Genomic DNA, 57,671 nt, shown 5'->3' on the forward strand with positions numbered 1-57,671 from the left:
ACGATTGAAGCGCGTTTGCGCCAGATGGCGGCGCACATCACCGCCGCCCACGGCCTGCAGGCAGAGGTCAGCTATCGGCGCTACTACCCGGCGACGATCAACAGCGCAACGGAAGCGCAGTTTTCCCTTGAGGCGCTAAAGCAGGCGGGCATCCCGGCTGACCTCGCACCACAGCCCGCGCTGACCTCAGAAGATTTTGCTTTTATGCTGCAGGCGCGCCCCGGTGCCTATCTGTGGCTGGGATCGGCACCCTGCAAGCCGCTGCACCATGCCGCTTACGACTTCAATGATGCGCTGATCCCGCATGGCATTAACGTTTTTGTCGCCCTGATTCGTCAGGCGCTGGCAGAGAAATTTCCCTGCTGAATGCAGCGGGATTTTGACAGGAAATGCCGCTGCCTGGGGAATTACGGCAGCGTAAGAAACCAGCAGGTTGCGATACTTGAGCCAACCGAACGTTACGTGGATGAGGGTTTAAAATGCAGAATGTCATGGCAGAGCAGCAAGCATATTCCGATAACAGCCTGTTACTGGATGCACGTGAGCAGAATGTGCCGCGCGGTGTAGTGACCGCCCATCCGCTGGTGATCGAACGCGCCAGAGGCAGTGAAGTATGGGATGTGGAGGGCAATCGCTATCTCGACTTTGTTGGCGGCATCGGCGTGCTGAACGTCGGCCACAATCACCCTGCGGTGGTCAATGCGGTCACCCGGCAGTTGGGTCTGGTTTCTCACGCCTGTTTTCAGGTGGTGGCCTATCCGGGCTACATTGAACTGGCACAGCGGCTGAACAAACTGGTCGGCGGCGATGAGGCATTCAAAAGCGTCTTCTTCACCAGCGGCGCCGAAGCCGTGGAAAATGCGGTGAAGATTGCCCGCTCGCACACCCAGCGGCCTGGCATCATCGCGTTTGATGGTGCGTTTCATGGGCGCACCCTGCTGGGCGTCACCCTGACCGGTATGTCCGCGCCTTACAAACAGAACTTTGGTCCGTTCCCTGGCGACATCTATCGTCTGCCATTCCCGAACCCGCTGCACGGCATCACCGAAGCGGACTGCCTGAAGGCGATGGATCAACTCTTCGCCGTGCAGATCCTGCCTGAGCGTGTGGCTGCGATTATCATCGAGCCGGTACAGGGCGATGGCGGCTTCCTGCCAGCCGGACCGGCCTTTATGCAGGCGCTGCGTCGTATCACCAGCCAGCACGGCATTCTGCTGATTTGCGATGAAGTGCAATCCGGCTTTGGGCGTACCGGCACCATGTTTGCCTTCCAGCAGTTGGGGATCAAACCAGATTTAATTACCCTGGCGAAAAGCCTCGGCGGCGGTCTGCCGATTTCCGGTGTGGTTGGCCGTGCAGAGATCATGGATGCGCCAACGCCAGGCGGGTTAGGCGGCACCTACGGCGGCAACGCACTGGGCTGTGCGGCGGCGCTGGCGGTACTGGATCTGTTTGAACATGAGAACCTGTTGCAGCGGTCCTGTCAGCTCGGCGAACAGCTCAACGCCCGTCTGCGACAGCTGGCGGACAAATATGCCTGCATTGGTGATGTGCGCGGCGTGGGCTTTATGCAGGCGGTGGAAATTCTCGACTTCGAAACGGGGCGTCCCGATGCGGCGCTTACCCAGAAGATCCTCGACAGCGCCTGCCAGGAAGGATTGCTGCTGATCAAATGCGGCCTGCATCGCAACACCATCCGTTTCCTGGCGCCGCTGGTCACGACCGACTCACAACTGGAAGAGGCATTGCATATCTTTGATATTGCGCTGGCCCGCGCCACGGGCCGGTTGGGTTAAATCTGCATTCCTCATTGATTTTATTAGAATAATTTGAAAGCCTCCCGCTGGTATAACCACTGCGAAGCGCTGGCGCGTTTACGGTAAAGCGTGTTATATCTTCGGGAGGTTCTGAACATTTGATTAAGCGCCTGGCCCAACAGGCTCTGACAATGAGGGGGGTGCTATGAACGGCTTAATGAAACTTGACCGCATCGACATCAACATCCTGGTGCAACTCCAGAAAGATGGCCGTATCAGCAACGTTAACCTCGCCGACGCCGTCGGTCTCTCGCCCAGTCCCTGTCTGCAACGGGTCAAACGTCTGGAACAGGCTGGTTTTATCACCGGTTATGAAGCGCACATTAATCTCACCCGCATTACCGATTCGGTGACCGTCTTTACCGAAGTCACCCTGTCAGGCCATCGCCGCGAAGATTTTATGAAGTTCGAAAGTGCGATGCGCGACGTCGATGAGCTGATGGAGTGCCATCTGATCACCGGCGGCTATGACTATTTGCTGCGCTTTATTACCCGCAGCATTGAACATTATCAGGAAGTGATTGAGAAGATGCTGGATGCGCAGATCGGCATTGATAAGTACTTCAGCTATATCGTGATTAAATCCCCGATCATGAAAAGCAGCGTGCCGTTACGATCGCTCATCGGCAAGCACACTGTGGAGTTCGGCGTATAAATGTCTGCCCGGCGTCGCCTCTCTCCTGCGTCCAACGGAGAGAGGGCCGTCACACCCATCCCGCTTTTTGGCTGTCTGCCTGACCCGTTATCCCGTTACCTCTATACCGCTTTAATCTGCCCAATCTTCCCTCAGCATAAAATTTTTTTCCGTTACAAAATTCAGTGGCTGCACCCGGTTTCAGGGCGCGCTACAGCCTCAACCTTCGTCCGAACCCTTTTAAAATGATTTCAACCGATACAAGGAGTTGCCATGGACTCATTACAGATTGCTGATCAGCAGTGGCAGCGCGATATGTTCACCATTTCTACCGATCGCCAGCGGCTGGACCTTGCCTGGATCCATATTCAGCTGGCGGAGAAGTCCTACTGGGCCAAAGGTCAGCCGCAGGCCAAAACCACGCGGGCGATTGCCGGTTCGCTGCCGTTTGGTCTTTATCACCAGCAGACTCAGATAGGTTTTGCCCGACTGATCACTGACTACACCCGTTTTGGCTGGCTGTGCGACGTGATCATTGATGAAAACTGGCGCGGTCACGGGCTGGGCAGCTGGCTGGCGACCTGCGTCCGTGAACATCCGGAGCTGCAAACGGTGCACCGCTGGATGCTTTCAACCCAGGATGCCCATCAGGTCTACCAGCGACTCGGCTGGCGTGTTGTGCAGCATCCCGAGACGCTGATGGAATTTCCGCTCTCATAACTCTGGAGTTAACCCGATATGCGATACCGCGTTGGCGTGGATATTGGTGGATCCTTTACTGATTTCGCCGTGCTGGACCAGCAAACGAACCAAATCCATACCCTCAAAGTCCTGTCACGCCCGGACAAACCTGGCAGCGAAATCGAGACCGGGCTGACGCAATTTCAGCAGCATCAGGGCATTGATCCCGCTGAGATTGGCTACTTTACCCACGGCACGACGGTAGGGATTAACGCGGTGATCCAGCGGCGCGGTGTGCGGCTGGCGCTGTTTGCTACCGAGGGCTTCTGCGATGTTCTGGAGCTGGCGCGGCTGAAAATTCCGCATATCCATGATCTTTTCTCCCGGCGTGCCGCACCGCTGATTACCCGCGACCGGGTATTTGCCATCCGCGAACGCATTGACGCCCACGGCAATGTGCTGCAAGCGCCTGATCGTCAGAGCGTGCTGGACGCCATTGAGCAGGCACGCGCCGCAGGTTGTCAGGGTATTGTCGTGTCGCTGCTGCACAGCTATCGCAACCGGCATAATGAAGCAGCAGTAAAAGCGATTATTGAGGAAGTCGCGCCTGAGCTGCTGACCTCCTGTTCCGCTGACATCTGGCCGATTATTCGTGAATATGAACGCACCATCACCGCCACCATTAATGCCTACGTGCAGCCGATGGTCATTCACTACCTGGAATCCTTTGAGCAGGCGCTGAAACGGCTTGGCGTAAAGCCGCCGCCGCGTATCACCAAATCCAACGGTGGGGTAATGGGCGTCGGGCAGGCGAAACGCGAATGCGTCCAGATGGTGCTCTCCGGCACCGCCTCCGGGGTGATCGGGGCCAGCTATCTGGCCAGCGCCTGCGGTTTTGACAAAATCCTCAGCCTGGATATTGGCGGCACCAGCGCCGACGTAGCAGTGATCATTGACGGCAAAGTGGCGCAGGGCAACGGCGAAATCATCGGCGACTTCCCGATCTTTATTCCTTCTGTCGCCGTCACCTCAGTGGGGCAAGGCGGCGGCTCACTGGCGTGGATTGACGGGCAGGGCGTATTGCAGATGGGACCAGACAGTGCCGGATCGCTGCCGGGTCCGGTCTGCTTCCAGCGCGGCGGCACGCAGCCGACGGCCACCGATGCCTTTGCCGCCTGCGGCATGATGGGCCACGGCGCGCTGGGTTATAACGCCGTGACGGTGGATGTTGCCGCCGCCCGGGCGGCCTGGCAGCCCCTGGCCGATGCGCTCACTATTTCGGTCGAGGAGACCGCGGAAACCGCGATTCAACTGGCGATCTCCAGCATGTACAGCGACACCAGTGGCCTGCTGTCCCGCTTTGGCCTGGACCCACGTGAATTCTGGTTCCTCGCCTTTGGCGGAGCGGGCCCGATGATGGGCTGTTTTCTTGCCCGCGAACTGAACATGAAAGGGGTGATTGTTCCGCCTACGCCAGGCGTGCTCTCCGCGTTGGGCGGACTGGTAGCGGACATCCGCAACGATTTTATCCGCACACTCTACGGCGACCTGACGCCTGCGCTCGCTGACACATTAGCCAGTGAAGCCGAAGCCTTGCAGCAGCGCGCCTGCAACTGGCTGACGCAGGAGCACGGCAGCGACATGCCCTATAGCCTGCAGTTCAGCGCGGATATGCGCTATCACGGACAGTCGTTTGAAATCGACGTGCCGCTGGAGGCGAGCTGGCTGACGCAGGCGGATTTCACTGCGCTGCATGACGCCTTTGATCGCCAGCATCAGCAGCTGTTTGGTCACAGTGACCCGCAGGCACCGGTGCAGTTGATTAACCTGCGGCTGGTGATCGCCTCACCCACGCCAAAACCGATGATTAACCGGCTCGCAACGGCGACAGAGCCGGTGCCGGTGCTGAAACAGACCGATGCATGGATCGACGGCGCATGGCATCAGGTGGATGTGGTGCTGCGAACCGTATTGCTTGCCGGCCATCAGTTACGGGGTCCGGTCATCATTGCGCAGAACGACTGCACCACCTGCGTGCCGCCTGGCATGAATGTTACGGTCGATTCCTTTGGTAACCTGCTGATCACGGCGAACGAGGCATAAGATGGCGATTGATGGACGTAACTTACAAATCCTGGCGAACTACTGTGCCGCTGCTGCCGATGCGATGGCCTTTACCCTGATGCGTACCGCGCACTCCACCTTTGTTAAAGAGACGGAGGATTTCTCCTGCCAGATTGTCAGCCGCACTGGACTGGCGTTTGCCTCGCCGCGCAGTTTTGGCGCACCCTGGTACAGCGGCATCGACTATGCGCCAGTACTGGCACTGATTGACGATTACGCCGACGGCGATATCTGCATTACTAATGACGCCTACGCCGGCAATGTGGCGACGCACTCGCCCGATATCCACATCTGGAAGCCGGTGTTTTACAAGGGCGAAATTGTCTGCTTCGTGGTGGGGCACATTCATAACACCGACGTCGGCGGCGCGGTGCCCGCCTCACTGTCGCGCTCGCTGACCGATATCGTGCAGGAGGGGATCCGCATCCCCCCACTGAAAATCATGCGGCAGGGGCAGCTCAATGAAGAGGTCGCCAGCATCATGCGGCTCAACGTGCGGGTGCCGGACCAGAACTGGGGTGATTTCAAAGCACAGCTGGCTTCAGTTAACGTCGGTGAGCGTAAAATCCACGACATTATCGCCCGTTTTGGTATCGACGATTTTTTACAGGGCATAGAAGGGATTCTCGATTACGCCGAAGCACAGGCCCGCAGCATTATCAGCACCATTCCCGATGGGGAGTATTTTTATGCCGACTACGCCGATGAAGATGGCGAGGGCGGTTATCCCTGCCGTATCGCCATCACACTGCGGGTGCAGGGCGATCAGCTGGAGCTGGACTACACCGGCAGCGACCCCCAGCTGGCCTCGTCACTGAACATGCCGACCGGCGGCCGTGAACGACATCCGCTGGCACTGGTGGGCGTCACTTATGTGCTCTCCACACTGGATCGTTCGCTGCTGCTGAACGCGGGAACACTGCGACCGACCCGGGCGATCCTGCCGCCGGGTACGGTGATGAATTGTGAAGCACCGGCGGCGGTGGGGATGCGCTCGCTGACCTGTGCACTGTCGCAGATTGCGACCATCGGCGTCTTCTCGCTGGCGATGCCGGACCGTCTTCCCGCCAATTCACCGGGCGGTAATTCAATCATGAACATCCGCACGCAGACGCATAACCGCAGCGTGGTTGCTTCTCTGGGTCCAGTGGGTGGTGGCGCGGGCGGTACGCCGCGTCATGACGGGCCTGACGGCTCTGGCGGGCTGTCCGCCTTCCTGAAAAACACCCCCATTGAGATCAACGAAGCGGAAGTCCCGATCCGTTTTCATCGTTACGGGCTGGCTCAGGACAGCGCCGGCCCAGGTCGCTATCGCGGTGGCTTAGCGACCGAAATGGCATTTGAGATTTTCTCGCCCAACACCACGATTACCGCGCGCAACCGTAACCGGTCGGTGTTTGCCTCGGCGGGCGTGGTGGGCGGGCAGAACGGGGCGCTCTCTTACTTCCGCACCCGGCGCAATGGCGAGGTTATCAATCACGGCAACACAGACGTAATCCACTGCCAGCCGGGTGACGTGGTCGAAGTGCGGGGCCCTGGCGCGGGCGGTTATGGCCTGCCGTCACAGCGCGAGACTGAGGCGGTCATGCAGGATGTGCGCTGTGGTTATCTCAGCGTCGCAGCAGCCCGGGCGCAGTATGGCGTAGTGATCGTTGATGACGGTGTGGATGAGTCAGCCACAGCGCGCCTTCGCGCCGCGATGCCGCAACGCGCTGCGCAGCATTTTGAACACGGCGAGGCACGGAATCGCTTCGAAACGCTCTGGACACCTCAGCGTTACCAGTTGCTGACCGCTTTTCTGGCAGGCGCACCGGTCAGCTGGCGTCATTTCCTGAAAACCCAGGTATTCCGGGCGGTAGCGGAGATAGGCGAAACGGCGGATATGAATCAAATATTCAGTGATTTGCATCAGCGATACCCGGCCATGGCGAACAATTAACGGAGAGTGCGCATCGTCGACTACGCTTTAAGTCTGCATGGACTATGAAGGCAACGCGACGATGAGCATGAAAACCAGTGATTTTTTTGTCCAGCGCCTGAAAGAGTGGGGCGTCACACGCATCTACGGCTATCCAGGTGACGGGATTAACGGCGTGCTGGGAGCTATCCAGCGCGCTAACGCTAAAGGTGACGGCATCGAATTTATTCAGGTGCGGCACGAGGAGATGGCGGCCTTTATGGCGGCCGGGCACGCGAAGTTTACTGGGGAGCTGGGCGTCTGTCTCTCAACTGGCGGGCCGGGCGCAACCCATCTGCTGACCGGGCTTTATGACGCCAAAATGGACCATGCGCCGGTGCTGGCAATTGCCGGGCAGGCAGAAGCGACTGCGCGGGGAGCCAGCTATCAGCAGGAGATGAACCTGGACCGCATCTTCTCGGACGTCGCTAACTTCGTTCAGGAAGCTTCGACCCCGACACAGGTGCGCCATCTGCTGGATCGTGGCGTGCGCATTGCCAAAGCGCAAAACGGCGTGGCGGTGATCATCATCCCTAAAGATATTCAGGATGAAGAGTGGCAGCCGCCGCAGCATCTGCATGGCTTCACCCATTCCGGCAGCGGCTATCAGCGTCCCAAAGTTATCCCCTACGAAGCGGACCTGCAACGCGCTGCCGACGTGCTTAACGCCGGTAAAAAAGTGGCGATTCTCATCGGTGCGGGCGCACGCAACGCCGCCGTTGAGGTGGTGCAGGTTGCCAATGTGCTGGGTGCCGGAGTAGCAAAAGCGCTGCTGGGCAAAGATGTGCTGCCGGACGACGCGCCGTTTGTTACCGGCTCGATTGGCCTGCTCGGCACGAAACCTTCATCCGATTTAATGCAAAACTGCGACACCCTGCTGATGATTGGCAGCGGCTTCCCGTGGACGGAATTTCTGCCGGAAGAGGGCAAGGCGCGTGCGGTGCAGATAGACATCGATCCCGCCATGCTGGGCCTGCGCTATCCCAGCGAAGTGAACCTGCATGGCGATGCGGCAGAAACGCTGCGCGCGCTGCTGCCGCTGCTGGAGCATAAAGCGGATCGCAGCTGGCAGGAGGATATTGCGGTTCAGGTACGTGACTGGTGGACGCTGATGGAAGAGCGCGCCATGGCACCGGCTAATCCGGTCAATCCGCAGCGGGTAGTGTGGGAGATGTCACCTCAGTTACCGGACAACGCCATTGTCACCTCGGATTCCGGCTCCTGCGCCAACTGGTTTGCCCGCGACTATCGGGTAAAACAGGGACAGCGCGCGTCACTCTCCGGCGGTCTGGCCTGTATGGGTGCGGCGGTGCCTTACGCGATTGCCGCGAAATTTGCTCACCCGGAAAAACCGGTGGTGGCGCTGGTGGGAGACGGTGCGATGCAGATGAACAACATGGCCGAGCTGATCACTATTCAGAAATACTGGCAGCAGTGGGCCGATCCGCGCCTGATTGTCTGCGTGTTCAATAATCAGGATCTGAATCAGGTCACCTGGGAGCAGCGCGTGATGGAGGGTAACCCACGCTTCGACGCGTCACAGCAGCTGCCGGATGTGAAGTACGCTGAGTTTGCGCAGTCGCTGGGAATGGTCGGTATTTTTGTCGACAACCCTGACGATCTGGCAGGTGCCTGGCAGCGTGCGCTCAGCGCCGATCGCCCGGTATTACTGGAGGTGAAAACCGATCCGGAAGTCGCGCCATTACCGCCACACATCACCTTCAAGCAGGCGAAAGCCTTTATGGCGTCGATGGTGAAGGGCGATCGCGGCGCAGCGCAAATCATCAGCGACACCGCCAGCCAGCTGTTTCATAAAAAGCATTAAGGGCTAAGTGGGGCGGTCGCGTCTCACTAACCTTTATTCCCGGATGCCCTCGCGTCCGGGTCTTAAACCCCTTCATCATTCTCAACGGGAGTCTTGTTATGACTGCTCATTCCAGCCCTGTCTGGTTAATCTCGGGATGTTCGACCGGTTTTGGTCGTGAACTGGCGCAGCAGACCATCGCGCGTGGCTTTAAGGTGGTTGTGACGGCACGTGACACCGCGTCCATTGCCGATCTGGTTGAGGGACACGACAACGCACTGGCGGTGGCGCTGGATGTGACGCAGCAGTCGAGCATCGACCAGGCCGTCAGTGCGGCCCTGGACACGTTCGGCACCATTGATGTGCTGGTAAACAACGCCGGTTACGGTTATCAGAGCTCAGTGGAAGAGGGTGTGGAAAGCGAAATCCGCGCGCAGTTTGATGCCAACGTTTTCGGTCTGTTTGCCCTGACCCGCGCCGTGCTGCCCGCAATGAGAAAGGCGCGTAGCGGCCACGTGATCAACATTACCTCAGTGGCAGGCTTAATCGGTTTTGCCAGCTCAGGCTACTACTCTGCCAGCAAACATGCGGTGGAAGGCTGGTCCGATTCGCTGGCGCTGGAAGCCGGTCCGCTGGGCATTCACGTGACCTGTGTTGAGCCAGGTCCGTTCCGCACCGACTGGGCCGGACGCTCACTGCATCAGACGCCAAGCACGCTGCCAGACTATGCGGAGACCGCCGCCGCGCGGATGAAAGCGACCTCCGAATACAGCGGCACTCAGAAGGGCGATCCGGCGCGGGCCGCCGCGGCGATGATTGCTATTACCGAGCATGAAAACCCGCCACGTCATCTGGTGATGGGTGCCTGGGGCCATGACGCCGTGACAGGTAAGCTCAAAGAGCGGCTGGCTGAGATAGACGCGTGGAAACAGACGTCGGTGGAGACGGATTTTCCGGAATAGAGGTGAATTGTGGGTTGCGGGAAGCCGCCTGTGGGTGAACCAGAAGCTATTAAAATACGAAAGGCCCGTTTATCGGGCCTTTGAGTGCTAATCGGGGATCTTTGCTTCCTGCATGTCGCGCGCATTCAGTTCTTTCAGCTTGCGGCGCAACAGGGCAGATGAGGAACGTTTTCTCGCCTGAGCTAACTGAGCTTTAATGGCGGGCAGATCGGGCCGGGCCAGCCACTCTGCAATCAAAAGTGCCCTTAACTCTTTATATCGGGTTTCAACCGGAGCCAAAGGGGTTGTTTCATCGTGTGTATCATAAAACGACATAGCAAGCTCTCCCTGTAGTCACTACTTTATAAGCCTGGAAACAGTCCGGGATTAAAGGTTGCGGCGCTTTCTTCGGCAACCCTGTTCGGCGATTGTAGCGTAGTTCATTTTTTAACCCAAGCATGGCGTCGTAGATCTCTTCCAGAGGAGTCGGACGATTGCGTTCAACGATCTCGCCAGACGCAGGCTGGAAAACAAAACCGCCGATAGAGAAGCTTTCATGGTGTGCCATTAACGCAAGTACTACACTTTTTAAAACGACTGCACTACCTAATCCGGGAATGCTGATGTGGCGAAAATCGCTCATGCACTCCAGACCATCGAACACGTCAAAACAGACCTCAGCCAGCCCGTTAACAGGAAAGGAGATACCGGGTGGCATCCGATATCCGATGCGGGTAAAGGTCTGTTCATCTATCCGGTCGCCAACGATGACAGTGTAAGTTTCGCTGCCGCCAACAAAAACGTAGCTGTGATAAATCTGGCGGTCATAAATAAATCTTTTTCGTCTGATTTCGTAGTTTTCGAGATAAATATCTTCTTCAATACGCACTTCTCATCCCTGCCGTAACATATGAATCCCTGAAACTCGATTTTTCAGTTCCTGCTCAGCACCGTCAAACATCCATGGTAAAAGTGAGGTTATTCATTCCAGCATTTCAGCCGCTGTTGCGCATTAACAACACCGTTCTGTAAGCCAGCCCACAAACCATTCACCTGGCACGCACCCTTATTGCGCAGCCCTGCGCCATCACTGTGCTGAAAAAATAAACAGCGACCCGCTTCTGACACCATAAGAATTCGATCTTGTATCCCAGCCCGTATTCCACCTCGCATCCCTGACCCAGCCCCTTGAGTTCGCGGCTATCTGGCACGCTTCATGCACTAGCTCATGGGTACACTTTTGGCGAGGTAACCCATGTTTGACTCCTTATTAGACGACGATGCCACCACGATGGCCGCTCTGATCCGCAACGGGGAAGTATCAGCCTGCGAACTGACCGCTGCGGCGCTGGCGAGGATGGAACAGCGTGAACCGACGGTGCAGGCCTTTTGCACCCCGACACCCGAGCTTGCGATGGCACAGGCTAAAGCCATAGATGACCGACGTGCGCGGGGAGAAACACTGGGCGCGCTGGCAGGCGTGCCGCTGGCGGTAAAAGATCTCATCTGCACCGCAAACGTCCGCACTACCTCCGGTTCAGCAGCTTACAAAGAGTTCATACCCGAAGATGACGACATCACGGTGGAACGGCTACTGGCCGCCGACGCCATTCTGCTGGGTAAAACCACCGCGCCGGAGTTCGGCTACAGCGGCGTCGGGCACAATCCGCTTTTTCCGTCGCCACGTAATCCCTGGAATCTGGCGATGACGCCGGGCGGTTCCAGCGCGGGTTCCGGGGCGGCGGTGGCGGCACGCCTTTGCCCGATTGCACTGGGCAGCGATGGCGGCGGGTCAGTGCGTATTCCGGCGGCGCACTGCGGCATTTTTGGCTTCAAGGCGTCGATGGGGCGGGTGCCGTTATGGCCTGGCTGTCGTGATGAACGCTATCCCGGCGTCTCAAGCTGGGAGTCGCTGGAGCATATCGGGCCGATGACGCGCAGCGTGCGCGATGCCGCTCTGATGATGTCACTGATGGCAGGACCGGATATGCGTGACCGCCACTCCATCCCCTGCAGCGACGTTGACTGGCTGGGTGCACCGGAACATCTTCCGGGCAAATTGCGCATCGCATTCAGCGCAGATTTTGGCTATGTGGCCGTTGACCCGGAAGTTCGCGCAGTGGTCAGCGCGGCGGTGCATCGATTTGCTGCTGAAATCGGTGCGGAACTGGAGCTGGCCGATCCTGGCTTCCCGGATCCGGCTGCCGCTTTTGGCGCACTGGTGGCGATGGAAAGTGATCTCACCGGCATGCGCCAGATGATGGCGGAGCAGGGCAGCACAATGTCACCGCATCTGGTCGCTATGTTACAGCGCGACTGGCGGGCAGAGAACTTTACCGATGCCATCGCCACCCGCAAAGCGGTCAGCAACAGCCTGTGGCGCTTCATGCAGCGCTTTGATCTGTTGATCACGCCGACACTGGCCGTACCGCCGTTTCCGCTGGGAATGCAGGGACCGGAGATCATTGATAGTCGCATGGTTCGCAACGATCACTGGCTCTCATTCTGCTTCCCGTTCAATTTCACCGGCCAGCCCGCCGCGTCAGTGCCTGCAGGTTTCACCGCCAGCGGCCTGCCGGTCGGTATGCAGATTGTTGGTCGTCATCTTGATGATGCTTTAGTGCTGGCTGCCAGTGCCGCTTTCGAGCGCATTCAGCCGTGGAATCACCTTCAACCCGGAATCGCCCAATGAAAACGTCTGACACACCTGCGCTGGAGCAGGAATTTGAACATGAGCCGGTGCCGCTGACGCATCGTCATTCAACCCGCTCTGTTTCAGCGGTCTGGTTTGGATTCCCGATGATCCTCACCAATGCGCTGTTTGGCGGCATCATTACCTGGCATCTGGGCTTCTGGCCCGCGCTGATCGCCATTCTGCTGGGCAACCTGGTGCTGTTCGCCTATGTCGGCGCGCTGAGCTGGTACGCAGGTAACAGCGGGATGAACTTTGCTTTACAGGCCAGACGCACCTTTGGCAGCAAAGGCTACATCCTGGTCTCGGGTTTTCTCTCGACGGTGGTGATCGGCTGGTATGCCTTCCAGACCGGCCTTACCGGCACGGTGATTAATCAGACCTTCGGCTGGAATGCGCTGGCGGTGACGGCCTTTGCCATGATCCTCTACACCGGCATCACGTTCCTGGGCGTGCGGGCGCTGTCCGTGCTGGGGATGATCGCCGCGCCGCTGTTTGTGGTGCTCGGGATGGTGGCACTGTGGCTGATCAGCAAACAGCACGACTTCTCCGTGGTGACGCAGTGGAAAGGCAGCGCCAGCGCCGCCGGCGCAATGAGCATGGGCACCGCCGTCACCATGGTGGTGGCCGGTTTTGCCGACTCCGGCACCATGACCGCTGACTTTACCCGCTGGTCGAAGAATGGACGCTCAGCGGTCATCGCTGCCTTCTCCGCTTTTCCGGTTGCGAACGTCATCTCGTATCTGTTCGGCGTGGTAATTGTAGCCGTGGGCGCGGCGGTGGATCCGCTGACCAATGGCGGTAACTTCCTGCCGATGCTGATGGGGCACAGTGCCATCCTGTCGGTGGTGGCCTGCCTGTTTGTCTTTATCAATCTGGGATCGGTCTGCACACACTGCCTCTACAACGGCGCAGTGGGTTTCAGTCATCTGTTCAGCAGCAAAATGCGTCTGTGGACGCTGATCCTCGGCGCCATTGGTGGCGCGCTGGCACTGGCGGGCGTCTGGTCTTACTTCCTGGCGTGGCTCAGCCTGCTCGGGATCGTGGTGCCACCATTTGGTGCTGTGATGATTGTGGATTTGATCTTTATGGCGCGCATCAGTGAGCAGCGTCCGGCTCAGCGATTCCGTGGTACAGCGTTTGCCGCCTGGGCAATAGGTAGCCTGTGTGCGGTGATCGCTCATGTGGCTTTCCCGCAGTTCGGTGAAGCAGTGATTGGTCTGGTGACCGCCGCCATCAGCTACAGCGTGATCAGCAAAATGCGCATGCCGCGCCCGGTAATGGAGAACAGCAATGCCCGATTACAGCGTTAATTCAACCCCTTACGCCTGGCCTTTTGACGGCAGTTTCACCCCGGCTGACACGGCGTTAATTGTGATTGATATGCAGACCGACTTCTGTGGCGTCGGCGGCTATGTCGATAGCATGGGCTATGACGTCAGCCTGACCCGCGCACCCATCGCCCCGTTGCAGCAGGTGCTGGCCGCGATGCGCGCCCGGCAGTTTCCGATTATTCATACCCGTGAAGGGCATCGGCCCGACCTCAGCGATTTGCCCGCCAATAAACGGTGGCGTTCGAGACGGATGAATGCCGGCATTGGCGATGTCGGACCGTGCGGCCGCATTCTGGTGCGCGGCGAGCCAGGCTGGGAGATTATTCCGGAGCTGGCCCCGTTGCCGGATGAGGTCGTGATTGATAAGCCAGGTAAGGGGTCATTTTACGCCACCGATCTGGAGCTGATACTGCGCAGTCGTGGCATACGTAATCTGATTCTCACCGGTATAACCACCGATGTCTGCGTTCATACCACGCTACGTGAAGCCAACGATCGCGGTTTCGAGTGTCTGGTGTTATCTGATTGCTGTGCCGCAACGGAGCGGCGTCATCATGAGGCGGCGCTGAGTATGATCCATATGCAGGGCGGCATCTTTGGCGCGTTTGCCACCTCTGCCGCACTGCTGGACAGCCTGGGCAGTTAGTCTTTCTGGCGGATAACCTGAGCGTACAACTCCGCTCAGGCTATCCCGTCAGGCGATGATACCTGCCTGACTGTCTGGCGCCGCTCTCTTCATCAGCGTCTCAGGTCGGGCACCGCCTGACTGAACAGATCGCTCTGAAGCTGATTACAGCCTGCATCCGCCAGTGCAGACATCTGCCCCTGTGTTTCCACGCCTTCTGCTGTGACCACCAGGCCCATGGGCTGACCCAGCTTCATCATCGATTCAATACTTGCTACTGAATTTTCCGCTACGCCGGGCGGGATAGTCCGACCGCTCGCTTGGGCCATTGAGGTAAATCTGCCGTATCATCGCGCATTTCCTGCCAACTTCGCTGCGATGGTTCATACTCATGGGCGCTAAATGTGTTACGAACGGATAGCCGTGCAGACAACGGTTACTGAGTTTGTCACTTCGCTGACAGCCTGAGGTTGCCAGCTGACTATAAGGGAAAATAATGCCATTGTTATTCGGTGAGTTATCTGGTTTCCCGTCATGGGTGCCTGTTGTATTACTCGTCTCGCTTTCGTTTATCGTGGGCTTCCTGGCCCGGCTTATCCTGCTGGCCTTTATCCGCTACTGGCAGAGTCGCGACAGAAAGCTGTTCAAATCCCTTGAGAAGCACCTTAGCGGGTCCATGTTCTTTTTCGTACCGCTATTAATGATCAATGTCGGGATTAACTACATTAACTTTCACCCTGAGTCGCTTGAGTTAATCACTAACATCATCAACGTCTTTATTATTATGTCATTCTGTTCGGTCCTGATACGGCTGACCAATGTGGCGCAGGATATGCTCTATATCCGCTATGACATTAATATTTCGAATAATCTTCGTGCACGAAAAATTCGTACGCAGATTATCTATGTCAAAAAAGTGGTTATTGTCATCCTGGTACTGTTCTGCATTTCACTGATACTGCTGAGCTTTCCTGGCGTCCGTAAATTCGGCACCACTATTCTGGCCGGTGCAGGTGTTGCCGGTATCATTATTGGTTTCGCCTTACAGAAGTCGCTGGTTAATCTGTTTGCCGGTATTCAGATCGCCTTTACCCAGCCTATCAAAATTGATGACGCGGTGGTGGTGGAAAAAGAGTGGGGCTGGATTGAGGAGATCAACCTGACCTATGTGGTGGTGCGCATCTGGGATTTGCGCCGTCTGGTGCTGCCAATTACTTACTTCACTGAGAATCCGTTTCAGAACTGGACGCGTAATAATGCCCAGATTTTAGGATCGGTATTTCTCTACGTGGATTACTCCATGCCGCTGGAGCCGCTGCGCAGGCAGTTTGAAAAAGTCCTGAGTGAAACCAAACTCTGGGATGGGGAAACGTCTGTACTTCAGGTGACGGATACCACCGAAAAAACCATGACCATCAGGATGCTGATGACTGCCCAGAACTCGCCAATCGCTTTTGATCTGCGCTGTTACGTCAGGGAAAAGATGATTGAGTTTATTCAGCAGAATTACCCGGAAAGCCTGCCACAGGTGAGGGCGTCACTGACGGATAGCGGGGGTGAAAAGTCAGCAAGGGAAATAGCTGAATAGCGGGTTTTGAGGTGCGGAACGGCGTTTACTGTTGCAAACAGGCGTCAACGCGTAAAGCCTTAAACAGGCCATACCGACAGGGGGGCTTGTCGGTGCCGCCCGATGCCAGCGTATCGACCACCCTGGCGCCTGAGTCCGCAGAGGTGACAAAGAGCACGGCCACCATCGCCATGGCAATAAAGGAGAGCAGCGAGCTGAAGGGGAAGTGCTCAGGGAAGTTGAACAGTGCCAGCGTCTGATCGCTCACGATCGTCTGCGGCAGGTCAGTGGCACCCTGCTGCACAATCAGCCAGATTGCGCTGTTGCCGAAAAAAGTCATCCAGCGCAGCGTAGCGACCGTTGCCGTGGTGGTGGCCACCCACAATCTGGCGTTTGGGTACTGACCGGCGTGCTGATTGCGTCGCTGAACTTTGCCACCAAAGTGGCCTGCTTTATGGCGGTCTCCTCGGTGCTGAAGGGCGAGACACGCACCTATACCGTAACCGGGCAGGTCTTCTTTGCCTCGGCTGACCGGTTTATCCATCACTTCGATTTCCACGAGGCGCTGGATCGCGTGGTCATCGACGTGTCGCTCGCCCATTTCTGGGACATCACGTCGGTCAGCGTGCTGAACCGCATCGTGATTAAGTTCCGCCGCAAAGGTGCCGACGTGGACGTCAGAGGCATGAACGGGGCGATCCGCACTCTTGTTGACCGCTTTGGTGTGCATGACAAACCCGAAGAAGTTGAAAAGCTGATGGGCAGCCGCTAAACCGGATGTGCCGCTAGCCCTGATGCACGTGCTGGAAAAAAGATCCTCCCGCAGGTTCCGGACTGAATGAAAAAGCAGGCCTGTTAATGATTTTTCATTTGCATAATCGGCTGCTAACAAAATTCAGTAACGCGTTGACCTCGTATTCTTATTCTGGAAAACAAGAAGGCTGAAATGCCCTTTTTCCCCTGTCCTTCCGGTAATACCTTTCCAGGTAAAAACACAAAGCTTAATAAAACCTTAAGATCTGAAGGCTATTTCTCTCTATTTATTCAGTTAACATGCTATTCCGTCTCATGTCTTTTAATTTGTACAATAAAATCAGAAGCCTGCGGAATAGGTTATCGCTTTTTTTCAGCAGAGCCTTTCAGGTTAGAGTCTGAATGATAACCTGGTGAATTATCAGGGTCTTAATTTACACGGCCAGATACAAATATTAAGGGAGGTGATCTGCATCAATAAATATCATTATTTAAGGGCGGGTGATGAAAGTGGCTCTAATAAATATCGTCGCTATGCCGATATGTAACGTAACCCTGAGGAAATGTCAGTCTCAGGTACTTTTCAACACCAGGATTATTAAAATGAATATTATAAAAAAAGTGTCAAAATTCAATATAGGCAGGAAACTTACTCTGGGGTTTTTGCTGGTTATACTGGCGTCACTGGCTATATCAGTCCTTGCTGCCCTCTGTTTTTTAAAAATCCAGGATAACTCGGAAAAGCGCGACGTCACGGTACAAATGGTTGATGCACTGGCGAAAGCGAGGCTGAACCGCACGCTATTTCAGTACACCCGCGACACTAAATTCATCGAACTCAACGGTGAGGCGATGAATCAGTTGTCTGCTTTGTACAAAAATCTTGAGAAATATTCCTGGTCAACAGGCGGTCGTGAAAAGCTTTCTGCGCTCAATACTGCTCTGGCTCAGTATCAGGAAAAGCGTCAGCACTTTCTCGCAAGCAACCACAGTGCAGCCCTTTCTCTGAATGATATTCAGGCTCTCGGACTGACGTCAGTGGCGGAAAAACTGGCTGCCCGACAGGCTTATGTCCCGGCAGACCTTACTGCACCCCTGCTGGCTCTCAGCCTCAAAACTGAACAGGCTGCATTTTATGTTCAGGCGTTCATGCATGGGCCAGATGCTTCCACACTGAATAAGTTTAACGAAATCAAAGACGGTTTTTCACCACTCGTCAGTCAGCTTAGTGGTCTCGCTGACACCTCACTCGGTGCGCTTCTGGCCGATGTGGCGCAAAAAACCACCTCAGGCACCACGCTGTTAAATAATTATCTCCAGTCAGTGCAGGTCGAAAAACGCGCCTCAGATGAAATGACCGCAGCTGCGGGAAAACTGAATCAGTCAATCACTGACCTCGCGTTCTTTCAGTCTGAACAGGCTCAGAAATACATGCATACCGCACTGTGGCAGATTGGTTTTGCCACCCTTGTCTGTATCACTCTCAGTCTCCTGATTGCCTGGAGAATGACCCGCAGCATCACCGTTCCGCTGAGAGAGACGCTTTCTTCGGCACAGCGTATCGCTGAAGGTGACCTGACCGCCGAAATAACCAGTTCCCGTACTGATGAGCTTGGCGAACTGATGACTGCCATGGGTGCCATGAACCAGAGCCTGCGTAACATCATCTCCCGGGTCCGGGATGGGGTGAATAACGTCGCCCGCGCCTCGTCTGAGATTGCAGCAGGAAATACCGACCTCTCATCGCGCACAGAACAGCAGTCGGCTGCCGTGGTTGAGACGGCTGCCAGCATGGAGGAATTAACCTCCACCGTTAAGTTGAATGCGGAGAACGCCCATCACGCCAGTCAGCTGGCCACGGAGGCGTCGCACAATGCCAGCTGCGGCGGGGAAATCATCAGTGAGGTGATAACCACAATGGGCGGAATAAGTCAGAGCTCAGGCAAAATCGGCGAAATCATCACCGTTATTAACGGTATCGCTTTCCAGACGAATATTCTGGCGTTGAATGCGGCAGTAGAGGCCGCGCGCGCAGGTGAGCAGGGCCGGGGCTTTGCCGTTGTGGCAGGCGAAGTGCGCAATCTTGCACAGCGCAGTTCACTGGCCGCAAAAGAGATAGAAGTGCTGATTCGGGAATCACTGGACAGAGTGAGTAACGGTGCTGAGCTGGTAAACCGCGCCGGCGTGACAATGGAGGGTATCGTCAGGTCCGTGACGCAGGTAAGGGACATCATGGGTGAAATTGCCGCTGCATCAGACGAACAGAATCGCGGCATTACCCAGATTGCACAGGCCATGACGGAAATGGATAGTACAACCCAGCAAAACGCTGCGCTGGTTGAGGAGTCTTCTGCTGCGGCCAGCAGTCTCGAAGAACAGGCGCTTGAGCTTGAAAAAACCGTTGCCGTTTTCCGTGTGCCGTCTTCTGGGGCGTTTACACCCAGGGCGCAGACCACCAGGCGCAACGTACAACCCTCAGTATCCCTGATGGCGTCGAAAGCAAACTGGGAAACCTTCTGATCATCGTTGTCCTGCATTCTGAGGGGCCGCCCGACGTCGTTTCTGGCATCCGGTGGTCTCCTTTCGGGTTTATGTCATCGGAGGTGGTAAATGTGTGACGATAACGCCGTTAATGCACTGCATGTTCACATTGGTAAGGCGGTGGAGGCTCTTTTTTATGATGGCGAGCCAGTCACCCGTGCAAAAGTCATTGCCCAACTATGTCTGTTGTTAGATGAAGAACCTGACTGCATCCTGCAAAACGAAATAGCAGGCGCAGTCAGCCTGCTCACTTACCCGTTCGCCACAAAATGAGAGTGAACGGGTTGCTACAATCCCTGGCGACAGAATTTTGCGTGCGATGAGAGGTTGATCTGAAGAGGACGTGGTTAACCTCCGCACTGCATTAATGATCGGGCGCACCCGATTTACTGTAGCAACAAACATTCAGATTTATTCCTGTGATCCTCAATCTTCCTGGCAACGAGGCTCGTTCAGACGAGCATAGGGAAAGGGTACGGCTGACCCGGTGGCTGAACGCATTACCGGCTGTAAGCTGTATCAGTCCGGATAAGCAAGCCTGTGAAATCGCTGACAGATATCAGTAAGTATTTTGATGTATTCAGCGGGTCCGAGGCTGATGCAGCCCATTTTTCACAGTAATTTTATTAATTCAAACAGCCGCTTAAGGGACAGGTTATAACCTGCACGTAATTTTTAGCTTTTTTCCACTCTATGGTGTCCGGCAGTGATATGCCAGCGTTTCTCGCTTTTTCCTCTCATGGTGTCGCGTCATGTACGGGCGTCGCCGGTCGTGCCGCGTCGCCGGATTATCCGGAAAAGGTCAATTATCGTAATGAGTGCAAACTTCGATATCTCTCAAAAAACATAACAATAACTGCTTAGTTTCACCGTCTGACCATAAAGTGTGTTTTAGGATAGCCGATAAAAGAAAGGTATCTTGACATCTCCCTCGGGTAACCTCTCATGACAATTTTAAAGAAACTTACGCTGGTCTTTACCTTTACACTTCTGGCGCTGCTTTTTTTGGGCATTATCAGTATCCGCTCTCTGGGCGGCGCACAGGATCGGTTCGAGTATGTGGCGACCAACTCTCTGCCCAGCATTAACAAAATCAGTGAAATCTCTCAGCTTCGTGAAGAAGCAAGACGGCAGATACTGATGGGTCTTCTGGTTACCGATAAAGCGATATTTGAAAAGCATATGGTCACCGCAAAGGAATATCTGACCAAAACGCGCGAGGCAATGGATTATTATAAATCTCACCTGATTACAGACGATAACGACGGCCAGTTGATAAGCCAGACTATTCAGGATTTCGGCGTCTATCTCGAGAAAGTGAATAAGATGGTGGGCGTTTATCAGACCGGCGGCATTGATGCGGCCAGGGCTATGGTTTCCGATCAGGGAGAGACAGCGGCGGCATCGGTTGTGGTAAGCCAGAATCTGAAGGACATCCTGGCTTATAACTATCAGGTTGCCAACAAATTTGCAGCGGAAAATCATGCCGAGTATCTGCATACGTTATGGCTTCTGAGCAGCATTATTGCAGCCGCGGTGTTAATGACAGCCCTTTCTTCGTACTCTGTCCTGAGCTATATCAGAAAAGGCCTGCAGAATTTACAGAGCACCATGAAAACCATCGAGGAAACCCTGGACCTGACTCTTCGGGTAAATCTCAATAAAAAAGATGAACTGGGCGCAACGGCTGGCAGTTTTAATGCCCTTGTGACTAAGTTTCGGGAGGTTCTGTCAGGCGTCCGGGATGCCAGCAAAGAGGTGGATACGGCGTCAGAGGAAATCGCTCACAGCAATGATGATCTGTCATCACGCTCAGAGTCTCAGGCTTCTTCACTTGAGCAAACCGCAGCCAGTATGAACGAGCTGTCGGCCACCGTGAAACACAATATGGATAACGCGACAGAGGCGAATAACTTCATCGGTAAAGTGCAATCCATCGTCAACCATAGCAACCGTGAGCTGAATGATTTAACAAGTGCCATCAACGATATCTCTGTCTCTTCAAATAAGGTTTCAGAAATTATCTCCATTATTGATGGCATTGCGTTTCAGACCAACATTCTGGCGCTTAACGCTGCAGTGGAAGCCGCCCGTGCCGGGGAGCAGGGCAAGGGGTTTGCCGTGGTCGCCGGCGAGGTCCGCTCATTGTCACAGCGTTCTTCTGTAGCAGCCCAGGATATCCGGGGTCTGATTGAAGAAGCAATCCAGAATGTGGATAAAGGCGTGGTATACGCAGCGAATGTGACGTCGCGAATGAATGAAGCTCTGAGTGTTGTTGATGAAACGACGCAATTGATTAATCAGGTCAATACTTCCTCTAAAGAGCAGAGTTATGGGATCGACCAGGTGAACATTGCGGTCACGCAGATGGAAAGCAATCTGCAGCAGAATGCCGCAATGGTAGAGCAGATGTCTGCCGCTGCGGGCTCACTGAGTCAGCAGGCGGGCAGGCTGCTGACAGAGGTCAGCTCATTTAAGCTCTGAGCCAATCCGGCTTCAGCCAGCGTTTATTAACGCACAGGCTGAGAAGATAGCGTGGCTGGCCCTGTTTTACCGGTTTCAATCCCGTGTAGGGCAGGGTGCAGCCTGAGGGTCAAAAAAAATTTATTGCCGTCAAGGATGCAGGCTAAATGCGCTCAGAACGGAAGGCTCGCTTTGAGAATTTTATCGACGCACGCAGCAGGCGATAATTTTGCGGTATCCAGCTGCAGATGATCCCTTCTCCAGGATTCATAATCACGATCCATGACGGCCTGCCATTCAGGCACTTTTAAGCCAGGAATTTCTGAGATTCTGTTCTCTACACGAGCCCGATGCTGTTCCGGATCCGAACAAAGGATTTCGATTTCCAGAAAGGGAACACCTGATGATAGTGCGATATCACGAAAACTATCTCGCACCAGATTAAGATCATTTACCGAGTCAGTGACAACAGGTAGTCCCAGTCTGAGATTCTCTCGCGCAAGCGCATAGAGGATGAAATAGCCTTCAGGGCCCATCTCTCTGAACGCTGCTGATTCATTACGCAGCGCCTGTTCGATCGTATCGACGCGTAAATACACCGCTTTTAATTTTTCAGATAACATTTTAGCGACCGTGCTTTTTCCACAACCGGGAAGGCCACTGAATATGTACAGCATAACGACTCCTGTTTAAATCCGCGCTCCAGCGTTAAATGCTGACATGTTTGCACAGCATGCTGCGCGCAATTATCCATACACATTACGAGTGCGCATCACCCTTTGCCCGCAGCGAACGTGGGTAATTCTGCACAGCTATTTATCTGGCAAGGCTTCAACATTAGCAGAGAGGATTGCCGGGAGGTTTTGGGTAATCTTTTCCACAGGCCAGTCCCACCAGGCCAGCTTCTCGAGTATCGATATGGTCTCATCGTTAAAACGCTGCCTGATAACCCTGGCTGGATTACCCCCCATAATCGAATATGCCGGGACATCCGACGTGACGACAGAACGTGACGAAATGATCGCGCCGTTACCGATTTTAATGCCTGGCATAATCAGCGCCTGGTAACCAATCCATACGTCATTGCCAATCACTGTATCGCCTTTATCGGGCAGGTCACCGGCCTGAGGCTGGCTTGCTTCCCATCCGTTTCCGAAGATGTAGAACGGATAAGTGGAGAACCCCGCCATGCTGTGGTTAGCCCCATTCATAATGAACTGAACGCCTTTCGCTATAGCGCAAAATTTTCCAATAATGAGTTTGTCGCCAATAAACGGGAAGTGATAAAGGACATTGCGCTCGAAGTTTTCTGCGCCTTCAGGGTCATCATAATACGTAAAATCACCGATGATGATGTTGGGGTTTTTCACCCTGTTTTTAATAAAACAAACCTGTGGGAAGCCTTCCATTGGATGGGGATTGGCCGGATCCGGTCCGTACATATTCTCTCCTTTACGTGCGGCTTTAGGTCGTTCCAGTGTACACCCTAATGCCCGTTGTCCTTTTCACAGACACAATGTAACCATGATGAGGGGTAGATTCTGTCTGTGAAAAACTTCCGTTTCCTGATGTGCTGCTTATTAGAGTCTGGATAAATAATACGCAAAATTTTCATTCTCTGTTCATCCCTTTATTATCAATCATAGAGAATCAGAAACGATTTTATTAATGCCGTTTCGCCAGTGTGAAGCGTCACACGACGCCGTTTTCATAACGGCTGGTTTCAGGTTTACCACTCAAAAATAAAATTTTTGCATTTTTGTCAGTTTATGCAGGGGCAAAGAGTTCTGATTTTCATAATATTATATTTCAATTAAATCAAAGAGTTATGCGTGTAATAATCCTGGCTATATGGAAGGTTTGGTAGGAAAGCGAAACGCTGAGAAACATAACTTTACATTGGTTTTTTTATGTGACGCTCAGAAGGCCAGTAAAAGACGTTAATTTAATCAGATTGCTTAAAATTAACAGTGTAAATTTCGCTCGCCGGGCAAATTATCTATATCGCCATATACTGACAGCATATTCGTTGAACGAATATAACCGTCTTTTATTAACGCTAATTCATAGCGGCAGGGCTGGCACCATACCGGCGTTTTAGCACAGGAGAGAGTAAAATGGATCAAACCGCATTTATGATTGGGTTTTCGGTCATGGCCATTGCGTCACTGATTATTTACGTGACCGGTGATAAGAAATATCCCTTTGGTCACCATACACTCGTGCACGCGTCAGTGCCGTTTATTGCCGCCACAGCCTATCTGGCCATGGCGTTTGGGTTTGGCAATCTCACGCTGGACAGTGGCACGATAGTGTACCTGGCGCGTTACGCTGACTGGTCCATCACCACGCCTCTCTTACTGGCCGGGTTGGTCATGCTGGCTTTCCATGAACAGGGTAAACCAGGAGAAATGGGCGGCTTTCTGACTGCCATCATTGTGCTGGATGTGATGATGATTATCACCGGCCTGGTCTCTTCCCTGGCGGAAAATCCTGTCGCGAAATGGGTGTGGTATTCATGGTCGTGTGCGGCATTTCTGGGCGTTGTTTATCTGCTCTGGGGGCCACTGCGCGCACTGGCCGCGACGCGAGGCAACGCGCTGGCAGGTGCCTACAACAAGAATGTAGCCTTGCTGACCCTCGTGTGGTTTATCTATCCGATCGTTTTTCTGGTCGGTCCGGAAGGTCTCAGTGTCATCACTGATGCGACATCTGTTCAGGCATTCCTGATTCTGGATATTATCGCTAAAGTTTTCTACGCCTTCTACGCTGCGGCTAATATGAAAAAAGCGCTCTCTCATACTACGCCTGTTGGTGCTGTGAGGAGATGACAGCCCAGGTGCGGTTCGGCTGGGCAGGACTCTGGGGGGCAGCGCTCGCTGCCTCTTTCAGCCCCCCTGCGGGGCAAGTGCTGTTTGCGACCCTGGCCATTGGCGTTATCGGCATGGCACACGGTGCCAGCGATCTTGACGTCGTTAAACGCGAGCGTCAGTTCCCGTTTCTTGCCGCCTATGGACTGGTCATCTTGATCTGTCTGTTCTGGTGGCACGGTGCTCCGGCGCTGGCGTTGCCCGTTTTTCTTCTGGCATCTGCCCTGCATTTTGCGCTTGAAGACGCCCCTGATGGACGCAGCCCCGAACGTCTGGCGCGGGGGATAAGTATGATAGCGGCCCCAGCGACACTGCATCTGCAGGCATTTAGCGCAATTCTGCATGAGGCGGCACCAGGATTTTCAATGCCGGACGCTCTTGCTGTGGGCATTGCCATTACAGGGGGACTCTGTGCGTCAGGGCTTATTTTTGCGGGTTTCGTTCGTCAGGACAGGCGTCTTCTGACGGGTACACTGGCGTTGTTACTGCTTCCACCTTTCGTCGGTTTTTCAATGGGATTCTTAATTTTACATGCGCTGCCGCAAACCCGACAGCGGCGCGATCAGCTGAAGTGCACCAGCTATCTCCGCTACCTGCAAGCCACCTGGCCGGTACTGACGGCGGCTCTTCTGCTGGCTGCGGGAACCATTGTGGTGATGCATCCTGTGGACAACGCGGGAATTCAGCCATTGTTTGCTGTACTGGCCGCACTGGCAATCCCGCATATGCTCATTACGCCCTGGTTTGAATCACGGCATCCGGCGTGAAACCGTCCCGCTAATAGGGTAGACGCCCCTACATTCACCACTCCTTCACTCCCCCGTCACCGTTCTGTCATCTGATCCCTTCAGGCTAACACCATCCCGCAGCGTCCTATTACTGCGTTCCCACTCTGTAACCCGTGAGGATTTCATCGTGATGGAGTTATCCAGACATCCGACCACTGTTTATCAGGCTGTTGCCGCACAACTGGAGCAGGCGCTGAAAGAGCGCTACCGCTGCGGCGACTATCTTCCTTCCGAGCAGCAGCTGGCCGATCACTACGAGGTCAACCGCCACACGCTGCGCCGGGCTGTCGATGAGCTGGTGCACAAAGGGCTGCTGCAGCGCCGTCACGGTGTTGGCATCCTGGTACTGATGCGTCCTTATGACTATCCGCTGCATGCCCAGGCGCGCTTCAGTCAGAACCTGATGGAGCAGGGGAGTCACCCGACCAGCGAACGGCTGCTGGCGGTACTGCGTCCGGCCAGCAACGACGTCGCCAATGCGCTGGGCGTGAAAGAGGGCGACAACGTCATTCATCTGCGCACCCTGCGCCGCGCCAATGGCGTGCCGCTCTGCCTGATTAATCATTTCCTCGCCGACCTCAGCTGGTGGCCGCAGCTTCAGCAATTTAACAGCGGCTCGCTGCACGACTTCTTAGTGGAACACACCGGCAAACAGCTGGTGCGCACTCAGACGCGTATCAGCACCCGCCGGGCGCAGGCCAAAGAGTGTCGGCAGCTCGACATCGCCCTGCATGCGCCGCTGCTCTGCGTGCGGACGCTCAACAAAACCAGTGATGGCGCGGTGGCGGAATACTCCGTCAGCCTGACGCGCGGCGACATGATCGAACTGACTCTGGAGCACTAATGGAACAGCAAACAGATCGCCAGCGCTGGCTGTCGGTACTGGCGCACAGCAGCGCCGCCTTGCTTGAAGCGCACTGGCATGCGCTTAGCCTCCAGCCCGAATTCACCCTGGTCCGTCCGGCAGAGATTGGGCTGACGCGACTCCAGGCGCGGATGGGCGCTACCGGCAAACGCTTTGTCATGGGCGATGCCACGGTGACACGTGCGGTGGTGCAACTGAGCGACGGTACCCTGGGTTACAGCTATCTGCTGGGGCGCGACAAAGCCCACGCTGAACGCTGCGCCCTGCTGGACGCGCTGTTGCAGCAGCCGGAAACACGGCAGTTGCTGGAAGAGAAGATTATTACCCCGCTGGCGGCGTGGCGCGAGGAGCAGCGACAGCTGCGCGCCCGTGAAATCGCCAGCAGCAAAGTAGATTTCTTTACGCTGGTTCGCGGAGATAACTGATGACTTTACTGGCAAGTTTTAACCATCCGGTCGCGGATGCGCAGCGTGCGTTTCGCCGTATTCTGAAAGCGATGAGCGAGCCGGGCGTGATGGTCTCGCTGCCGCTGCAGCAGGGCTGGGGCGCACTGTCACCGGCGGCCACAGCATTGCTGCTGACGCTGGTCGATCAGGAAAGTCCGGTCTGGCTGGATGCGCAAATCGACAATGAACAGCTGCGTAACAATCTGCGCTTCCATACCGGTGCACCCATTACTTCGCAGCAGGACGCACCGTTCGCCCTGAGCCATGCAACAGCACAGCCCGATCCGACGCAGTTCGCGGCGGGTGACAATATGTCGCCGGAGAAAAGCACCACGCTGATTATCGAAGTGCCGTCGCTGAATGGCGGACTAACGCTGCGTCTCTCCGGCCCTGGCCTGCGGGAAACCCGTGCTATTGCACCACAGCTGCCGGAAAGCGTGCTGGAATATCTGCGCACCCGTCCGCATCCGTTCCCGCAGGGCGTGGATCTGATCTTCACCTGTGGCGAAGCGATCATGGCCGTGCCGCGCACCACCGTTGTGGAGGTGTGCTGATGTATGTCGCGGTGAAAGGGGGCGAAAAAGCCATCTCTAATGCCCATCAGTTACAGGCCGATCTGCGACGGGGCGATCGGGCAGTAGCGGAACTCGGCTGCGATCAGGTGGCGCAGCAGCTGGGGCTGGCGGTGGATCGGGTAATGACCGAAGGCGGAATATACGATCCTGAACTGGCGGCGCTGGCGATTAAGCAGGCCAGTGGCGATCTGGTCGAGGCGATTTTTCTGCTGCGTGCCTATCGCACCACGCTGCCACGTCTGGCAGAGAGCACGCCACTGGCGACCGGTTCGATGCGCATCGAACGCCGCATCTCGGCGGTCTATAAAGACCTGCCGGGCGGCCAGGTGCTGGGGCCAACCTATGACTACAGCCACCGTCTGCTCGACTTCACCCTGCTGGCAAACGGTGAAACGCCTGCCGCGCCGCGTGACGACCGTTCGGTGCCGGATCAGTGTCCGCACATGTTCAGCATGATGAGTGAGGAAGGGCTGGCCACCGCCGAGAGGGATGACGGCAGCGAGCCGGTTGATATCACCCGCGAGCCAATGCGCTTTCCTGCTTCGCGCGCTGCACGGCTGCAACAACTGGTGCGTGGCGATGAAGGTTTTCTGCTGGCGCTGGGCTATTCGACCCAGCGCGGCTATGGCCGTACCCATCCGTTTGCTGGCGAGATCCGCACCGGCTATCTCAGCGTCAGCATCTGTCCCGAAGAGTTGGGCTTTGAGCTGGAGATTGGGGAAGTGCTGCTGACCGAATGTGAAATGGTCAACGGCGTCGCCCACAGTGATGACGCCGCGCCGCAGTTTACCCGTGGCTACGGGCTGGTGTTTGGCCGTGCCGAACGCAAGGCGATGGCGATGGCGCTGGTGGATCGGGCGCTGCAAAGCCGCGAGCAGAATGAGCGCGTGACCAGCCCGGCGCAGGACGAAGAGTTTGTGCTGTCGCACGCCGACAACGTCGAAGCCGCGGGCTTTGTCTCGCATCTCAAGCTGCCGCACTACGTCGATTTCCAGGCAGAACTGGAACTGCTGAAACAGCTGCAGCACGATTATCAGGAGCGCAACCATGGCTGAACTCACCGGCTATAACAATGGCTATCTCGATGAGCAGACCAAACGCACCATCCGTCGCGCCATCCTGAAAGCGGTGGCGATCCCCGGCTATCAGGTGCCGTTCGCCGGACGCGAGATGCCAATGCCTTACGGCTGGGGGACAGGCGGCATCCAGATTACCGCCAGCGTGATTGGCGATCAGGATGTGCTGAAGGTGATCGATCAGGGCGCTGATGACACCACCAATGCGGTGTCAATACGTCAGTTCTTTAAGCGGGTCAGCGGGGCCGCAACCACCGAACGCACCGCCGATGCCACCCTGATCCAGACCCGGCACCGCATCCCGGAAACGCCGCTGGAGGAAGACCAGATCCTGATATTCCAGGTGCCGATTCCTGAGCCGCTGCGTTTTATCGAACCGCGCGAAACCGAGACCCGCACCATGCATGCGCTGGAGGAGTACGGCATCATGCAGGTGAAGCTGTATGAAGATATCGCCCGCTACGGCCATATCGCCACGACCTACGCCTATCCGGTCCGGGTTAACGATCGCTACGTGATGGATCCGTCGCCCATTCCCAAATTCGACAACCCGAAGATGCACATGATGCCTGCGCTGCAGCTGTTTGGGGCCGGGCGTGAAAAGCGCATCTACGCCTTGCCGCCTTATACCCGCGTGGAGAGCCTGGACTTCGACGATCACCCCTTCACCGTGCAGCAGTGGGATGAACCCTGCGCGCTGTGCGGATCGCGCCACAGCTACCTCGATGAGGTGGTGATGGACGACCAGGGAACGCGGATGTTCGTCTGCTCCGACACCGACTTTTGCCATCAGCAGCAGGAACAGCAACATGCACAGTGAACAGCCGCTGCTTGCGGTGAACCAGCTCACCCATCTTTATGCGCCGGGCAAAGGGTTTGAGCAGGTCAGTTTTGATCTCTGGCCCGGCGAAGTACTGGGGATTGTCGGCGAGTCCGGCTCCGGTAAAACCACGCTGCTGCAGAGCCTGTCGGCCCGCCTCACACCGCAGCAGGGCAGCATTCACTATCAGAACCGCGACCTCTATGAGATGAGTGAAAACGACCGCCGTCGCCTGCTGCGCACCGAGTGGGGCGTGGTGCATCAGCATCCGATGGACGGGCTGCGTGCGCAGGTCAGCGCGGGCGGTAACATCGGCGAACGGCTGATGGCGACCGGCCAGCGGAACTATGGCGACATCCGCGCCGAGGCGAGCCGCTGGCTGCAGGCGGTGGAGATTGATGCCAGTCGCATCGACGATCTGCCGACCACTTTTTCCGGCGGGATGCAGCAGCGTCTGCAGATTGCCCGCAACCTGGTGACGCAGCCTCAGCTGATGTTTATGGATGAGCCGACCGGCGGGCTGGATGTCTCGGTGCAGGCGCGACTACTGGATCTGCTGCGCACCCTGGTGCGTGAGCTGAATCTGGCGGTGGTGATTGTCACCCACGATCTCGGGGTGGCGCGACTGCTGGCGCATCGCCTGCTGGTGATGAAACAGGGGCGGGTGGTGGAGAGCGGTCTGACTGACCGTGTTCTGGACGATCCTCATCATCCTTACACTCAACTGCTGGTCTCTTCGGTGCTCAATTAAATGACAACGCTCACTCCGCGCCTGCGGGTAGAAAATCTGTGTAAAACCTTTGTGCTGCACAACCAGAACGGCGCGGCGCTGCCGGTGCTGCACAACGCCAGCCTGACGGTGGGCGAGGGCGAATGCGTGGTACTGCACGGTCATTCCGGCAGTGGCAAATCCACGCTGCTGCGCGCGCTTTACGGCAACTATCAGCCCGACAGCGGTCATATACGGGTTGCACATCAGGGTGAATGGATCGACATGGCGCAGGCATCAGCGCGCCAGATTATCGCCCTGCGTCGCGACACGCTGGGCTGGGTCAGCCAGTTTCTGCGGGTGATCCCACGCGTGCCGACGCTGGAGATTGTGATGCAGCCGCTGCTGGAGCGCGGCGTTGATCGCGAATTCTGCGAAGCGCGGGCCGCCGAACTGCTCAGCCGGCTGAATGTGCCGCAGCGTCTCTGGTCGCTCGCCCCGTCTACCTTTTCTGGCGGTGAGCAGCAGCGCGTGAATATCGCACGCGGCTTTATCGCCGACTATCCGGTGCTGCTGCTGGATGAACCCACCGCCTCGCTCGACAACGTCAACAGCGAGGCGGTGGTGAGTTTAATTGAACAGGCGCGCGCACGTGGTGCCGCCATCGTCGGTATTTTTCACGATCGGGCGGTGCGCGAGCGGGTCGCCGACAGGCTTCACCTGATGCACCCGATCGACACAGGAGTGCAGGCATGATCATCAATAACGTCAGACTGGTGCTGGAAAATGAAGTGGTCAGCGGGTCACTGGAGTTCCGCGATGAGCGCATCAGCAGCTTCAGCGAAACCACCAGCCAGCAGCCCGGTGCGCTGGATGGTGAAGGTGCCTGGCTGCTGCCGGGTCTGGTGGAACTGCACACCGATAACCTCGACAAGTTTTTCACCCCGCGCCCGAAAGTGGACTGGCCCGCACACTCGGCGATGAGCAGCCACGATGCGCTGATGGTTTCCAGCGGCATTACCACGGTGCTGGACGCGATCGGCGTGGGGGATGTGCGCGACGGCGGGCACCGGCTGGATAACCTCAGCAAGATGATCGACGCCATCCGCGACAGCAACCGCAAGGGACTGAACCGGGCTGAGCATCTGCTGCATCTGCGCTGTGAACTGCCGCATCCCACCACTGCGCCGCTGTTTGAAGCGCTAATGGGCACGCCTGAGCTGGCGCTGGTATCGCTGATGGACCATTCGCCGGGCCAGCGTCAGTACGCGTCGCTGACCAAATATCGCGAATATTATCAGGGCAAATATCAGCTTAATGACGCCGAGATGGATCAGTTCGAGCATGACCAGCTCACCCTTGCGGCAGCGTGGTCACAGCCCAATCGTCAGGCGATTGCGGGACTGTGCCGGGAACATGGCATCGCCATTGCCAGCCATGATGACGCCACCGCCGCGCATGTGGAAGAGTCCCATGTGGCAGGCAGCCGCATTGCGGAGTTTCCGACCACGCTGGAAGCGGCACGTGCCTCACGCTATCGCAACATGCAGGTGCTGATGGGTGCGCCCAACATCGTGCGCGGCGGCTCGCACTCCGGCAACGTCGCAGCCTGGGAACTGGCGTCACACGGCCTGCTGAACATTCTGTCGTCCGATTACTACCCGGCCAGCCTGCTGGATGCCGCGTTCCGGCTGGCGGATGACGAGCGCAACAGCCTGGGCATGGCGCAGGCCATCGCGCTGGTGACCTGTAATCCGGCCCGCGCATTAGGATTGGAGGACCGCGGTGTCATCGCGGAAGGTTGCCGCGCCGACCTGGTGCTGGCGCACACCGCACACGGCTACCCGCACGTGCGGCACGTCTGGAGCAAAGGCCGGCAGGTGTACTGATGGCGCGGCTGATCTGGCTCACCGGTCCCTCCGGCTCCGGCAAGGATAGCCTGCTGGATGCGCTGCGGGAGGCACCGCCGCCCAAACTGTTGATCGCCCATCGCTACATCACCCGCGCCGCCGATGCGGGCGGTGAAAACCATGTGGCACTCACCGAGGCGGAGTTTGCCCGCCGCGCCGCGCTCGGTCTGTTTGCCGTGAGCTGGGAAGCCCACGGTTTCCGCTACGGCATTGGCTGTGAGACAGAACAGTGGCTGCTGCGTGGACAGAATGTGGTGGTGAACGGGTCGCGGCTGCATCTGGCTCAGGCACAGGCCCGCTTTGGCTCACAGCTGCTGCCGGTCTGTCTGCAGGTGTCGCCCGCTGTGCTGGCGGCGCGGCTGCGTCAGCGTGGACGGGAAGATGAGGCGGAGATTGCCCGGCGGCTGGCGCGTGCTGCCCAGCCGCAGCCCGACGGCTGTCTGATCCTCAACAACGACGGCGCGCTGGCGGAAACCGTCTGCCAGCTTCGCCAGATACTGGAGGCGCATCAATGACATCGACTTTTCCGGCACGGGCAGTAAGCGCCCGGCAGCGATATACGCGACCAGGAGCGCATCCATGAAACTCACTTTTCTTGGCACTGGCGGTGTGACTGCCGCGCCGCTGCCGGGCTGCGACTGTCACGCCTGTCAGCGGGCGCAGCGTAACCGCACTCATGCACGGGCGCCCTGCAGTGCGCTGATTGAGTCTGGCCACGAACGCATCCTGCTGGATGCCGGTCTGCCGCTGCTGGCATCACGCTTTCCGCCTGGCTCGCTGACCCGCATTCTGTTGACGCATTATCACATGGATCATGTTCAGGGCCTGTTTGCGCTGCGCTGGGGCGTGGGCGCGCCGATTCCGGTCTGGGGACCGCCCGATCCGCGTGGCTGTGACGATCTCTACAAACACCCTGGCCTGCTGGATTTCCGTCCCGCTTTAACCCCTTTTGTGGCGCATGCCTTTGGCGAGCTGCAGGTTACGCCGCTGCCGCTGCAGCATTCAAAGCTGACGCACGGTTATCTGTTTGACTGGCATGACACCCGGCTCGCCTGGCTGTGTGATACCTGCGGACTGCCGCCCGACACCGCCGACTTCCTGCGCGGCCAGCCGCTGGATCAACTGGTGATTGACTGCAACGATCCACCCCGTGCAGAGCCTCGAAATCACAATGATCTGACCCAGGCGCTGGCGATAGCAGAGAGGCTCAAGCCGCGTCAGACCTGGCTCACTCACCTCAGTCATGAGATGGATAACTGGTTAGCCGAAAACCCGTTGCCAGAAGGCGTGCTGCCAGCCCGTGACGGCCAGACTTTGCTGTGCGGCGCGCACTGGCCTGTCACGGTTTGATCATCTGGCTGTCATCTCGTGTTCATCGCGTCACGCCTTAATAACCGGCAGAACGCAATCAGCGATGACGGAGAACACCATGGCACAGGCACTTCTGAAAACGGTGGTCGACAACGATCTGCCACCGGCCAGCCTCAGCGGACAAAAAGTGTTGTCGGTGCAGAAACTGAGCAAAGCCTACGGCGACACGCAGGTGCTGGATCAGGTCAGTTTTGACCTGCACGCCGGTGAGCTGGTGGCGGTGATTGGCCGCTCTGGCGCGGGTAAATCGACACTGCTGCACATGCTCAACGGCACAATTAACGCGACGTCCGGTGCGATTATCAGTCTTCATCAGGGCGAAGCAGATCGTAACGTGGTCACGCTTAACAGCCGCCAGCTGCGCGAATGGCGCAGTCAGTGCGGCATGATCTTTCAGGATTTCTGTCTGGTGCCGCGCCTCGACGTGCTGACCAACGTGCTGCTGGGCCGCCTGAGCCAGACCAGCACGCTGAAATCCTTCTTCAAAATCTTTTCTGACCAGGACCGCGCGCACGCCATCGAACTGCTGCAGTGGATGAACATGCTGCCGCAGGCGCTGCAGCGGGCCGAAAATCTCTCAGGCGGACAGATGCAGCGCGTGGCGATCTGCCGCGCCCTGATGCAGAACCCCAAAATCCTGCTGGCTGATGAGCCGGTGGCCTCACTCGACCCTAAAAATACCAAACGCATTATGGATGTGCTGCGCCAGGTCAGCGAGCAGGGCATCAGCGTGATGGTCAACCTGCACTCGATTGAGCTGGTCAAAAGCTATTGCACCCGGGTTATTGGCATTCAGCGCGGTGTCGTGCTGTTTGATGGCAATCCTTCCCGACTCACCGACAGCCTGTTGCACCAGCTGTACGGCGATGAACTTAACCAAATCCATTAACGTCCACAGCAAGAGAATAATTCCGAATGAAACTGACTTCTTTAGCACTTCTGACCAGTGTCATGGCGTTTGGTGTCAGCGCAGCGGATGCGCCGAAACAGCTTAATCTGGGGATTATGGGCGGGCAGAACGCCACCCAGCAGATTGGCGATAATCAGTGTGTAAAAACCTTCTTGGATAAAGAGCTGGGTGTGGATACCCAGATGCGCAACGCCTCTGACTATTCCGGCGTGATTCAGGGCCTGCTGGGCGGCAAGATCGATATGGTGCTGAGCATGTCACCGGCTTCGTTTGCGTCGGTCTACATTCAGGACCCGAAAGCGGTGGATGTGGTGGGTATTGTCGTCGATGACAAAGATCAGTCACGTGGCTACCACTCTGTCGTCATCGTTAAAGCGGACAGCCCGTATAAAAAGCTGGAAGACCTGAAAGGCAAATCATTCGGTATGGCCGATCCCGATTCGACGTCCGGCTTCCTGATGCCAAACCAGGCGTTTAAGAAGATGTTCGGCGGCACGGTGGATGACAAATATAACAACTTCTTCTCCAGCGTCACTTTCTCTGGCGGTCATGAGCAGGACATCCTGGGCGTGCTGAATAACCAGTTTGATGGCGCAGTCACCTGGACGTCCCTGGTCGGTGACTACAACAGCGGTTACACCTCTGGCGCCTTTGGCCGATTGATCCGCATGGACCATCCGGACCTGATGAAGCAGATCCGCATCATCTGGCAGTCGCCACTGATCCCTAACGGCCCGGTGCTGGTCAGCAACAAGCTGCCCGCTGACTTCAAAGCGAAAGTGGTGTCGGCGATTAAAAAACTGGATAAGGACGATCACGCCTGCTTCGTAAAAGCCGTGGGTGGTGAACAGCATATCGGTGAGGCGACGGTCGCTGACTATAAAAACATCATCGATATGAAACGTGACCTGATGAAAGGCAGCCGCGGCTAAGGCCGACGGTGCCCTGACTTTCCCCGTCGAGGCGGGGAGAGCGGGACGCGGCAACCCCGCCTGCGTCCCGCTGCTTTAGCGCCGGAGATCCTCCTTTGACCGAATTCGAACACTACTACCAACGCATCCGACGCCAGCAGAAACGTGACACGCTGCTCTGGTCACTGCTGCTGGTGGCACTCTATCTGGCGGCGGGCAGGGTGGCAGAATTTAATCTGCTCACCGTCTGGCAGTCGCTGCCGCACTTTTTTGACTATCTGCATGAAATCCTGCCGGTGCTGCATCTGCCGCTGCTGTTTGCCGATGGCAAAACCGAAGGTTCGCTGGCCTACTGGGGCTACCGTCTGCCGATTCAGCTGCCACTGATCTGGGAAACGCTGCAGCTGGCGCTGGCTTCGACGCTGATCGCGGTGGCCATGGCGGCGGTGCTGGCCTTTTTCGCCGCCGACAATACCCAGACGCCGGTCAGCGTGCGGATGACCATTCGTGTCTTTGTCGCCTTTCTGCGCACCATGCCGGAACTGGCGTGGGCAGTGATGTTTGTGATGGCCTTTGGCATTGGGGCGATCCCCGGCTTTCTGGCGCTGGCGCTGCACACCGTGGGCAGCCTGACCAAGCTGTTTTATGAGGCGATTGAGTCGGCATCGGATAAGCCGGTGCGCGGCCTGGCCGCCTGTGGCGCCAGCAAGCTGCAGCGGATGCGCTTCGCCTTCTGGCCACAGGTTAAACCGGTCTTTCTCTCTTACAGCTTTATGCGACTGGAAATTAACTTCCGCTCTTCAACCATCCTCGGGCTGGTTGGCGCGGGCGGCATCGGCCAGGAGCTGATGACCAATATCAAACTGGACCGCTACGATCAGGTCAGTATCACGCTGCTGCTGATTCTGATTGTGGTATCGCTGCTGGATACGCTATCTGGCCAGCTTCGTCGCCGTGTGACAGGAGATCGGACATGATGAGCCACGTACCTGATGTCACGCTAATGAAGCAGCAGCATCGTGAACTCTTTGCCGCGCAGCCGCGCTATCTGCGCCGCATAGGGCTGATGGCGCTGGCGGTGCTGCTCTACTATCTTTTTTTCTTTTCCGTATTTGGCCTGGAATGGTCGCGCCTGCTGATGGGCTGCCAGCAACTTGGACGCTATTTCCTGCGAATGTTTGTCTGGCATGACTTCATGAACTGGCCGTTTGGCTACTATTTTTCGCAGGTCGGGATTACCCTGGGGATTGTGTTCGCCGGGACGCTGACCGCCTCGCTGCTGGCGCTGCCGCTCTCGTTTCTGGCGGCACGCAACGTCATGCACGATGGCGCGGCAAAACCGCTGGCGTTTCTGATGCGCCGTGTGTTCGATGTGTTACGCGGCATCGACATGGCGATCTGGGGGCTGATATTCGTGCGTGCGGTCGGCATGGGGCCGCTGGCCGGGGTGCTGGCGATTATCCTGCAGGATGTCGGTCTGCTCGGCAAACTCTACGCCGAAGGGCACGAAGCGGTGGAGCGATCGCCAGGTCGCGGACTGAGTGCCGTGGGCGCCAACAGTTTGCAGAAACACCGCTTCGGCATCTTTACCCAGTCATTCCCGCAGTTTCTGGCGCTGAGCCTTTACCAGATTGAGTCCAATACCCGCTCGGCAGCGGTGCTGGGCTTTGTCGGCGCGGGTGGTGTCGGTCTGGTCTACGCCGAGAACATGCGCCTGTGGAACTGGGATGTGGTGATGTTCCTGACGCTGATCCTGGTGGTGGTGGTGATGGTCATGGATGTGATCTCCAGCCGCCTGCGTAAGCGCTACATCAGTGGGAAACCGGTGCCGTTGTGGCAGCCTGCTGCGCGCGATTAAGCCGTTCGCTGCGCTGCCAGGCGCGCTGTAGCGCCTTCACCAGTTGTGCCTGATGCCAGGGTTTCGCCAGCCGTTCACACAGCGGCAGCGTGACCGGCTGGTGGCGCAGATCCTGACCGCTGATAAGCAATGTCGCCAGCTGTGGCCAGTTCTGATGGGCCTGCCGGATCACCTCTGCGCCGTTAATCTCGCCGGGTAGCATCAGGTCGCTGATCAGCAGGTCGATATCCGGTGTCTGGCGCAGCAGCGCCAGCGCCTCTTCACCGTCGCCACATTCCAGCGTCAGATAACCCAGCTGATGCAGATGCTCGCACAGTGTCTGCCGTACCGCCGGTTCATCATCCAGCACCAGCACCAGCCGGTTACTGGCCGCTTCAACATCTGCTGCAAGGTCAGCCTCACCGGGCACAGGCGGTGGCGGGGCGATAACGGCGGCTTCCGCTGCGCGCGGCAACAAGAGACGCACCGTGGTGCCCTGGCCCGGCGCAGTTTCCAGTTCTATCTGTCCGCCTGACTGCCGCACAAAGCCGTAAACCATGGACAGTCCAAGCCCGCTGCCACTGCCGGTCGCTTTGGTGGTAAAGAAAGGCTCGAAAACCTGTTCGCGCACGTCGGCGGACATGCCGCAGCCGTGGTCGATCACCTCAATTGTGACGCGGTCACGTTTTTCTCCCCCCTCCAGACGACGCTGATTCCAGATGCGCAGCCGGATTTCGCCGTTTTGCTGGTGCATGGCATCGCGCGCATTCACCACCAGATTCATCAGCGCATTTTCCAGCTGGCTGGCATCGATCCAGGCGGGCCAGCCGGGGCGCTGGGCATCAATAACCAGCTGCTGTCCCGGCAGCAGCGAGTGCTGAAGCAACCCCTGCAGGTTATCCACCAGCGTCACCACCGACACCGCGCGCGGATAAAGCGCCTGTTTGCGTGAGAAGGCCAGCAGGCGCTGCGTCAGCTGGGCGGCGCGATCGGCCGCCTGCCGCGCCCGCTCAATGCGGGTGGCGAGGGGGCCGGGCATCAGCTGGCCTTCAGTCAGCGCCAGACTGCCGATAATCACCGCCAGCAGATTGTTAAAGTCGTGCGCCAGCCCGCCGGTCAGCTGACCGACCGCCTTCATCTTCTGGCTGTGCTGGAGCGCTTCTTCCAGGGTTTTACGTGAGGTGCGGTCCAGCACGGTATTGACCATGCCGCGCCGCGGAATCGGGCTAAAGCGCAGTTCCAGCGTACGGCCATCGGCCAGACGGATCTCCTGCTGCTCACCGGGATCGTGCAGATCCACCGCCAGCGGTGCCAGCAGTTGCTGATAGTGGACGCCACGATGGACCTCACGCGGCGAAAGGCCGAGCAGTTCGGCATACTGCGCATTCCACACCACCAGCTGACCATTGTGATCAAACAGGGCAAAGCCGTCGCGCATCGCCAGGAAGGTGGACTCCAGCTGGTTACTCTTCTCTTTCAGCAGCCGTGAGGTGTGGGCCAGCGAGGCGGTATTTCGGGCAAAGACGTTAAAGGCCCGCGCCAGTTCCCCCAGTTCGTCACGCCGTTGCAGCCCCGGCACGCTGACGTTCTGTTCGCCCTGCGCCAGACGCGTCATCGCGCCGGCAATCGCTGTCAGGCTCGATCCGAGATTGCGGTAGATGTAGATTCCGGCATAGCCGGTAATCGCCAGCGCCAGCAGCACAAACAGCGCGATAAAGCCGATGATCGAATCAAGTTCGTGGTGAGTGGCCTGGGTACGCGCCTCACTTTGCAGCGCAACCTGCTGCACTGACGCATTGATATCGTCATTCAGCATCGCCACCAGTGCTTTAATCCGGTAGGTAGCATAGGCGATTGCCAGGTCGCTCTGCTCCAGCGCCTCCGCCAGCGGCAGCAGGCGTTGCTGGGTAATCAGGAGTCGCTGCACGTTCTCGCCCGTGACGCCCGTCAGCGGCACGCTGCGCCACTGCGTCATCACCTGCTGAAGCTGTTCAATGACGGCAATGGGCGTGGGTGTGCGAATGGCGATGGTGATCAGCCGTTCGGTTTGTTCGCGTAGTGCGGCATCCGGCAGTATGAGCTGTTCCCGCTGCACCAGCTGGTTGATATGGCTGAGCAGAATCTGGGTCTGCCACAGATCACTCAGCATGTTATTGCGCTGCAGATGCCGCTGATGGCCATTCAGCAGCAGGCTATTAATCGTCTGCTCCAGCATCAGGCTGCGGGCGCGGATCCGCGCGATGCGCTCCGGCTGACGGGCCGCCAGCGGTGCGCTGGCCAGCAGGCTCAGCGACTGCTGCAACGCCTGCTGATTCTGCTGCAGGCGCTGTGATTCGCTCTGATACTCCAGTGCCCCGACCACCTGCGACAGCCGCACGGCCGCCGTCGCCACATTGGCAGTATCGCGCGCCAGCGCCAGGCTGCCGTTCATATCTGCCAGCGTCTGCGCCTGGGCCTGTTCCTGAATCGCGCCGGCATGACGAAAGCCGATGATCGCCACCACGCTTACCATCAGCGTAACCGACACCACCAGCAGATTGAACATCAACAGGCGTCCACGCGCCCCGGCCTGCCACGGATAACTGCGCTGCATCCCACGACCTCTTAATCACTGCAACGATGCGCCGAGTATAGGAGCGTGATGTCGGGCGTTTATGACAAATATGAACGGCCGCTGACATTTTCCGTTTATCTGGCGTTGTTTTACTGGCGGCTATCCACAGTCCGCAGGAGCGAGGCGATGACAGCCACACCAATACTGGAAATGCGGGGAATTACCCGACGCTTCGGCAATTTTTATGCCCTGAAGGGTGTCGATCTCACGGTCTGGCCCGGTGAGGTTCACGCACTGATGGGTGAGAACGGCGCGGGTAAAAGCACACTGATGAAGATTCTGGCCGGTGCCTATACCGCCAGCAGCGGGGAAATTTTAATTGAAAATAAGCCCTGGGCACTGAAAGGGCCGAAAGAGGCGCTGGCTGCCGGGATTACCCTGATTTATCAGGAGATCAATCTGGCACCCAACCTGACGGTGGCAGAGAACATTTTTCTGGGTAGCGAAATTGCGCCTGGCGGGCTGGTGAAGCGGCGACAGATGGCTGAAGAGGCGCAGCGGGTCATTGATCGGCTCGGCGCACAGTTCAGCGCCTGGGATTTAGTCAGTCGTCTGAGCATCGCCGAGCAGCAGCAGGTGGAGATCGCCCGTGCGCTGCAGCGCAACAGCCGCATTCTGGTAATGGATGAGCCGACCGCCGCGCTCTCTAACCGCGAAACCGAACAGCTGTTTGCACTAATCAAACGGCTGCGCAGCGAAGGCATGGCGATTATCTACATCAGCCATCGCATGGCGGAAGTGTATGAGCTGTCTGATCGCGTCAGCGTGCTGCGTGATGGGCAATATGTGGGCAGCCTGACCCGTGACCAGCTTAACGCCAGTGAACTGGTGCGGATGATGGTCGGACGCCCGCTCAGCGACCTGTTTAACAAAGACCGTGCGATCCCTTTAGGCGACATCCGGCTGGCGGTGAATCACCTTACTGATGGCGGCAAAGTGCATCCCAGCAGTCTGGCAGTGCGGGCCGGAGAAATTGTCGGGCTGGCCGGGCTGGTAGGCGCCGGTCGCAGCGAACTGGCGCAGCTGATCTTCGGCGTACATAAGCCGAAAGAGGGCGAGATCTGGATCGACGGTGAGAAGGTCACCATTCATTCGCCGCGTGATGCGATTGCGCGCGGCATCGGCTTCCTCACCGAGAACCGCAAAGAGCAGGGACTGTTTCTGGAGATGGCCGCGCAGGAGAACATTGTGATGGCGACGCTGGAACGTGACGCCAGTTACGGGATGCTCAACCGACGCAAAGGGCAGACCATCGCCAATGAGGCGATCGCCTCACTCAATATTCGTGTTCCGCATGCTCAGGTCCGGGCGGGCGGTCTGTCCGGCGGGAACCAGCAAAAGCTGCTGATCTCGCGCTGGGTGGCGATTGGCCCGCGCATCCTGATTCTGGATGAGCCGACGCGCGGCGTCGATGTCGGCGCTAAAAGCGAGATCTACCGCATGATGCAGGAGATGGCGCGGCAGGGCGTGGCGATTTTAATGATCTCCAGCGAACTGCCGGAAGTGGTCGGGATGAGTGACCGCGTTTACGTGATGCACGAAGGCACCATCGTCGGTGAGCTGGAGGGCAGCCACATCAGTCAGGAAAATATTATGACGCTGGCAACCGGTGCGCACAGCGCGTCAACAGGCGAAATCTAAGGAGACCACCATGACACAACTGGCCCGCACCAAAGCGCCGACGCTGAAACGCGCCCTGATGGGCGATCTGCTGCAAACGGTGGGTATCCTGCCGATTCTGATCCTGATCGTGGCGGTATTTGGTTTCGTCACGCCAAACTTTTTTACTGAAGCCAACCTGCTCAACATTACCCGTCAGGCGTCGATCAACATTGTGCTGGCGGCGGGCATGACTTTCGTCATCCTCACCGGCGGTATCGATCTGTCGGTGGGGTCGATGCTGGGCACCACGGCGGTGGTGGCGCTGGTGGCGTCGCTGGACCCGATGCTCGCCTCCCTGACCATTCCGATGGCGCTGGGCGCGGGTCTGGTGATGGGGCTGTTCAACGGCATCCTGGTCGCCTGGGCCGGATTGCCCCCCTTTATTGTCACGCTGGGTACCTACACCGCATTGCGCGGAGCGGCGTATCTGCTGGCGAACGGCACCACGGTGATCAACTCCGATATTAACTTTGAATGGATTGGCAACGGCTATCTCGGGCCGGTGCCGTGGCTGATTGTGATTGCCTTTGCGGTGATTGCCATCTGCTGGTTCATCCTGCGTCGCACCACACTGGGCGTCCATATCTACGCCGTCGGTGGCAATATCCAGGCTGCACGCCTGACGGGCATCAAGGTTGGCGTCGTGCTGCTGTTTGTCTACGGCATGAGTGGCCTGCTGTCGGGGCTGGCCGGGCTGATGAGTGCCTCGCGGCTCTACAGCGCCAACGGCAACCTGGGCGTCGGTTATGAGCTGGATGCGATTGCCGCGGTGATTCTCGGCGGCACCAGCTTTGTCGGTGGTATCGGCACCATCACCGGCACACTGATTGGCGCACTGATTATCGCCACGCTGAATAACGGCATGACGCTGATGGGTGTCTCCTATTTCTGGCAGCTGGTGATCAAAGGCGCAGTGATCATCATCGCCGTCCTGATCGACAAATACCGTACTCGTCATCATGTGAGTTGAGGCTTAAAAGGGCGGATGCGTTATCTGGCCTCCGCCACCTAAAAAACGCCATTAAGTGGTTGGCACCTTGAAAACAGCAGGAGAAGGTCTATGCGTTTTAATCCGATTGTAACCGGGCTGCTGGCGGCAACGCTGTTCAGCACCGGCCTGGCTCAGGCAAAAGAACTCAAATCTATCGGCGTAACGGTCGGCGATCTGGCTAACCCCTTCTTCGTGCAGATCACTAAAGGCGCAGAGATGAAGGCGCGTCAGCTGGCGGGCGATAAAGTTAACGTCACGCTGGTCTCCAGCGGTTACGATCTTGGTCAGCAGGTCGGCCAGATTGATAACTTTATTGCAGCAAAAGTCGACATGATTATCCTCAACGCCGCCGACTCAAAAGGGATCGCCCCAGCCGTTAAACGGGCGCGTGACGCCGGTATCGTAGTGGTCGCGGTTGACGTGGCAGCCGATGGCGCGAATGCGACCATCACCTCCGATAACACCCAGGCAGGCGCAATGGCCTGTAAATATATCTCTGACCGTCTGAAGAACAAAGGCAATGTGGTGATCATCAACGGACCGCCTGTCTCTGCCGTGCAGAACCGTGTTGAAGGCTGCATGAACGAGCTGAAAACCCATCCGGACATCAAGCTGCTCTCCTCCAACCAGAACGCCAAAGGCAGTCGTGAAGGCGGACTGGAAGTGATGACCGGTCTGCTCTCGGCTAATCCAAAAATTGATGCGGTATTTGCCATCAATGATCCGACGGCTATCGGTGCGGATTTAGCGGCGAAACAGGCGCAGCGCAGCGAGTTCTTTATCGTGGGCGTCGATGGATCGCCGGACGGGGAAGAGGCATTGAAGCGTAAAAACTCACTGTTTGTCGCCACGCCAGCTCAGGACCCGCAGGTGATGGCCGCCAAAGCGGTTGAGATTGGCTATGACATTCTGCAGGGCAAACCGGCTCCGGATAAACCTGTGCTGATCCCGGTGAAGCTGATCGATCGTAATAATATCGGCAGCTATCAGGGCTGGACGGTGAAATAAGCGTTAGAGCGGCACCTTCAGGTGCCGCTTTCAGGAGGCCACTATGCAACGTTCAGAGGTTAACGACTACCTGCAACATACCCGCGATTTTTTCCGGCAGCAGGATGTGCATCTTCCGTCCTGGGCCGATTACAGCATCAGTCAGTGGCGCGCGCAGGATCGTGAAGTGATACAGGAGATTCTGGCGCTGCGGCTGGGCTGGGATCTCACCAGTTTTGGTGCGGCTGATTTTTTTCAGACCGGATTGACGCTGTTTACTCTGCGTAATGGCTCCCCTGGCGGACAGCCCTGGCATAAACCCTACGCTGAAAAAATTATGCATGTACGTGAAGGGCAACTGACACCCATGCACTACCATCCGCGCAAGATGGAGGACATCATCAATCGCGGTGGTGGCAACCTGATTGTTGAACTGCATAACCGCGACGGGGACGGGCTGGCCGACTCGCCGGTGGTGGTGTCGCTGGATGGCATGCGACAGACCCATGCGGCCGGAACACAGCTGCGGCTTTCACCGGGTGAAAGTGTGACTTTGGAGGCGGGGATCTGGCACAGCTTCTGGGGCGAAAGCGGCTTTGGTGACGTGCTGGTGGGCGAAGTGTCGATGCCCAATGATGACGAGAACGACAATGTGTTTCTGACACCGCTGGCCCGTTTCAACCCGCTGGATGAGGATGAAGCGCCGCGCTGGCTGCTGTGTAATGACTATGCGCATGCCTTTCTCTGAGCCGCATTTATTGCGTTCATTCCCTGAATCTTTTCAATCAATCTCAGTGCAAAATCTCAGTGCAACATTGCCGGCCTCACGGCGTCAGGCCGCGCTGAGCGTGCGCTGTGTTCACCTCAATGATTTCGCGAGGTGTTCAGCGTTATTCAGCCTGAGTTTTCTGATACTGCGGGCGGGGGGCTCACCGAACAGGCGTGCATATTCACGGGTAAACTGCGTCAGACTTTCGTAGCCCACATCTGCCGCAACAGCGGCGACATTACCGGGGCGTAACATAAGCGTCTTGCGCGCCTCGTAAAGCCGGAGATGTTTTTGATACTGCAGCGGGGAAAGTCCGGTGCTGGCCCGGAAACCACGATGAAAGGCTGAGAGACTCATGCCCGCAATCGCCGCCATATCCTCAATACGAAGCGCGGCGGCATAGTGTGTACGCAACCAGACCAGCGCCTTTCTGATCTTCGCGAAATACCCGTTCACCTCTGCTGCCTGACGCAGTAAACCGCCCTGTGGGCTCAGCAACAGCCGATAAAGAATCTCGCGCTCTACTAACGGCGCCATCACCCTAATCTCGCCAGGCTTTGCTATCAGGCGCACCATCCGCAGCCAGGCATCCACCAGCGCCTCATCCACCCGATTGACTGACATGCCACTCTTTGTTTTGGGCGCATCGGTCATGGGCATCTGATGCAATAGTTCGCTGATAGCAGTGAAATCCAGTGTCAGGCGCACCGCCAGATAAGGTGAGATTTCACTGGCCTCTGTAATTTCGCCTGTGGCGGGCAGGTCGAACGACGCCGTGAACATCTCTCCGGCGGAATAGCGGAGAGAGCGTTCGCCCATCTGCAGCCTTTTTTCTCCCTGCAGTATCAGGCTGACGAAAGGCGAATAGATTTCCGGCGGCAGGGGCATCGGCTGACTGACGCGGTAAAGATCCACGCGCGGAATCGCCGTCGCCGTGAGTTCATCAGCCGTGCATGCCAGCATTTCATCTCTTATCGCATCAAGCCTGTTTATGGGACACCTCTCCGGCGGTTGCCGTGTGCAGAGTGAGAAAAGCAGTAACAGGCAAATTTTAGGCAGGATTACAGCCGCCGCACAATCGGCTGAGGATTATTCTCGCTCTCTGACCATTTTACTGGAGGGGATGACATGAGAATTGAGAACGCCGTGATTATGATTACCGGTGCATCGTCGGGCATCGGAGAAGCCACCGCGCGTGCGGCGCTGGAGGCGGGTGCGCAGGTTATTTTACTGGCACGACGCAAAGACCGCCTGGTTGCCCTCGTGGGAGAATCAGGCAAAGCACTGGCTGTGGCCTGCGATGTGACGCAGCCAGAGCAGATTGCAGATGCTGTCAGGCAGGGGATAGCACGCTTTGGCCGGATTGATATGTTAATCAACAATGCCGGGCAGGGGTTGTTCGCGGCGGTTGAGGAGATTGCTGCAAGCGAGTTCAGAGCGCTGCTCGACCTGAATCTGATCGCGCCGCTGATGATGATGCAGGCGGTGATCCCGCAGATGCGGGCGCAGGGCGCGGGGTGCATTATCAACGTCAGTTCCGGTGCGACTCTGGCAACCTGGCCGGGATCGGCGGCCTATACCAGTTCCAAAGCGGGACTGAATATGCTCTCCGGCGTGGCACGGCTGGAGCTGGCAGACGCCGGGATAACGGTATCTGCTGTTTATCCATTCATGACCGTCTCGGAATTTTACCAGTCGGTGAAATCGGGGCAGGACGTTGCGATTGCGCAGGCACAGCAGAGCGCCGCAATTGCGCATACGCCATAGCGCGTGGCTGAAACGATTCTCACCGTCATTCAGAGCGGAGAGGCGCAGGTCGATCTGGTGCCGCGCGCCTATGGCGGAAGTTATGAGGGATGAGTACCGGCCAGCGGAACGCAGGCCGGGTAAAGTGATTCAGGCGATCTGGCTGGCGCGTAGCGCGGCTTCGGGTTTCATCACGTCAGCGGAAAAGACATAGCCCAGCCCGCGAATGGTGCGAATCAGGTCGGGCTGATGCGGGTTAGTTTCGATTTTGCGGCGCAGTCGCATGATCAGCACATCAATGGTGCGATCAAATACGTCCAGACTTTCGCTGTGGGTCAGCTCCAGCAACTGATCACGGGTCAGTACTTTGCGGGCATGGCGCACCAGCGCGTGCAGCAGGCTGTATTCTCCCTGGGTCAGCGGCACCAGTTCATGCTGCGGATTAAACAGCTGGCAGCGGCCATCGTCCAGTTGCCAGCCGCCAAAACGCCAGCCCGCCTGTTCGGGGTGAGCCTGCGCAATGCGTCCGCTGCGACGCAGAGCCGCACGGGCGCGCGCCACTACCACGCGTGGATTAAAAGGTTTGGCAATATAGTCATCTGCACCCATCTCCAGACCCACGACCATCTCCGCTTCCGAACCCATACCCGTCAGCATAATCACCAGCACGTCCGGCCGCTGACGCTGGAGCTGCTGCAACACCAGCAATCCGTTGGTATCGGGCAACATCATATCCAGCATCACCAGTGAAATTTCCGGGTGTTCGCTGAGCATGGAGAGCGCCTCGCGTCCCTGATGACAGCTGTAGACAGTTAACAGATGTTCACTTAACGCATCCTGCAGGACGTCGCAGACAGCAGGATCATCATCCACCACCAAAATCGCTGGCTTCATGGCGCGGCCTCAATGTTACGAAGGAGTTAATTCTGGAGTCTACACAGGCCAGAAATGGTTGCTGAGGCAGCGTGCTGAAACGTGACCAGCTTCGCCTGTGAGAGTGCGGAAGCGTGCGCTGGCGCAGAGTTTTTCGGGGTGACGCATTTGCCGCAGGAAAACGATTGCGCGGAATCGGTGCATTGCACCATAATCGCGCCCTGTTTTGATTCGGAATCTTCTTAGGCGTGGCCGGCTCTGCCAGGTAATCGATTGCGTCGGCAGGTGGCATGGCAATTGCTTAGGCCAACAGGTTACACAGGGATTTCAGGCGGTTCTGGCAAGCAAGTATGCAGCGGCCAGGACAATGTCCCGGAAACAGAATAAATCAGCATGCAAACCCCTTTGGCAAGTGAGACTCCTGTCTCCTGTATCGAGAGATGATGATGTTAGAAAAACTATTCAAACTCAAAGCGCATAACACGACGGTTCGTACCGAGATTATCGCCGGGATCACCACCTTCCTGGCGATGGCTTATATTCTGTTTGTGAACCCGAGCATTCTGGGCGCAACCGGCATGGACAAGGGCGCGGTATTTGTCGCGACCTGTCTGGCGGCGGCGATTGGTTGTGTGCTGATGGGGCTGATTGCCAACTATCCGATTGCGCTGGCGCCGGGTATGGGACTGAACGCTTTCTTCACCTATACCGTGGTGCTGCATATGGGCTACACGTGGCAGATTGCGCTGGGTGCGGTGTTTCTCTCAGCAGTGATTTTCTTTGCGATGTCACTGTTTAAGATTCGTGAGTGGATTATTGCCAGTATCCCGCTGCCGCTGCGTGCCGGGATTGGCGCTGGTATCGGGCTGTTTCTGGCAATTATTGCGCTGGAAGGGGCAGGCATCGTGGTTGATAACCCGGCGACGCTGGTGGGTATTGGCGATCTGACTAAACCCGGCCCGCTGCTGGCAATGCTGGGCTTTGTGGTGATCGTGGTGCTGGAAGCACGCCGCGTAACCGGTGCGGTGCTGATCGGCATTCTGCTGGTGACCTTTATCTCCATGGGCATTGGCCTGTCGCCGTTCGCGGGCGTTTTCTCAGCTCCGCCATCGATTGCACCGACCTTTTTGCAGCTTGATATTGCCGGGGCATTTAACGTTGGCCTGGTCAGCGTGATTTTTGCCTTCCTGTTTGTCGATGTGTTTGATAACACGGGCACACTGCTGGGCGTGACCAAACGTGCCGGTCTGGCTGATGAGCAGGGTAACGTGCCGAAGATGGGCCGTGCGCTGATTGCCGACAGTGCCGCTGCACTGTTTGGTTCGCTGCTCGGCACCTCGACCACCACCAGTTATGTGGAATCGGCGGCGGGTGTGAGTGCAGGAGGCCGTACCGGCCTGACGGCGATCGTAGTAGGTGTGCTGTTCCTGCTGGCGCTGTTCTTCTCGCCGCTGGCTTCCAGCGTGCCGGTCTATGCCACCGCACCTGCGCTGCTGTTTGTGGCTGTGCTGATGACATCCGGTCTGGCTGATATTGACTGGAAAGATATTACTACCGCTGCGCCAGTCACCGTGACTGCGTTGACCATGCCGCTGACTTATTCTATTGCTAACGGCATTGCGTTTGGTTTCATTACCTGGACGCTGGTGAAGTTGCTGAGCGGTCGTGTGAAAGAGATAAATGCGGCGCTGGTGATTCTGTCGATTCTGTTTGTGATTAAGCTGGGATGGCTGAGTGCTTAGCTGTTGCCTGGCGGCAGGGATGTTACGCCTTGCGGCGGGCTGGCGCTGAGCGGGTTACGCTGAGAAGGTTACGCCCGCCAGGCGGTGGGGAGTTTCAGGTTGTCCGTGCAGGCGGACGCGTCAAGGGGCGTACGCCCGCCCCTTAACAATCCCGGCGTCCGGCAGCCTGCGCGCCCCGCCTTGCGGGGTGCCTTCGTCACGCCCTGCGGCCCGCGGACCGTCCGGACGCGCCTTCCCTGGCGCGTTCCGTCCTTTCGCCGACGTCCTGTCGGCTCATCCTTGCCTCCGGTTGTTCCTCAGCGCTTCGGATGCCTCTGGTAAACCCCAGCCGGTGGGTTTCCTGCCCGGTGGGGGAGTTCAGGCCGCTGAAAGCGGGGGAAGAGCTGCACTGGTTTCGCTTTGCAGCGGGCTGACACTGAGCGGGTCTCGCTTTGCGGCGTGTTCATATTGAGAAGATTACGTTGCGCGGTGCCTGCCCACTGAGCGGGTTACGCCCGCCAGGCGGTAGGGAGTTTCAGGTTGTCCGTGCAGGCGGACGCGTCAAGGGGCGAACGCCCGCCCCTTAACAATCCCGGCGTCCGGCAGCCTGCGCGCCCCGCGTTGCGGGGTCCCTTCGTCACGCCCTGCGGCCTGCGGACCGTCCGGACGCGCCTTCCCTGGCGCGTTCCGTCCTTTCGCCGACGTCCTGTCGGCTCATCCTTGCCTCCGGTTGTTCCTCAGCGCTTCGGATGCCTCGGGGAAACCCCTGCTGGTGGGATTTTTGCCCGGTGGGGGATTCAGGCCGCTGAAAGCGGGTGAAGAGCTGCACTGGTTTCGCTTTGCAGCGGGCCTGCTATGACAATGTTACGTTGCGCGGTGCCTGCCCACTGAGCGGGTAACGCCCGCCAGGCGGTAGGGAGTTTCAGGTTGCCTGTGCAGGCGGACGCGTCAAGGGGCGAACGCCCGCCCCTTAACAATCCCGGCGTCCGGCAGCCTGCGCGCCCCGCTGTGCGGGGTGCCTTCGTCACGCCTTGCGGGGTGCCTTCGTCACGCCCTGCGGCCCGCGGACCGTCCGGACGCGCCTTCCCTGGCGCGTTCCGTCCTTTCGCCGACGTCCTGTCGGCTCATCCTTGCCTCCGGTTGCTCCTCAGCGCTTCGGATGCCTCAGGTAAACCCCCGCCTTTAATATCCTGGTTTTTATCGGACATAGCGTTGTCTGGTGGTTTGAAAGCCAAAGCTAATTTTGAAAACCATCAGCGGCAATGCACCAGCATTAAAAAGAAGAGGCAACATTTGATAGGGTGAAGAGCCATTCTTCCTGTCAGGCTTAAAACCGCAGGCAATCCTTCAGACTCGCAGCAATTACTTACCCAACACAAAAAGAAGAGATAAAAGTAGATAGGGTGGAAGTGCATTCTTCCTGGCAGGCCAAAACCGCAGGCAATCCTTCAGACTTGTACCGGTGACATACCCAACACAAAAATAAGCGATATCAGCGAGGGTAGAAGGCCATTCTTCCTGCCCGGCAGAGAGACACAGATAATCCTCCGGACTTACAGCGACGACGTACCCAACACAAAAAGAAGAGATAAAAGCGGGGAAGGGAGGCCGTCAGAGCCGCTGAGCGGATGAGGGATTTCAGGACGAGCGGCAGGGATGCCGCGAAGAGGCGGGTTCGCGCCAGGGAGGGCGCGTCCCGCCGGTCCGTAAGAAATCCGGAAGAAGCGAAGGGACCGCGAAGCGGCGGTGAAGCAGGCCGGAGCCCGGGGTCAAGGGGGCGCGGCGACTGGCGCCCCCTTGTTGGTCGCCTGCAGAGGCGTAACTGAAACTGGCCAGCTCACCAGGCGAACGAAACCCTCTCATAGCCCGTTCGCGCAGCGAACACCTCAGCCACCTGCGTGCACCTTAGCCCGTTCGCGCAGCGAACATCCCCCCCTCGCCAGCGGCGAAAAACTTACCTGAAAGGCGGCTCATTAAACGTCCGCAACTTACGCGAATGCAACTTATCACCCTCGGCGCGCAGCAACTCAACCGCATGAATGCCAATCTGCAGATGCTCCGAAATCGCCCCTTCGTAGAAGCGGTTCGCCTGACCAGGCAGCTTAATCTCGCCGTGCAGCGGCTTATCCGAAACGCACAGCAGCGTGCCATACGGCACACGGAAGCGATAACCCTGCGCGGCAATAGTGGCGCTCTCCATATCGACTGCGACGGCGCGGCTCAGGTTAAAGCGCAGAGCCGACGCGGAGTAACGTAACTCCCAGTTGCGATCGTCAGTGGTCACCACGGTGCCAGTACGCAGACGCTGCTTCACCTCTTCGCCAGGCATATTACTCACAGCTTTTGTGGCGTCGTAGAGCGCGCGCTGCACTTCGGCAATGCTAGGCACCGGGATGTCTGGCGGAAGCACGCTGTCGAGCACGTGATCGTCACGCAGATAGGCGTGGGCCAGCACGTAATCGCCAATTCGCTGGCTCTCACGCAGACCGCCACAGTGACCAATCATCAGCCAGGCGTGAGGGCGCATTACCGCGAGATGATCGCAGATGGTTTTAGCATTCGACGGGCCGACGCCGATATTGATCAACGTAATACCACGGCGATTCGGCGAAGTCAGATGCCAGGCTGGCATCTGGTGCTTCTTCCACGCCAGATCAGAAAGCATCGACTCACTGTCGGCGGTGTCCGAGGTCAGCACTACATCGCCGGCACAGGCCAGGCTGTCGTAAGGGGTATTGGGATCACGTACCTGCTCAATCGCCCAGCGCACAAACTCGTCAACATAACGGGTGTAGTTAGTGAACAGCACAAACGGCTGGAAGTGCTCCACGCTGGTGCCGGTGTAATGACGCAGGCGGGCCAGCGAGAAGTCGGTGCGCAGTGCGTCAAAATGCGACAGCGGGAATTTGGCGTCAGCGTGGAACAGACCGTCGGTGGTCTCATCGCCAATCTGTGACAGCTCGGTGGTCGGGAAGTGGCGTGCAATACCGGCACTCATGGTGCGATCCAGTGACAGATCGGAGCCGTCGATCACGTAAGGATAGGGGATCTCCTGGCTGGACGGCACCACGTCAATCTCCAGCTGATACTCCTTCTCCAGCATTGCCAGCTGTTCCGCAATATAGTGACGCAGCAACGCCGGACGGGTGACGGTGGTGCTGTAACTGCCGGTGTGGGTAAAACGTCCCCAGGCACGTGTGCGGTTCTGCTGCGGGCCTTCGCCGTGCCAGGTGATGCGCAGCTCGGGGTAGACAAACAGTCCCGCTGCCCGATCGGCCTCATCCGGCAGCGTGCCGTTTTCGGTGAAGACTTTAATCGCCGCACGCAGCGCATCAACGGCACTGTCGTAGAGGCGTTCAAGTTCATCCAGCGCCTGCTGGCTGGTCAGGTTTTTCCGTAGTGTCGGCATGGTTTCTCCTTCCATTTTTTTCCGCAATTTGCCCCAAGCTTAGCGGGTTTGCTGCAGAGATTGGTGAAGAATCTGTGATTGCTGATTTTTCGCGCTAACGAAGCGGGAAATCTGAGCAGTACGGTTTTAAGGATGAGTCAGTCGCACTGAGGTCCGTTAAGTAAATCTTTACTATCAGACAGGATGATTAGCCGTCATTAACTGCGTTACGGATGACGAATGCGCCGTAAAGCAGCCTTATGCAAGCCGGCGGTAATCGATCATAACGTCAGGTAAATAATCAGAATTGCTACAGCGGACAGGGCGGTGAGGCAGAATCTGCCGTAACGGGATTAAAAAGTTTGTAACCATGATTAATTTGCGCCGGAAAGACTTTGCATATTTCTCAGCCCCCTATCATCATTAGATCTCCTATCCAGTCACTTCTGATTTGGTAATCCTTTGCAAAATCCCGGCGTAGCAGTGATGCAGGCGATCAGGCGCACGGCGTGGTATCCAAAACGCCGCTCTTATCGCACGCTCTACTGGCGTGAAATATCGCCACTGGCAGTGCCTATCTTCTTCGAGAACGCCTGTGTGTTGTTGATGGGCGTTCTGAGCACCTTCCTGGTCAGCTGGCTGGGTAAAGAGGCGATGGCAGGCGTGGGCCTGGCTGACAGCTTCAACATGGTGATCATCTCATTCTTTGCCGCCATCGATCTCGGCACCACGGTGGTGGTGGCGTTCAGCCTGGCAAAACGCAACGGGAAGCGCGCCCGCGCCGCCACGCGACAGTCGCTGGCTATGATGACGATACTTGCCTTTGTGCTGGTGATCGCCATTGAGTTCTGGGGCCATCTGATTGTCGATGCGATCGCCGGTGCAGCCGATCCCAAAGTGAAAGAACTGGCGCTGAGCTATCTGCAGACGTCCGCCTGGAGCTATCCGGCTGCGGCCATCACACTGATCGGCAGCGGGGCGCTGCGCGGTGCAGGCAACACCAAAATTCCGATGCTGATTAACGGCGGCATGAACATCCTGAACATCATCATCAGTAGCGTGCTGATTTATGGCTGCTTCTCGTGGGACGGTTTAGGCTTTGTCGGGGCCGGACTCGGACTTACCATCACCCGCTATATCGGGGCGATCGCGGTGATTTACGTGCTGATGATCGGCTTTAACGCCTCGCTGAAAATCACGCTATCGAGCTATTTCCGGCGCTGGAACAGCAGCATCCTGATGGAAGTTTTAGGCATAGGTGTGCCTGCCAGTATCGAGTCTGTGTTGTTCAACGGCGGCAAACTCCTGACCCAGGTCTTTGTGGCAGGGATGGGCACCAGTGAAATTGCCGGTAACTTCATCGCGTTCTCTGTTGCATCCCTGATCAACCTGCCGGGCAATGCGCTGGGCTCTGCATCCACCATTATTACCGGCACACGATTAGGCCGGAATCAGGTGTTCCAGGCGGAACGCCAGGTGCGGCATGTTTTCTGGCTGGCGACGGCATGTCTGAGTGCGATAGCGCTGTTGACCGTACCGCTGGCCGGGTTACTGGCCCGCTTCTATACCAGCGATCCGGAGGTGATAAACGTAACGAAGCACCTGCTCTGGCTTAACGCGCTCTTTATGCCTCTATGGGCCGCGTCCTGGGTGCTGCCCGCCGGACTTAAGGGCGCGCGTGATGCGCGTTACACCATGTATGTCTCAATGTTCAGCATGTGGTGCGCCCGTGTGGTGGCCGGTTATCTGCTCGGCATTGTGCTTGGGATGGGCGTCACCGGTGTCTGGCTGGGGATGTTCCTCGACTGGACGGTGCGCGGCATCTTCTTCTGGTGGCGGCTCAATAGCGGTAAGTGGCTCGATCGCTACCGGAAGATGATCGCCAAAACCGGTTAGCGTTCTGCTTACGCCTTCCCTGATTCTGGGGGAGGCGTTAAATCTCATTCCCGCCCCAAAAAATAACATCTCCGTCACATCTCCAGACTTCTGGTCCTAAATTCAGACAGTTGCACAAAGCCAGCCTCATCAGACGGGGTTAGCGTAATGCCTGCTGCGCACTGACGCAGAGACTACTTATCAAGGTGACCCTATGATCCGTCTCAAAACGGCGCTGGCACTTCTGCCGCTGCTGTGTAGCTGCCCGCTGTGGGCGACAACCTTTGTCTATGTGTCGAATGCTGAATCCGGCACCGTTTCCCGCTATCAGCTCAGTGAGGCGAACGGCAGCCTGAAATGGTGGGGCGATACGCCGGCCGGAAAAAAAATCATGCCGCTGGCGGCCAGCCCGGATGGTAAACATCTCTATGGTGCGCTGCGCAGTCCGCCTTATTCGATCATCAGCTGGCGCGTTACCGGGCCGCAGGGTGATTTGCAGAAACTGGCGGTAACGCCGGTTGCAGCTAGCTTCCCGTGGATTACCACTGATAAGAGCGGACGCTATCTGCTGGCCGCCTCCTATGACAGCGATATCGTCACCAGCAACCGGATTGATGACAAAGGGATTGTGACCGCGCAGGTCACGGGCGAAGTGAAAACCGGGCCCCATGCCCATTCCGTAATTACCGACGTCACTAACCATTCACTCTACGTTGGCAATCTTGGCGCGGATCGGGTGCTGCAATATACCTTTGCCAGTGACGGGGCCATCACACCACTGGGCACCGGCTTTGTTCAGGGAGAGAAGAACAGCGGTGCGCGGCATTCGGTGATCTCGCCGGATAATCGTTTTCTCTATAACCTCACGGAAATGAGCGGCACCATCACCCAATTCCGGCGCGCGGCGGATGGCTCACTGACAGAGCTGAAACGCTGGCCAAATGCGGTGGCGAAGAAATATAACCTGCAGCATGGCGAGCAGCGCCCGGCGGGTTACAGCGATCCGACACTGCGCATCTGGGCGGCAGACATCAAAATTACGCCGGATGGGCAATTTATCTACGTGACCGAGCGCACCTCCAGCAACGTCAGCGGCTACCGGGTGGATAAACAATCCGGTGAGTTAACGCTAATCGGCAGCTGGCCGGTTGAAAAACAGCCGCGCAGTATAGCTATCGATGCAAAGGGCAAATGGCTGATCGTCAGCGGCGAGAAGAGTGCCGTGATTGGCAGTTACCCTATCGATCCTGCCAGCGGCGAATTGAAACGGGTCGCTGAAGCACCTGCTGGTAAAGGCGCGAACTGGGTGACGCTGATTACGCAGTAACAGACCTGTTTCTGGCGCTGACTAATCAGCCGGGCAGGCTGCTTATGCCATCTCCGGCATAAGCAGCGCAGAAATTTTTGCTTCAGATTGCGCGCACAAGCAGGTTTACTCAGGGCATCAACCGATGCGGAGAACCTGAGATGAAACAGAAACTGATAGCCTGGTTTGAACAGCTGCTGAGTGGCCCCGGAGTGAGTCAGCATGGGCATGATATCAATGTCGAGTTGCTGCTGCCGCTGAGCCAGCTGTATGGGCTGGAATATTATCCGGCTGTGCATCGCTATCATGAAAAATAGTGGTTGTTGTGTTTTGTGTGTTTGAAGGCCCGTAATCTGAGCGGGCTTTTTTACGCAAGGGGATTGAGAGGCTGAGTCCGTTGATGAGTAGAGGTTCAATTTGGCAAAAATGCACTCAGGCAAAACAATAATGACGTATCCTGAACGTCTCTTACGCCACGAATATCAATCTCAGATCTAGAAAGCCCGGCGTTTTTTCTTTGAGACAAGTTTGTGCCATAACGGCATCTACCGCTTATTGGCCAATAATGAAATGGAACAACCATTGCCAAAATGCATATCTGAAAAAGGGTGTGGGATGACGTGTTTTTAATTGAAAGGGGATAAATATGAAGGAAGGGATATCCAACGGGTATAAAGCAAAAAAGCAGATATCCGAAGATATCTGCTTTCTCTAATTCTGGCTCCTCTGACTGGACTCGAACCAGTGACATACGGATTAACAGTCCGCCGTTCTACCGACTGAACTACAGAGGAATCGTTTGAACGAGGCGAATATTAACGGCGTCGCTCTAAGGTGTCAACAGCAAAAAATACATTATCATTCAACTGGCTAGGTTTAACGCAAAGCGATCGGGATTTAAGCAGTTTGCGCCGTGTCAGTAGCGATCCGGGTCAGCGGATCCTGCTGATAAAACTGTCGCAGATGCTGATACATGGCGGGAAAGCGTTCTGCCAGCAGAACCGGGGCCGTAAAGAAATATTCTGAGAGCACAGCGAAGCACTCAGCCGGATCGCTGGCGGCATAAGGATCAATAGTGGCAGCCTGTTCGCCCACCAGCTCGACCTCACTCTCAATTTCTGCCATCGCGGCACGCAAATCCTTTTCCCACTGCGCCACGTCTCGCAGCGGTATCACCGGAACACCGCTAGTGTAACCACTGCCGCGCGCATCCAGCTTATGTGCCACCTCATGAATAACCAGATTAAAGCCGGAGAGGTCAAAGGAGTCCTGAATATCCAGCCAGTTGAGGACTACCGGTCCCTGTGTCCAGCTCTGTCCTGAGTGAACGGCAGGCGCACTGTGAACCAGCCCATGCTCATCCTGCCAGTGATCGTCGACCTCGAATGGCTCGGGATAGATCAGCACATCGTGAAAACCGTCCAGCCACTCCAGACCCAGTTTCAGGACAGGCAGAGAGAAGAGCAGGGCGATCCGCACGCTGCGCAGTTCATCCAGCTGTGCACCCTCGAGAGGCACCAGTTTTTTCTGCTGCAGAAAGCGCTTTGCCAGCTCAACCAACGCCTGTTGCTCGTCATTGCTGAGCAGGCTGAATACCGGCTGTGCCAGACCCTGCTGCCACGGTAATGTAGCCAGCATGTCGTCATGCGTTTTCCAGGGCCATTTAAACATCGCAACTCCCGCACAGAATCGGACTATTTCACTATCCTGACGCGGCAGATATAAAAATGCCAGCATCGAATGCTGGCACCAGTTGCTGGCTACAGGGCTGAAGGCTGTCTATTCAACCCGTTAGCGCGACCGTTGTCTGTGATTCAACCCGCAAAGCGCAGGGCTAAAGCATTAGTTGCGTTCGATGCGCTGAAATTCAATGACCCAGACCCAGGGATTCACTTCCCAGCTGGTCGCGCCGTACTGTTTTTCCCAGGCTTTGCGATACGCCTCTTTAGGCGATTCTGAGTTGGCGTTCATGGTGAAGAAGTTATTCAGGAAGTGCGAATCGGTCTGTACGCCCTCTGCCCGGATGTCATCTTCACTGATGTCCTGAATTTTCTCCGCGCGGACGCCGGTAATTTCGAGGTTGATACGGCTGGCCCAGCGAGGCATATGGATGGCGGTCTGCCAGCCAAACTCTTCGGCCTCTGGCGTACTCAGTGCATGCTGACCCAGCTCATTACTGTCGGCCCGATACTGGCAATATTCCGGCAGGCGAAACGGCGTCGGGTCACGTTCATATTCGGCCAGATCGCTCTCTGGCACCATTGGGCCACGCCAGGTTTCACGCACCCAGAGTATGTCACCCGGTTTGCCATAGGGGCATTGATAGCTGATGTCAGCCATCGACATCATTTTGTAGCCGTGCAGATGGTTAGCACTCACATCGAAGGCGTGCACGCCCTCGTGATGATCCTGTCCCGGACCGAAAGCCTGAGTTTTCATAATGCGCCGGGTTTGCGTTTGCTGGCCAACCAACAGGGCACGAACACGCTGTTCGGAAAAAAGAATCGGCCGTTCTTTCATTGATTACCTCTTTTTTATTAGTAGAACCCGGTTACTGCTGTAAACATCCATTCACGTCACATCTCAGAGTCATCATAAAAGCTTTAAATCATTTTGCTTAATAATTTGTCGCCTGACAGTCACTTTAAAGTTGTCACGTTGGGTATTAAAAAAACGCAAAATGCAAAAAGCGCACCAACGCTTTAGATATCATGGACG

General features: G+C 57.0%; 50 protein-coding genes, 1 tRNA gene and 3 pseudogenes (1 of these 54 only partly in view). 41 read left to right on the forward strand and 13 right to left on the reverse strand.

Features of this window, described 5'->3' with window-relative positions; all coding sequences use genetic code 11:
- The 8 genes from KTJ90_RS07140 to KTJ90_RS07175 form a co-directional block, all read left to right on the forward strand.
- Positions 1–366 carry the 3' portion of a M20 aminoacylase family protein gene (locus KTJ90_RS07140; RefSeq protein WP_110411293.1) on the forward strand. 768 nt of this gene lie to the left of the window's left edge, so 366 of the gene's 1,134 nt are visible here — the last part of the coding sequence; its start codon lies off the left edge, out of view; it ends in the stop codon at positions 364–366.
- 113 nt (positions 367–479) lie between these two features.
- A complete protein-coding gene (gabT, locus tag KTJ90_RS07145) occupies positions 480–1,796 on the forward strand; it encodes a 4-aminobutyrate--2-oxoglutarate transaminase (RefSeq protein ID WP_008926920.1) in 1,317 nt (438 codons plus the stop codon).
- Between the two features lie 166 nt (positions 1,797–1,962).
- Complete coding sequence (locus KTJ90_RS07150) at positions 1,963–2,472, forward strand: Lrp/AsnC family transcriptional regulator (RefSeq protein ID WP_003852391.1); 510 nt, start codon at positions 1,963–1,965, stop codon at positions 2,470–2,472.
- Positions 2,473–2,724: 252 nt separating this feature from the next.
- Complete coding sequence (locus KTJ90_RS07155; RefSeq protein ID WP_003852392.1) at positions 2,725–3,171, forward strand: GNAT family N-acetyltransferase; 447 nt, start codon at positions 2,725–2,727, stop codon at positions 3,169–3,171.
- A gap of 18 nt (positions 3,172–3,189) precedes the next feature.
- The gene (locus tag KTJ90_RS07160; protein ID WP_499026086.1) at positions 3,190–5,235 is read left to right on the forward strand and encodes a hydantoinase/oxoprolinase family protein; all 2,046 of its coding nucleotides are present in this window, start codon (positions 3,190–3,192) and stop codon (positions 5,233–5,235) included.
- Position 5,236: 1 nt separating this feature from the next.
- Positions 5,237–7,195 (forward strand): hydantoinase B/oxoprolinase family protein, encoded by a 1,959-nt coding sequence (locus tag KTJ90_RS07165; RefSeq protein ID WP_499026088.1) that lies wholly within the window; start codon positions 5,237–5,239, stop codon positions 7,193–7,195.
- A gap of 61 nt (positions 7,196–7,256) precedes the next feature.
- Positions 7,257–9,038, forward strand: a complete 1,782-nt coding sequence (locus KTJ90_RS07170) for a thiamine pyrophosphate-requiring protein (protein ID WP_003852397.1) — start codon at positions 7,257–7,259, stop codon at positions 9,036–9,038.
- Between the two features lie 98 nt (positions 9,039–9,136).
- Positions 9,137–9,979 (forward strand): oxidoreductase, encoded by an 843-nt coding sequence (locus KTJ90_RS07175; RefSeq protein ID WP_105099029.1) that lies wholly within the window; start codon positions 9,137–9,139, stop codon positions 9,977–9,979.
- An 87-nt stretch (positions 9,980–10,066) separates the two neighbouring features.
- Here the strand turns inward: KTJ90_RS07175 and KTJ90_RS07180 are convergent, their stop codons facing one another.
- Complete coding sequence (locus tag KTJ90_RS07180) at positions 10,067–10,294, reverse strand: hypothetical protein (RefSeq protein ID WP_003852400.1); 228 nt, start codon at positions 10,292–10,294, stop codon at positions 10,067–10,069.
- A complete protein-coding gene (locus KTJ90_RS07185) occupies positions 10,281–10,847 on the reverse strand; it encodes a hypothetical protein (protein ID WP_003852402.1) in 567 nt (188 codons plus the stop codon). The genes KTJ90_RS07180 and KTJ90_RS07185 overlap by 14 nt, the downstream gene beginning before the upstream one ends.
- A gap of 366 nt (positions 10,848–11,213) precedes the next feature.
- On the opposite strand from KTJ90_RS07185, the gene KTJ90_RS07190 reads away from it, so the two are divergent.
- Genes KTJ90_RS07190 through biuH form a run of 3 tightly spaced genes read left to right on the forward strand, consistent with a single transcriptional unit; the run spans position 11,214 to position 14,630 of the window.
- The gene (locus KTJ90_RS07190) at positions 11,214–12,650 is read left to right on the forward strand and encodes an amidase (RefSeq protein WP_105099030.1); all 1,437 of its coding nucleotides are present in this window, start codon (positions 11,214–11,216) and stop codon (positions 12,648–12,650) included.
- Complete coding sequence (locus KTJ90_RS07195; protein ID WP_457172938.1) at positions 12,647–13,963, forward strand: purine-cytosine permease family protein; 1,317 nt, start codon at positions 12,647–12,649, stop codon at positions 13,961–13,963. Before KTJ90_RS07190 ends, KTJ90_RS07195 begins: the two co-directional genes overlap by 4 nt.
- Positions 13,944–14,630: a cysteine hydrolase family protein gene (gene biuH / locus KTJ90_RS07200; RefSeq protein ID WP_499026092.1), complete on the forward strand. Its 687-nt coding sequence runs from the start codon at positions 13,944–13,946 to the stop codon at positions 14,628–14,630. The genes KTJ90_RS07195 and biuH overlap by 20 nt, the downstream gene beginning before the upstream one ends.
- Positions 14,631–14,722: 92 nt before the next feature.
- Here biuH and KTJ90_RS07205 read toward each other — a convergent pair.
- Positions 14,723–14,905 (reverse strand): annotated as a pseudogene (locus KTJ90_RS07205) (EAL domain-containing protein); the annotation flags it as partial.
- A 200-nt stretch (positions 14,906–15,105) separates the two neighbouring features.
- Here KTJ90_RS07205 and KTJ90_RS07210 point away from each other — a divergent pair.
- Positions 15,106–16,197, forward strand: a complete 1,092-nt coding sequence (locus KTJ90_RS07210; protein WP_003852412.1) for a mechanosensitive ion channel family protein — start codon at positions 15,106–15,108, stop codon at positions 16,195–16,197.
- 55 nt (positions 16,198–16,252) lie between these two features.
- Here the strand turns inward: KTJ90_RS07210 and KTJ90_RS07215 are convergent.
- Positions 16,253–16,528: pseudogene (locus KTJ90_RS07215) on the reverse strand (BCCT family transporter); the annotation flags it as partial.
- Here KTJ90_RS07215 and KTJ90_RS07220 point away from each other — a divergent pair.
- The 4 genes and pseudogenes from KTJ90_RS07220 to KTJ90_RS07235 form a co-directional block, all read left to right on the forward strand.
- Positions 16,527–16,948, forward strand: a pseudogene (locus KTJ90_RS07220) (STAS domain-containing protein); the annotation flags it as partial. The pseudogenes KTJ90_RS07215 and KTJ90_RS07220 sit on opposite strands and share 2 nt — an antisense overlap.
- A gap of 584 nt (positions 16,949–17,532) precedes the next feature.
- Positions 17,533–19,449, forward strand: coding sequence for a methyl-accepting chemotaxis protein (locus tag KTJ90_RS07225; protein WP_499026094.1), 1,917 nt, complete (start codon positions 17,533–17,535; stop codon positions 19,447–19,449).
- A gap of 90 nt (positions 19,450–19,539) precedes the next feature.
- Positions 19,540–19,743: a hypothetical protein gene (locus tag KTJ90_RS07230; protein WP_003852422.1), complete on the forward strand. Its 204-nt coding sequence runs from the start codon at positions 19,540–19,542 to the stop codon at positions 19,741–19,743.
- A gap of 672 nt (positions 19,744–20,415) precedes the next feature.
- Positions 20,416–21,954, forward strand: coding sequence for a methyl-accepting chemotaxis protein (locus KTJ90_RS07235; protein WP_003852423.1), 1,539 nt, complete (start codon positions 20,416–20,418; stop codon positions 21,952–21,954).
- Positions 21,955–22,106: 152 nt separating this feature from the next.
- Here the strand turns inward: KTJ90_RS07235 and KTJ90_RS07240 are convergent, their stop codons facing one another.
- Positions 22,107–22,610 (reverse strand): P-loop nucleotide/nucleoside kinase family protein, encoded by a 504-nt coding sequence (locus tag KTJ90_RS07240; RefSeq protein WP_499026097.1) that lies wholly within the window; start codon positions 22,608–22,610, stop codon positions 22,107–22,109.
- Positions 22,611–22,745: 135 nt separating this feature from the next.
- On the reverse strand, positions 22,746–23,375 hold the full coding sequence (locus KTJ90_RS07245) for a CatB-related O-acetyltransferase (RefSeq protein ID WP_499026099.1): 630 nt from the start codon (positions 23,373–23,375) through the stop codon (positions 22,746–22,748).
- 675 nt (positions 23,376–24,050) lie between these two features.
- Between KTJ90_RS07245 and KTJ90_RS07250 the strand changes: the two genes are divergently transcribed.
- The 16 genes from KTJ90_RS07250 to phnE (KTJ90_RS07325) all read left to right on the forward strand — a co-directional run bounded on the left by KTJ90_RS07250 (position 24,051) and on the right by phnE (KTJ90_RS07325) (position 37,042).
- Positions 24,051–24,764: a bacteriorhodopsin gene (locus tag KTJ90_RS07250; RefSeq protein ID WP_003852428.1), complete on the forward strand. Its 714-nt coding sequence runs from the start codon at positions 24,051–24,053 to the stop codon at positions 24,762–24,764.
- A complete protein-coding gene (locus KTJ90_RS07255) occupies positions 24,761–25,570 on the forward strand; it encodes a Brp/Blh family beta-carotene 15,15'-dioxygenase (protein ID WP_008926907.1) in 810 nt (269 codons plus the stop codon). Before KTJ90_RS07250 ends, KTJ90_RS07255 begins: the two co-directional genes overlap by 4 nt.
- A gap of 151 nt (positions 25,571–25,721) precedes the next feature.
- Entirely contained in the window at positions 25,722–26,435 is a 714-nt protein-coding gene (gene phnF, locus KTJ90_RS07260) for a phosphonate metabolism transcriptional regulator PhnF (protein ID WP_003852432.1), read from the forward strand.
- Complete coding sequence (gene phnG, locus KTJ90_RS07265; protein ID WP_003852434.1) at positions 26,435–26,881, forward strand: phosphonate C-P lyase system protein PhnG; 447 nt, start codon at positions 26,435–26,437, stop codon at positions 26,879–26,881. The genes phnF and phnG overlap by 1 nt, the downstream gene beginning before the upstream one ends.
- Positions 26,881–27,456 (forward strand): phosphonate C-P lyase system protein PhnH, encoded by a 576-nt coding sequence (gene phnH / locus KTJ90_RS07270; RefSeq protein WP_003852437.1) that lies wholly within the window; start codon positions 26,881–26,883, stop codon positions 27,454–27,456. The genes phnG and phnH overlap by 1 nt, the downstream gene beginning before the upstream one ends.
- Complete coding sequence (locus KTJ90_RS07275; RefSeq protein WP_003852439.1) at positions 27,456–28,532, forward strand: carbon-phosphorus lyase complex subunit; 1,077 nt, start codon at positions 27,456–27,458, stop codon at positions 28,530–28,532. Before phnH ends, KTJ90_RS07275 begins: the two co-directional genes overlap by 1 nt.
- Positions 28,525–29,373: an alpha-D-ribose 1-methylphosphonate 5-phosphate C-P-lyase PhnJ gene (locus KTJ90_RS07280; protein WP_008926903.1), complete on the forward strand. Its 849-nt coding sequence runs from the start codon at positions 28,525–28,527 to the stop codon at positions 29,371–29,373. Before KTJ90_RS07275 ends, KTJ90_RS07280 begins: the two co-directional genes overlap by 8 nt.
- A complete protein-coding gene (phnK, locus tag KTJ90_RS07285) occupies positions 29,363–30,124 on the forward strand; it encodes a phosphonate C-P lyase system protein PhnK (RefSeq protein ID WP_003852443.1) in 762 nt (253 codons plus the stop codon). Before KTJ90_RS07280 ends, phnK begins: the two co-directional genes overlap by 11 nt.
- A complete protein-coding gene (phnL, locus tag KTJ90_RS07290; protein ID WP_003852445.1) occupies positions 30,125–30,838 on the forward strand; it encodes a phosphonate C-P lyase system protein PhnL in 714 nt (237 codons plus the stop codon).
- Positions 30,835–31,971: an alpha-D-ribose 1-methylphosphonate 5-triphosphate diphosphatase gene (phnM, locus tag KTJ90_RS07295; protein WP_110411298.1), complete on the forward strand. Its 1,137-nt coding sequence runs from the start codon at positions 30,835–30,837 to the stop codon at positions 31,969–31,971. Before phnL ends, phnM begins: the two co-directional genes overlap by 4 nt.
- Positions 31,971–32,507 carry a ribose 1,5-bisphosphokinase gene (gene phnN / locus KTJ90_RS07300; protein ID WP_105099036.1) on the forward strand — a complete coding sequence of 179 codons (537 nt, stop codon included), beginning with the start codon at positions 31,971–31,973 and terminating at the stop codon, positions 32,505–32,507. The genes phnM and phnN overlap by 1 nt, the downstream gene beginning before the upstream one ends.
- A gap of 64 nt (positions 32,508–32,571) precedes the next feature.
- Positions 32,572–33,342 (forward strand): phosphonate metabolism protein PhnP, encoded by a 771-nt coding sequence (gene phnP / locus KTJ90_RS07305; RefSeq protein ID WP_003852451.1) that lies wholly within the window; start codon positions 32,572–32,574, stop codon positions 33,340–33,342.
- Between the two features lie 79 nt (positions 33,343–33,421).
- Entirely contained in the window at positions 33,422–34,252 is an 831-nt protein-coding gene (phnC, locus tag KTJ90_RS07310; protein WP_499026105.1) for a phosphonate ABC transporter ATP-binding protein, read from the forward strand.
- Between the two features lie 26 nt (positions 34,253–34,278).
- Entirely contained in the window at positions 34,279–35,205 is a 927-nt protein-coding gene (phnD, locus tag KTJ90_RS07315) for a phosphonate ABC transporter substrate-binding protein (RefSeq protein WP_008926899.1), read from the forward strand.
- 95 nt (positions 35,206–35,300) lie between these two features.
- Positions 35,301–36,161: a PhnE/PtxC family ABC transporter permease gene (gene phnE / locus KTJ90_RS07320; RefSeq protein ID WP_499026108.1), complete on the forward strand. Its 861-nt coding sequence runs from the start codon at positions 35,301–35,303 to the stop codon at positions 36,159–36,161.
- Entirely contained in the window at positions 36,158–37,042 is an 885-nt protein-coding gene (phnE, locus tag KTJ90_RS07325) for a phosphonate ABC transporter, permease protein PhnE (protein WP_140916202.1), read from the forward strand. Before phnE (KTJ90_RS07320) ends, phnE (KTJ90_RS07325) begins: the two co-directional genes overlap by 4 nt.
- Here phnE (KTJ90_RS07325) and KTJ90_RS07330 read toward each other — a convergent pair.
- A complete protein-coding gene (locus KTJ90_RS07330) occupies positions 36,996–39,614 on the reverse strand; it encodes an ATP-binding protein (RefSeq protein WP_499026110.1) in 2,619 nt (872 codons plus the stop codon). The two genes, phnE (KTJ90_RS07325) and KTJ90_RS07330, sit on opposite strands and share 47 nt — an antisense overlap.
- Before the next feature lie 147 nt (positions 39,615–39,761).
- On the opposite strand from KTJ90_RS07330, the gene KTJ90_RS07335 reads away from it, so the two are divergent.
- From KTJ90_RS07335 to KTJ90_RS07350, 4 genes are all read left to right on the forward strand, one after another.
- Complete coding sequence (locus KTJ90_RS07335; RefSeq protein ID WP_499026112.1) at positions 39,762–41,276, forward strand: sugar ABC transporter ATP-binding protein; 1,515 nt, start codon at positions 39,762–39,764, stop codon at positions 41,274–41,276.
- Between the two features lie 10 nt (positions 41,277–41,286).
- A complete protein-coding gene (locus KTJ90_RS07340; protein ID WP_008926895.1) occupies positions 41,287–42,267 on the forward strand; it encodes an ABC transporter permease subunit in 981 nt (326 codons plus the stop codon).
- A gap of 90 nt (positions 42,268–42,357) precedes the next feature.
- Complete coding sequence (locus KTJ90_RS07345) at positions 42,358–43,296, forward strand: ABC transporter substrate-binding protein (RefSeq protein ID WP_008926894.1); 939 nt, start codon at positions 42,358–42,360, stop codon at positions 43,294–43,296.
- A 43-nt stretch (positions 43,297–43,339) separates the two neighbouring features.
- Positions 43,340–44,023, forward strand: a complete 684-nt coding sequence (locus KTJ90_RS07350; protein WP_039659950.1) for a D-lyxose/D-mannose isomerase — start codon at positions 43,340–43,342, stop codon at positions 44,021–44,023.
- Positions 44,024–44,134: 111 nt separating this feature from the next.
- On the opposite strand, the gene KTJ90_RS07355 is transcribed toward KTJ90_RS07350, so the two are convergent.
- Complete coding sequence (locus KTJ90_RS07355; RefSeq protein WP_039659953.1) at positions 44,135–45,007, reverse strand: AraC family transcriptional regulator; 873 nt, start codon at positions 45,005–45,007, stop codon at positions 44,135–44,137.
- 165 nt (positions 45,008–45,172) lie between these two features.
- Between KTJ90_RS07355 and KTJ90_RS07360 the strand changes: the two genes are divergently transcribed.
- Positions 45,173–45,811: an SDR family oxidoreductase gene (locus KTJ90_RS07360; RefSeq protein ID WP_499026116.1), complete on the forward strand. Its 639-nt coding sequence runs from the start codon at positions 45,173–45,175 to the stop codon at positions 45,809–45,811.
- Between the two features lie 129 nt (positions 45,812–45,940).
- Here the strand turns inward: KTJ90_RS07360 and KTJ90_RS07365 are convergent, their stop codons facing one another.
- On the reverse strand, positions 45,941–46,684 hold the full coding sequence (locus tag KTJ90_RS07365; protein WP_003852465.1) for a response regulator: 744 nt from the start codon (positions 46,682–46,684) through the stop codon (positions 45,941–45,943).
- A 422-nt stretch (positions 46,685–47,106) separates the two neighbouring features.
- Between KTJ90_RS07365 and KTJ90_RS07370 the strand changes: the two genes are divergently transcribed.
- Complete coding sequence (locus tag KTJ90_RS07370; RefSeq protein WP_008926891.1) at positions 47,107–48,405, forward strand: NCS2 family permease; 1,299 nt, start codon at positions 47,107–47,109, stop codon at positions 48,403–48,405.
- A gap of 1,933 nt (positions 48,406–50,338) precedes the next feature.
- On the opposite strand, the gene KTJ90_RS07375 is transcribed toward KTJ90_RS07370, so the two are convergent.
- Positions 50,339–51,793, reverse strand: coding sequence for an AMP nucleosidase (locus KTJ90_RS07375; protein WP_008926890.1), 1,455 nt, complete (start codon positions 51,791–51,793; stop codon positions 50,339–50,341).
- A 465-nt stretch (positions 51,794–52,258) separates the two neighbouring features.
- Between KTJ90_RS07375 and KTJ90_RS07380 the strand changes: the two genes are divergently transcribed.
- The 3 genes from KTJ90_RS07380 to KTJ90_RS07390 all read left to right on the forward strand — a co-directional run bounded on the left by KTJ90_RS07380 (position 52,259) and on the right by KTJ90_RS07390 (position 55,270).
- On the forward strand, positions 52,259–53,668 hold the full coding sequence (locus KTJ90_RS07380; protein WP_003854424.1) for an EmmdR/YeeO family multidrug/toxin efflux MATE transporter: 1,410 nt from the start codon (positions 52,259–52,261) through the stop codon (positions 53,666–53,668).
- Between the two features lie 193 nt (positions 53,669–53,861).
- Complete coding sequence (locus KTJ90_RS07385; RefSeq protein ID WP_499026119.1) at positions 53,862–54,974, forward strand: lactonase family protein; 1,113 nt, start codon at positions 53,862–53,864, stop codon at positions 54,972–54,974.
- Positions 54,975–55,114: 140 nt separating this feature from the next.
- A complete protein-coding gene (locus KTJ90_RS07390) occupies positions 55,115–55,270 on the forward strand; it encodes a hypothetical protein (protein WP_003854427.1) in 156 nt (51 codons plus the stop codon).
- A gap of 401 nt (positions 55,271–55,671) precedes the next feature.
- On the opposite strand, the gene KTJ90_RS07395 is transcribed toward KTJ90_RS07390, so the two are convergent.
- From KTJ90_RS07395 to KTJ90_RS07405, 3 genes are all read right to left on the reverse strand, one after another.
- Positions 55,672–55,747 (reverse strand) — tRNA-Asn (locus KTJ90_RS07395).
- Positions 55,748–55,850: 103 nt separating this feature from the next.
- The gene (gene mtfA, locus KTJ90_RS07400) at positions 55,851–56,624 is read right to left on the reverse strand and encodes a DgsA anti-repressor MtfA (protein WP_008926889.1); all 774 of its coding nucleotides are present in this window, start codon (positions 56,622–56,624) and stop codon (positions 55,851–55,853) included.
- Positions 56,625–56,795: 171 nt separating this feature from the next.
- Positions 56,796–57,473 carry an ASCH domain-containing protein gene (locus KTJ90_RS07405; RefSeq protein ID WP_003854430.1) on the reverse strand — a complete coding sequence of 226 codons (678 nt, stop codon included), beginning with the start codon at positions 57,471–57,473 and terminating at the stop codon, positions 56,796–56,798.
- Between the last annotated feature and the right edge of the window lie 198 nt (positions 57,474–57,671).

The sequence above is a fragment of the Pantoea jilinensis genome (assembly GCF_019104105.1).
Lineage (GTDB): Bacteria > Pseudomonadota > Gammaproteobacteria > Enterobacterales > Enterobacteriaceae > Pantoea > Pantoea eucalypti.

Coding starts and splice junctions, on each gene's coding strand:
- gabT (WP_008926920.1), top strand. CDS start 480: ATGCAGAATGTCATGGCAGAGCAGCAAGCATATTCCGATAACAGCCTG.
- KTJ90_RS07150 (WP_003852391.1), top strand. CDS start 1,963: ATGAACGGCTTAATGAAACTTGACCGCATCGACATCAACATCCTGGTG.
- KTJ90_RS07155 (WP_003852392.1), top strand. CDS start 2,725: ATGGACTCATTACAGATTGCTGATCAGCAGTGGCAGCGCGATATGTTC.
- KTJ90_RS07160 (WP_499026086.1), top strand. CDS start 3,190: ATGCGATACCGCGTTGGCGTGGATATTGGTGGATCCTTTACTGATTTC.
- KTJ90_RS07165 (WP_499026088.1), top strand. CDS start 5,237: ATGGCGATTGATGGACGTAACTTACAAATCCTGGCGAACTACTGTGCC.
- KTJ90_RS07170 (WP_003852397.1), top strand. CDS start 7,257: ATGAGCATGAAAACCAGTGATTTTTTTGTCCAGCGCCTGAAAGAGTGG.
- KTJ90_RS07175 (WP_105099029.1), top strand. CDS start 9,137: ATGACTGCTCATTCCAGCCCTGTCTGGTTAATCTCGGGATGTTCGACC.
- KTJ90_RS07180 (WP_003852400.1), bottom strand. CDS start 10,294: ATGTCGTTTTATGATACACACGATGAAACAACCCCTTTGGCTCCGGTT.
- KTJ90_RS07190 (WP_105099030.1), top strand. CDS start 11,214: ATGTTTGACTCCTTATTAGACGACGATGCCACCACGATGGCCGCTCTG.
- KTJ90_RS07195 (WP_457172938.1), top strand. CDS start 12,647: ATGAAAACGTCTGACACACCTGCGCTGGAGCAGGAATTTGAACATGAG.
- biuH (WP_499026092.1), top strand. CDS start 13,944: ATGCCCGATTACAGCGTTAATTCAACCCCTTACGCCTGGCCTTTTGAC.
- KTJ90_RS07210 (WP_003852412.1), top strand. CDS start 15,106: ATGCCATTGTTATTCGGTGAGTTATCTGGTTTCCCGTCATGGGTGCCT.
- KTJ90_RS07225 (WP_499026094.1), top strand. CDS start 17,533: ATGAATATTATAAAAAAAGTGTCAAAATTCAATATAGGCAGGAAACTT.
- KTJ90_RS07230 (WP_003852422.1), top strand. CDS start 19,540: ATGTGTGACGATAACGCCGTTAATGCACTGCATGTTCACATTGGTAAG.
- KTJ90_RS07235 (WP_003852423.1), top strand. CDS start 20,416: ATGACAATTTTAAAGAAACTTACGCTGGTCTTTACCTTTACACTTCTG.
- KTJ90_RS07240 (WP_499026097.1), bottom strand. CDS start 22,610: ATGCTGTACATATTCAGTGGCCTTCCCGGTTGTGGAAAAAGCACGGTC.
- KTJ90_RS07245 (WP_499026099.1), bottom strand. CDS start 23,375: ATGTACGGACCGGATCCGGCCAATCCCCATCCAATGGAAGGCTTCCCA.
- KTJ90_RS07250 (WP_003852428.1), top strand. CDS start 24,051: ATGGATCAAACCGCATTTATGATTGGGTTTTCGGTCATGGCCATTGCG.
- KTJ90_RS07255 (WP_008926907.1), top strand. CDS start 24,761: ATGACAGCCCAGGTGCGGTTCGGCTGGGCAGGACTCTGGGGGGCAGCG.
- phnF (WP_003852432.1), top strand. CDS start 25,722: ATGGAGTTATCCAGACATCCGACCACTGTTTATCAGGCTGTTGCCGCA.
- phnG (WP_003852434.1), top strand. CDS start 26,435: ATGGAACAGCAAACAGATCGCCAGCGCTGGCTGTCGGTACTGGCGCAC.
- phnH (WP_003852437.1), top strand. CDS start 26,881: ATGACTTTACTGGCAAGTTTTAACCATCCGGTCGCGGATGCGCAGCGT.
- KTJ90_RS07275 (WP_003852439.1), top strand. CDS start 27,456: ATGTATGTCGCGGTGAAAGGGGGCGAAAAAGCCATCTCTAATGCCCAT.
- KTJ90_RS07280 (WP_008926903.1), top strand. CDS start 28,525: ATGGCTGAACTCACCGGCTATAACAATGGCTATCTCGATGAGCAGACC.
- phnK (WP_003852443.1), top strand. CDS start 29,363: ATGCACAGTGAACAGCCGCTGCTTGCGGTGAACCAGCTCACCCATCTT.
- phnL (WP_003852445.1), top strand. CDS start 30,125: ATGACAACGCTCACTCCGCGCCTGCGGGTAGAAAATCTGTGTAAAACC.
- phnM (WP_110411298.1), top strand. CDS start 30,835: ATGATCATCAATAACGTCAGACTGGTGCTGGAAAATGAAGTGGTCAGC.
- phnN (WP_105099036.1), top strand. CDS start 31,971: ATGGCGCGGCTGATCTGGCTCACCGGTCCCTCCGGCTCCGGCAAGGAT.
- phnP (WP_003852451.1), top strand. CDS start 32,572: ATGAAACTCACTTTTCTTGGCACTGGCGGTGTGACTGCCGCGCCGCTG.
- phnC (WP_499026105.1), top strand. CDS start 33,422: ATGGCACAGGCACTTCTGAAAACGGTGGTCGACAACGATCTGCCACCG.
- phnD (WP_008926899.1), top strand. CDS start 34,279: ATGAAACTGACTTCTTTAGCACTTCTGACCAGTGTCATGGCGTTTGGT.
- phnE (WP_140916202.1), top strand. CDS start 36,158: ATGATGAGCCACGTACCTGATGTCACGCTAATGAAGCAGCAGCATCGT.
- KTJ90_RS07330 (WP_499026110.1), bottom strand. CDS start 39,614: ATGCAGCGCAGTTATCCGTGGCAGGCCGGGGCGCGTGGACGCCTGTTG.
- KTJ90_RS07335 (WP_499026112.1), top strand. CDS start 39,762: ATGACAGCCACACCAATACTGGAAATGCGGGGAATTACCCGACGCTTC.
- KTJ90_RS07340 (WP_008926895.1), top strand. CDS start 41,287: ATGACACAACTGGCCCGCACCAAAGCGCCGACGCTGAAACGCGCCCTG.
- KTJ90_RS07345 (WP_008926894.1), top strand. CDS start 42,358: ATGCGTTTTAATCCGATTGTAACCGGGCTGCTGGCGGCAACGCTGTTC.
- KTJ90_RS07350 (WP_039659950.1), top strand. CDS start 43,340: ATGCAACGTTCAGAGGTTAACGACTACCTGCAACATACCCGCGATTTT.
- KTJ90_RS07355 (WP_039659953.1), bottom strand. CDS start 45,007: ATGCTGGCATGCACGGCTGATGAACTCACGGCGACGGCGATTCCGCGC.
- KTJ90_RS07360 (WP_499026116.1), top strand. CDS start 45,173: ATGAGAATTGAGAACGCCGTGATTATGATTACCGGTGCATCGTCGGGC.
- KTJ90_RS07365 (WP_003852465.1), bottom strand. CDS start 46,684: ATGAAGCCAGCGATTTTGGTGGTGGATGATGATCCTGCTGTCTGCGAC.
- KTJ90_RS07370 (WP_008926891.1), top strand. CDS start 47,107: ATGATGTTAGAAAAACTATTCAAACTCAAAGCGCATAACACGACGGTT.
- KTJ90_RS07375 (WP_008926890.1), bottom strand. CDS start 51,793: ATGCCGACACTACGGAAAAACCTGACCAGCCAGCAGGCGCTGGATGAA.
- KTJ90_RS07380 (WP_003854424.1), top strand. CDS start 52,259: ATGCAGGCGATCAGGCGCACGGCGTGGTATCCAAAACGCCGCTCTTAT.
- KTJ90_RS07385 (WP_499026119.1), top strand. CDS start 53,862: ATGATCCGTCTCAAAACGGCGCTGGCACTTCTGCCGCTGCTGTGTAGC.
- KTJ90_RS07390 (WP_003854427.1), top strand. CDS start 55,115: ATGAAACAGAAACTGATAGCCTGGTTTGAACAGCTGCTGAGTGGCCCC.
- mtfA (WP_008926889.1), bottom strand. CDS start 56,624: ATGTTTAAATGGCCCTGGAAAACGCATGACGACATGCTGGCTACATTA.
- KTJ90_RS07405 (WP_003854430.1), bottom strand. CDS start 57,473: ATGAAAGAACGGCCGATTCTTTTTTCCGAACAGCGTGTTCGTGCCCTG.